Here is a 57,671-nt window from a genome sequence, read left to right on the forward strand (position 1 = left end):
AGTTCTGTTGGTGCTACATAATCTGCATCACCTATCGTTCCTGTTCCATCTGCAACTGTAAAGGTTACTACTGTATCTGTATCAGCTGCTGCACTTAATGTTACAGGGAATTCTGCTACAACCGTAGTGCCATCTGCTCCTTCTGTTACCGTTACATCGCCAATACTTACTACCGTAGCATCATCATTCGTTATTGTTCCTGTTCCTATATTTTCACCAACCGTAGTTGTGATTGTTCCATTATCTGTAGCCGTTAAGGTTACTAAGAAATCCTCATCTAATTCAACAGTCTCATCACCATTTACAACAACCGTTACAGTTCCTTCTGTCTCACCAGCAGGTATGGTTACTGTTAATGTAGTAGGTACTTCATAATCATTACCCCCTTCAACACTGTTACCAGCATTCTCAGCACTATCATCTGTTACCGTGAAAGTTACGGTAGTTGCTGTATCAGTTGGATTTGTTAAAGACACTGTAAACTCTGCGTTCACAGTTCCGGCATCACCCTCAGTTACTGTTACATCATTAATACTTACAACTGTATCATCATCGTTAGTAATCGTTCCTGTTCCTACATTATCTACACCATCTGTATCGTCAGTGTCTAACATTCCATTTGAAGTGCTCTCAAGAGTCACTGTAAATGTCTCATCCCCTTCTACAGTTGTGTCTCCCACTACAGGAATACTAATCGTTCCTGTTAATGTATTTGCAGGAATTGTGATAGATAATGTAGTAGGTGTTGTAAAGTCATTATCGGCAGCAGTTGCCGTATCATCCTGAATAGAGTAAGTAATTACTGTTGGCGTAGATGAAGGTTCTGTAAGTGTTACTACAAAATCTGCAGTTACTGTTCCAGTATTTCCTTCTATGATAGTAACATCTCCAATACTAACTAATGAACAAGCACTACTTTCTGTATCATCAAGGAAATCATAAACTCCATCACCATTAGTATCTTTTGGCTCTGTGTATCCCTCTCCATTTTCACCAGAAGTTACAAGTCCATTTACATCTACCGTTGCTGGTGATGTATTACCTAACTCTCCATCTTCGTTCGCTTTCGCGAAAGCGTCAGTAAAACCAGCCTCGATAGTATCATTACAACCATCATTATCTGAATCAATATCTAAATAATCTGGAAGTGCATCTCCATCTGTATTTTGTGCATTTATAAATACATGACTTGGATCATTATATAAGTTAATTCTACACTCGTCAAATTGAATAGAATAATAACGATCTACTTGAGCATTGGTTCTTTTATTTGCTCCAATTGTAAAGTTGAATGTATTAGTTTCTGTTTTTTGGAAAAATACTCTCCAAGGATTACCTGTATCAATAGGCTCGATTGGAGCACTACCGCTTCCATCTGCAATAAATTGAACTACACCACCATCTAATTGCTGAGCAATAACACGAGTAGGATTTCCAATAGAATATCCCGAAATATTTTGAACTCTATAAAATTCACGAATTGCACTAGTTTCTGGACCACCGTTAGACCCACTGTCAATATCTTGAATAAATCCGCCGATTCTATCTACGGTCGCATCAGTATTTGTATTATCCTGAACAAGTCTGAAATTAAATACTGCACTTCTATCTCCAGTGGTATTGGTACTATATCTAATGATAGGTTGAAAAGCAACTGTTCCTCCAGTAGTTTGATCTATATTTATAACTCTAGCTCCAGAGCTTATAGCTGTTAAAGTAACAAGTGCATCAATAGTATTTCCATCTGTATCAACTCCTACATCCTCAAAACGCCAAACAGAATTTACAAGACCAGCTCCGCCAGTTCCAGTTCCAGTCTGATATGTACCTCCATTGAAATCATAGTTTACACCAGTACATCCCGTACCTGCTGCCCCTACTCCTTCATAAAATCCGTACCCTTCAGTAACATCTGTGATACCATCATTATCATCATCACGATCTTCATTATTATTTACTCCGTCACCGTCAGAATCTTCATTGCTCGTGCGATCTCTAAAATCTACATTTCCTCCATCGTTAAGATCTCCTTGAGCCACTCCACCTACAATAGGTCCATCTGTATCTGGAAGACTTGACGTATTATTAATTGTTCCGTTAGGATCATTATAATTAGGAATTCCTCCAGCTAGTGGAGTATCTGTTTCATCTACAGCATTATCTAAACCGTCACCGTCTGTATCATTTCCTGATAACGTGATTCCTGCCTCTGCCGTATCATTTCCACCTTGATTATCTGAATCTAAATCTAAATAATCTGGGTTATCAACGGTATCTGTATTAACCGGGAAAAGACCAAGCTCTTCACCAGAATCGTTTACATAAACAGTAGGAAGTCCTGAAGCTGTAACATCTGTCACACCGCCAGTGGTTGTCACTGGGGTATAACCTAAAGTAGATTGCGCCTCATTATTATCTGGAATACCATCTCCATCTGCATCTAGATCTAAATGGTTAGGTACACCATCACCATCTGGATCAAGATTTGCACAAACACCATTTGCAAGCGTACAAAAATCTGCGTCTTGGTAATTTGGAATACCATCGCCGTCTGCATCTGCAGAAGGGTCGATACCACCAGACTCCACGGTATCAAGGATACCATCATTGTCATCATCGATATCTAATGTATTTATTACACCATCTCCATCAGTATCAGAACCATCAAAAAAATCATTTTCTTGTGATGACTCAAACCTAGTAATCACAACAGTTATTATATTGTCGTTAGCACCGTCAGCATCACTTAATGAAACAGTACTTGCAGGATCACTTTCCGTAATAGTGTAACTCCCATTGCCAGGCACTGTAAAACTATATTGTCCATTTGCATCTGTAGTCACAGTTTGTGTCGAATCTCCCGAAACATTTACAATGACCCCTTCTGCTGGAGCACCATCTACAAATACCTGTCCACAAATTATAGGGTTTGTAATAACATTTACTTCTTCAGTAGGGTACGCAATATCTTCAAACAATAAAGAGAACTGTCTATCTTCAAATCCTGGTGTTGCATTATAACCATCCTTACTAATGGTATATTGTATAGAGGTAAATGAGTTATAATAAGCCGTAAATGCATAATTAGGATCTGTATTAATCCCACCTACAATCCCAGCATCTGTAGACATTCCAATTAATTGAGAAGGGCTTGAATCGACTACAAGTGTTGAATTTGCTCCATTTGTATAATAAACATCTGGCGTCTCAAATTTTACGCGCTCAACATCAGTAAGTGTATTACTATCAAGGTCTAAGGCTGTAAAATATACTGATACTGCTTGAGGAATTGTCGTATCTGCTTGCACGTAAGATATCGTAAAGACCACTTCTTGACCATTTACTCCTGGCGTACCATCCATTTGAGGCTGGAAGGCTCTTGAAAAACCACCAAAACCAGGGATATTTTCCTCTTCACCATCAAGTACTAAAATTCCTGCTCCATTAACAAATGCGTCAATTGAAACTAAACAATCAAGACCCGCCGTTACATCTGAAAATCTAAACACATCTCCCACATCAAAAGCACCTGGAGCACCTCCTTCTGTCTCTACAACTACCGTATTTGCATCAAAGTTTGCAGAAGTAATAAATACTGGGTCATCATCACAAGATCTTGGAGATGGTGGTCCTGGATCTGGTGCAAAACCAAAATTACTAGTAAACGTATTTTGACCCGCGACTGTAGTATATGTTCTACCGTCATTACCAAAACCTTCTATTAAGACAGATCCACTTGGGATATCTGAATCATTTTCATCAACATTAATTACTGTATTCCCGCCAGCTACAAACGCAGAAAAATCGCCATTAGCGTCTGTGGTTACAACTTGAACTACATTTAAAGCATCAGTAATAGTAATTGTAACATTAGGAAGATTTGGCTCACTCGCATCTTGAAAGCCATTTGCATTTAAATCATTATATACATGACCACTTACGGTAGCTTGTGAGGTAACAATTGCCCCAAGACCACCATGTATGTCTGCTCCACCTCCATTTGCATTAGGAAAATCATTAGGATCTGTTACATCTAATAGATCTGCATTAAATGGTACATTATTATCAAAGAAAGAAATACCATAAACAGTATCTCCCACACTGTAACCTAAATCTGCAAGGGTAATTAAAGATATACCCACAACTTCAGTAATACCACCTACTCTATAAGGATTTCCAGTCGCTGTTGGACTATTTACTAAGAAACTCCACTCTAACGGAGCAGTTACAGCTCCAAAATCATTAGTGCCATCTACAGCATTTGCACCTCCTATTTCAATTATAGGACCAAATGAGGTAGGCTCACCAGTTACTGCATCTACAGAAAGAATAGGCGCTGCTCTATAACTACTATTACCATTTTTTTCAGGAGCAATAAAACCTACTTGAGTTAAACTAGCTGCCGAAGGAACATCAAAGGCTTGATAAAGAACATCTATTCTCTCAATATTTTGCGCTGTAATCGTAGCATTCTTAAAGACATCATTTGCACCCCTCGTTACAATTGGGTCTCTGAGAACTTCCTGCATTGAGCAGTCTCCTAAAGTTCCTGGAAAACTTGATTGATAATTAAAATCATTACCTCCGTTCTCAAAAACAAAGAAGCCACAACGATCTCCAGTAACCCCACCATTCCCGTCTACACGAACAATGTTATAACTAATTTGCGTAAAGTTATTATCTAAAAAATAGTTTTGTCCACCTAAGGTCACTGTAGACATCCTAAAGTCAGAACCTTGACCCCATGAATACGTGCTATTTACAGCAGTATTAGGATTTGTCTCTGAATACACCAAAGGAGTTGCTCCAGTCGTAACAAAAGTAGCTCCTGTCACAGGACTTTGAGCTAATAGGGTAAAACAAGAAGTAAAAAAGAAAAGCGTGTATAAAAGCGTTCTTTTCAAAGGAGTAAATTTTATCATATACTATAGGTAGCTGAAAGCATAAGCTTTCTGTTTTAGTCGCAATTAATGGGGGTAACTATAAAAACCATTACAAAAATACAATGGACTTAAAAAACGGATTTCAGAACTACGCATCTTCACTAAAAATTCGATTAAAGAGGCAAATAATTCGACGTTATACACATGTTATAAACAATTAAAATTCTAAACAACACATTTCCCCCTATGTACGCAATAAATAGCGTTAAGGTTTTAAAAAAAATAAAATTTGTTGATTCGCCTAACTCACTGAACATCAGAACAGATAAGGGATAAGCGGCTTCACACTCGAAAAATCTACCCCAAAACAGGATACAAATGATCTCTTAAAATATGTTAATATTCTAGCAGTCAACGAAGTAAAGAGTGTAAATTTTGATAATAATTAACAGATTTCCCTGCAATATTAAGCTTACAATTATGCTTCACTGAAAAAGCGTTTTTATCGTATTTCAGCGAAAAGAACGTACCGCTTAAAATCGTAAAATTTTAAAGAAAAAAGAAGAATAACGAATTTAAGAGCTTTTCTGGACAGATAATTAAAAAGACAAGCATGTGTTCATAATTTCCAAAAAACACCCTCAAACGAGTCGTGATAGCAGGCAAAATTACGCCTGCATAATTTTTTACTATTTCAAAATAGTAAGGTGATAGAATAAAATTATAAATGCAATTTTCGCGAAAGCGTAATAAAATTATCCTTTAATCAAGTTCCAAATGTCATTTCCAAAAATTACAACCATTAATCCCATCACAATGACAAAACCAATAATTTGACCTCTTTCTAATGTTTTTTCTGAAGGAGCCTTTCCAGAAATCATTTCATATAATAAAAACATAACATGACCTCCATCAAGTGCTGGAATAGGAAGGATATTTACAAAACCAAGCCAAACAGAAAACATCGCTGTGAATCCCCAGAATTTATACCAATCCCACTCTGGTGCCATCATCTCTACAATACCTATAGGACCTTTTACTTTCTTGTAACCTTGTACTTTTCTATTAAAGATTAATTTAAACTGGCGTACTTGCTTAGAAAGTACATCCCATGTCTTTGTAAGACCAGCAGGAATTGCCGCTCCTATACTATACTCATCTTTTACTAGCAACTCCTCTACGTTTGCACCTACTCCAAAGGAACGACCCTCGCCCACTGCAAAGGTTTTCTCTATACGTTGCCCGTCTCTATCAAGTGTCATAGCAACATCTCCACCTTTTACTTGATCAAAAAGAGATTGGAATTCTGTCCATTCATTAACAGGACTTCCATTAATAGCAACAATTTTATCTCCTACAAGAACGTCATTATTGTAAGCTATTGAGTCTTTGGCTACAAGACCTATAGTATTACTAAAACGCGGTCTTATAAAACGCTCTTCTGCATCAAGTACAGATTTTTTTGCTTCGTCTGGGATAGGGAATGTAAGTTCATTACCATCACGCACTACAGTAACATTATCGCCTAAAAGAATATCAATCTGTACATCGTCAAAACGAGTTACCGTTTTATCGTCTATTTTTATAACCTGGTCACCGTTGCGCAATCCTATCTCCTCTCCTACTTCACCTACAGCAATACCATACTTAAGACGGTCTGCAGGCACATACTCATCACCATAATACACAAGCATTGCACTATAAATAAACCACGCAAGAAGGACATTTACCGTCACACCACCTATCATCACAATAAGACGTTGCCATGCTGGTTTTGATCTAAACTCCCAAGGTTCTGGATCTTTTGCCATTTGCTCCTTGTCCATACTCTCATCAATCATTCCAGCAATCTTCACATAACCTCCAAGTGGAAGCCAGCCGATTCCATAAACAGTATCTCCTATTTTTTTCTTGAACAATGCAAACTTTACATCAAAGAAGAGAAAGAATTTCTCCACTTTAATCCCGAAGTAACGAGCTGGTGCAAAGTGACCAAATTCATGTAAAATTACAAGGATAGAAATAGCAAGCGTAAACTGGGCAATCTGTATAAAAGTCTCCATAGAAGGATATAAGTCAAATTTTGAACGCACAAAAATAGGCTTTTAGATGCGCATACTAAAGTTATATGAGCGTAGGATAGCATTTTTCAAGCCATACTTTATATAACTGCCACTTGGATTGTAACTTTGTAAAAAAATGCACTATGGCACATCATCTAGCTCGCTATAAAACACTGTTTATTACTCTCGGTATTCTTTCTGTCATTATTATGACCTTAATATATAGCCAACTCAAGGTGGCTCCTACTTTACCGGTCTACCAACCAGATATGGTTGATAAAGAACTCGTAGACAGCACTATGCAGTATGTTAAGAAGTATCATACTATTGCAGATTTTTCACTCACTAATCAGAATGAAAAGACCATCACGCAGAAGGATTATGAGAATCACATCTACGTAGCAGATTTTTTCTTCACCACTTGCCAGACCATTTGCCCTATCATGACAGAGCATATGGTACAAATACAAAAGGAGCTAGAGGGAGATACACTAGTTAAACTACTTTCTCACTCAGTAATCCCTACCTATGATACTCCAGAAGTTTTGAAGGCGTATGCCATAAAAAAGGGAGTAGATGACTCACGATGGAACCTTGTTACTGGTTCTCAAGAAGAAATTTTCACGCTTGCGCGAAAAAGTTATTTGGCCGTAAAAGATATACCAGGAACAGAAGATGATCTTGATATGGTTCACACTGAGAACTTTATGCTTATAGACAAAAAACGTCAAATACGTGGTTATTATGACGGTACAGATCCAGAAGCAATAGATCAATTACTTGAGGATATTGAGATTTTAAAGGCATCTTATGAGCCCAGGAAAGCTTGGTACCAAAAGATTTTTTAGAATGAATTACGTACGCTTTCGCGAAAGCGTAAAATGCATTACTTTTGTTATCTAAATTCAATCTAAATAAACATTGAAGAAAACAGTCGCCCATTTACAAAAAGGAGAACGCGCTATCATCATAGATGTGATGACAGACGAAGTTCCTCTTAAGCTACTCGAGATGGGTTGCCTACCAGGCAATGAAGTACGATTGATACAACTCGCACCATTTTCTGATCCTCTATATATAGATGTGAATGGAAGTCACCTTGCGATACGCCGAGAAACGGCTCTTCATATAATCATAGAAACGCCATCCTAAATTATGGCCAAACAGATTAACGTCGCCCTTATAGGAAACCCAAACACAGGTAAGACTTCTGTCTTTAACCATCTTACGGGTCTTAACCAACAAGTAGGTAACTACCCGGGGATTACTGTAGAAAAGAAAGAAGGTATCTGTAAACTAGATCGTGGTGTAAAAGCACACATCTTAGACTTACCCGGCACTTATAGCCTTAACGCATCATCTCTTGATGAAAATGTGGTTATAGAGTTACTTCTTAATAAGAATGATAAGGATTATCCAGATGTTGCCGTTGTGATATCTGACGTTGAGAACTTAAAGCGCAACCTGCTTCTTTTTACTCAAATTAAAGATCTTGGCATCCCTACTATTCTTGCTATTAACATGGCAGATCGTATGGAGCGCAAGGCAATCTCTCTTGACATTCCCAAGATGGAAGAACGCCTTAAAACAAGAATTGCACTTATAAGCAGCCGTAAAAACACGGGGATAGACACGCTCAAAGAACTTATTACCGAGTACAGATCTATCAATACAGAACCTTGTATTAATGCTTCTGTAATTGCTCCAGAATATTTTGACAGATTACGTAAAGCATTCCCAAAACAAGATTTATACAAGTTATGGCTTGTAATCACCCAAGACGTAAACTTTGGAAAACTAGAGCGCAACGAGATGAAAACCATCTCTTCTTTTAAAACTGAGTCAGAGAGTAATCTTAAAAGACTACAGCAAAAAGAAACGATTGTTCGCTACAAATATATCAATGAAGTGTTGAGAGAAACTCAAACTATAGATGTAGCAAATGCAAAAGATTTAAGAGCTCGCTTAGACCGTATACTTACACATAAGGTGTGGGGTTACGTGATTTTCTTTGCCATATTACTACTCATTTTTCAAGTAATATATGACTGGTCACAGTATCCTATGGATGCTATAGACTCCGCATTTGCTAGTATGAGTGAGTGGGTGCAAAATAACCTTCCAGAAGGCAAACTCACAGACCTTCTAGCAGAGGGTATTATTGCTGGACTAGGTGGAATCGTAATTTTTATCCCTCAGATTGCCTTTTTGTTCCTCTTTATCTCTGTACTAGAAGAAAGTGGCTATATGAGTCGCGTGGTTTTCTTAATGGATAGAGTGATGCGTCGTTTTGGACTGAGTGGTAAATCTGTAGTTCCTCTTATTTCTGGAACTGCTTGTGCCATCCCTGCGGTTATGGCAACACGTAACATTGAGAACTGGAAAGAGCGATTAATCACCATACTAGTTACTCCATTTACTACCTGTTCGGCGAGATTACCTGTGTATTTGATTATCATTTCACTAGTAATTCCTGATGAGAAGTTTCTATTTTTTAATCTACAGGCACTTACGTTGATGCTTATGTATCTCATAGGCTTTGGTGCTGCGATAGGTTCTGCGTGGATTCTCAATAAAATTCTTAAGATAAAAAGCAAGTCATTTTTTGTAGTAGAAATGCCTAACTATAAAATGCCACTTCTTAAAAACGTAGGAATCAATGTTCTTGAAAAAACAAAATCCTTTGTAGTAGATGCAGGTAAGATTATCCTTGCTATTAGCATTGTTTTATGGGTACTAGCTTCCTTTGGACCTAATGAAAAGTTCAATCAAGCAGAAGATATTGTAACCACGCAGCTAGAAGCAGCTGGAGGCATAAACACATTTCCAGATGTGGAAGCTTACCAAGCAGAAATAAACAAACTAGTTGCGAGCCAGAAGCTAGAACATAGTTACATAGGCTATATGGGTAAAGCAATAGAGCCTATTGTAGAACCACTAGGTTATGACTGGAAAATAGGAATTGCCCTTATTACTTCGTTTGCCGCAAGAGAGGTTTTTGTGGGAACACTAGCCACCATATATAGTGTAGGTGACGCCGAAGAAGAGACTATCAAGAACCGTATGGCTGGAGAAGTAAATCCTGTTTTGGGCACTCCAAGGTTTAATTTTGCTAGCGGAATTTCCTTATTACTCTTTTATGCATTTGCAATGCAGTGCATGAGTACGCTGGCTATTGTAAAAAGAGAAACAAACACTTGGAAATGGCCTGCAATACAGCTTGTAGCGATGACTGCAATTGCATATGTAGCAGCACTTGCGGCTTACCAGATTTTAAAATAATTTGTAAGCTAGACACTTATTTAACTACTAAGAACGTATGGAACTTATACAAAACATTATCGTGATTCTTATTTTTCTAGTAGCCCTAGGGTACCTAGTTACAAAGTTTGTATGGACACCAGCTTTCCTAAAAAAGAAAGACGACAGCGGCTGCGGCACTGGGAGTTGTGGGTGTTAATTACTCACTTCTACTCGTAAATAATAATCACTTGCTTGAATTTTTGATAAAGATGTAGGGTACGGAGCTAGCCCATTAATTGATATTACAAGACCTTCTTCTGAGTATATAGGCGCTACTCGCCCACCATTGAGTATAATTTCTTTAGTGGTTTTTCTACCACTTTCACTAGTTATTTCTACAAGCACTTTAGCATTTCCTGCCCAGATACAATCTACTCCTTTTGGACATCTACTATCTTCAAGAACTTCAACTAATCTTATCGTTGTTTCTTCTATCTGCGCTAGTTTTCCGTTATAAGCTTTAATATAAATCTTAGGAACCTCTACTGTTGTGGAGTCTTGCGCTTTCGCGAAAGCGGAAAAAAGAAATATAATCGCAACGATGTAATAGGTTTTCATAATGTTAGTTTTTACACAGCCTAAACAAATAGACACTTGTGCTTTATATTGCTAAATACTCCAAAAGCAATGCCATGTTGCAAATTACCCTCTAAATAAGAAAAAATCATCTTTCATATGTTCAATATGCTCATCCTTATTTGTGATAATATATTCTAGCGCCAGATCTGTAAACTCTTTACCTTTTGGTGTGAGTGCAACAATCTCCTTATCAATTTTAATAAGATTATTTTTTTCGGCGAGTTCAAGTACCGTTTCAGATCTCACTTTTTGCCAATTTATATGCTCATTGAGATGCTTCACGTGCCTCTCACTTTCCTCTTCATGGTTATTGAGGTGTAATAAAAAAGTAAGTAACGACACTTCTGTGCGCTGCTGTCGCTGTCTATACATCACTGCAATAAGCCCTTTACTGGGCGCAAAAAGATAAACTGCAAGAAATACTAATCCTAGCACTGTCGTCATAGATCCTGCGATAGATGCATCTAGAAAATGAGCCATCCAATAACCACCAATTGCCGAAAAGACTCCAAATATCACCGAAAGCACTAACATCTTTTTTAAGTCTGATGTAAGTAAATAGGCCGTTGCTGCGGGCGCAATCATAAGTGCCACAACAAGTACTGCTCCTACCGCCTCAAAAGCACCAACAACCGTTACTGAAGAAATAGTCATTAATCCATAATGTAAAACCACCGGAGAAAAACCAAGCGCTGCAGACAAACCTGCATCAAAGGTACTCACCTTAAGTTCTTTAAAGAACGCAAAGAGCATTCCCACAGTGATGCTTAAAATTGCTCCCATCACCCACAGTGACTTAGGCCCTACATCTGTTCCACCTATAATAAGCCTATCAAAAGGCGCAAATGCCAGTTCGCCCAGCAATACCGCATCCACATCAAGGTGCACATCGTTTGCATTTTTAGCAATAAGAATAACGCCTATACTAAAGAGTGCTGGAAAAACGAGTCCTATAGCGGTGTCCTCTTTTACCAATCCAGTTTTCTGGATAGACTCTACCATCACAACAGTAATAACACCCGTCACTGCTGCCAGTAAAATTAATAGTGGCGAGTTGAGATCTTCAGTAATAAAAAAGCCAATTACAATCCCTGGTAATATAGAGTGACTAATGGCGTCACTTATAAGTGCCATTTTACGTAGCACCAAAAAGACCCCTGGAATGGCACAAGCAATGGCTACTACAGCGGCAATCAATTGTATTTCTATTTGTGCATCCATTAGTTATTGTTATATAAGTTTGCGGCTGCATCGTATCCTTTATCCGTAAGTGACCAGTTTTGCCCTTTCACTTTTACCCATTCTTTTTCTTCGAGCTCTTTGAGCGTAGACTTTGTATATCCCTGAAAGTTATTCAAAATTTTTATAGCATGGGGATGTGATATCCTCTCATGAGTTTTTGCAATATCAAACATAAACTGTAATGTCTTCTGGAGCTCTAGATCTCTTCTGTTTTGATATTTACGTAGTTGTTTAAAAAGAATACCTCGTCCAGGAGAAAAGATGAATGAAAAAAGTACAAATACACTAGCCACAAGTACAATCACTGGACCTGTAGACAAGTTGTTTTGGCTAGCACTAATTGCCGTCCCAAAAACTCCTGAAAACGCACCAAATATAGCTGCGAGTACAATCATCACGCTCAGCTTATTTGTCCACTGCCTTGCCGCTGCTGCAGGCGCGAGTAGCATCGCACTCATTAATACAACTCCTACAGTTTGTAGTCCTAGTACAATAGCAAGCACGATAAAAAAGGTAATAAGTATATCAATAAAACGAGTGTTGAACCCTAAGGTTTTGGTGTAGTCTGCATCAAAAAGTAAGATTTTAAACTCCTTCCAGAATAGTAACATGATAACTAGACAAATCCCTGTAACTACTGCCATCAACGTCACATCCTTCTCCACTAGCGTTGCCGCCTGACCAAAGAGATATTTATCAAGCCCCGCTTGGTTTGCATTTGGTTGTTTCTGTATAAACGTAAGCAACAACATTCCAAAACCAAAAAATAACGACAAAACAAGCCCTAGTGCTGTATCACTTTTAAGATGTGTTTTGGTAACCATCCCACGTATCCAGAAAGTCCCTATAAGTCCGCTTACTAAAGCTCCTAGCAACAATACATTAGTATCCTTTGTACCTGTGATTAAAAAAGCTATAGCAATACCAGGCAGCGCAGCATGAGAAATCGCATCACCAAGTAAACTTTGCTTTCTAAGCACTGCAAAACTACCAAGCATACCACAAATAGCACCAAGTATAGCAGTACCCAGCGTGATGGTTCTGAGGGTATAGTCAGAGAAGAGTTGAGAAAAATATTCTGAGAGTTCCATGGGTTATTAGTTTGTAGGACTTAGGATGCACCGCTGGTGTCTGTAGGACGCTTCGCTTGTAGTGAAAAAAATCTAATCTAATTTTAAACTTTTCTTTAAGCCCATTATCATTTTTGCAATTTCTTGTAATTGTTTTCTAGTATTATCATTCTGTTCTTGAGAAATATACTTTTTTCTAGTTGCAACGGTAGAGCACGTAACACATTCCTTAAGAGAATCCCAGGCCATATTTAAATACCTATTGAATTGTTTATTTGTATCACCGTGACCCTCACTAATATTTAATGCTATAGAAAGAGCCGCCCTACCATATTGACTCGATAGTCGATATCTCTCTTTTTGTGGAAATGTATCAATCAATGCATCAGCTGCATCAATAAAGTCTAGTGCTTTCTGATAAACAGTTAACTTTTCAAAATTGAATACTACTTTTTCCATCTTAATAATTTTTATATTGAAATCAATTCCATGTTCCAACCTTAATTTTTTTTACAAAAGCAACGCAAACAACTTATACTACAAGCATCGCGTCCTAACAGTTCCGCAGGAACGTCCTACCGTCTACAAGCTATTGATTTACCGCCACCTTGTAATTAATTCCATAAGTCTTGGTAAGATTGTCATCATTAAAGATGTCTCTCACGGGCCCTGTTGCGATTTTCTTTACATTTAAAAAAGTTACCCAGTCAAAATATTCTGGTACCGTTTGTAAATCGTGATGTACTACTACTACCGTTTTTCCTGCTTTACGTAATTCCTTAAGGATATTGATAATAGCAATCTCCGTGGTTGCGTCTACTCCCTGAAAAGGCTCATCCATAAAATAGATGGCTGCATCTTGCACTAATGCTCTCGCAAGGAAAACACGCTGCTGCTGCCCTCCTGATAGTTGGCTTATTTGTCTCCCCTTAAACGGAAGCATCCCAACTTTCTCTAGTGCTTCTAATGCTGCTCTTTTTTCCTTACTTCCAGGACGTTTTATCCAGCCTAGTTTTCCATAGGTTCCCATAGTTACCACGTCAAGCGCCGTGGTGGGAAAATCCCAGTCTACACTACCCTTTTGAGGGACGTATGCTACGAGTTTTCGTTGCTTATCATAAGGCTTTCCATAGATAGAAACGCTACCAGCAATAGGATCTATAATGCCGAGTATGGATTTTATAAGCGTAGACTTACCCGCGCCATTAGGGCCTACAATAGCCATAAGTACTCCTTCTGGCACCTCTAGATCAATGTCCCAAAGCACCGGCTTGTAGTTATATGCAACCGTAAGGTCGTCTACGCGAATGGCTATTTTTGAATCTGACATATTGTTATTTTAAAGCTTCTACAATGGTGGTGACGTTATATTTAAACATCCCTATGTATGTTCCCTCTACACTTCCTGCGTTACCTAAAGCATCACTATATAATGAACCACCTATCACTACTTCTTGTCCTCTAGATTGTACCGCTGCCTGCAATGCCTCAATCGTTCTTCTAGGTACAGAACTTTCTACAAAAATGGCTTTTACCTTCTTATCAATAATAAACTGAGAAAGGCGCTGTACATCTTTTACTCCTGCCTCTGTAGCGGTAGATAGCCCTTGCAATCCTACTACTTCAAAACCGTAACTTTTTCCAAAGTAATTAAACGCATCATGGGCCGTAACAAGAATCCTTTTTTCGGCTGGGAGTGTAGCTATTGTAGCTTTGATTTCAGCTTCCAGCTCATCTAATTGTGCAAGATAATTTTGGGCATTTGCTTCGTAGCTTTTTGCGTTCTGAGGATCTTTTCGCGAAAGCGTACTTACCACCTCTGCCGCAAATTGCTTAAAATACTGAATATTAAACCACACATGCGGATCATAGTTAGATGCAAAATAATCTGAACCTATGAGGGTTGTTTTATCCAGTGACTCTCCAAGAGGAACTTGCGTCACTTGAGTGGCATTCATCTTTTCAAAAACTTCTACCAGCTTACCCTCTAGATGTAGCCCATTATAGAAAATCACATCTGCTCCAGCGAGTTTTGTAACGTCACCAGCACTTGCTTTGTATAAGTGAGGATCTACACCGGCACCCATCAACCCTTCAAGATTAATGAGATCACCTCCTATATTTTTTACAAGATCTGTAATCATTGAGGTGGTAGCAACTACATTTAATTTTCCGTTACTTTCTTTCTCACCCCTGCAACTTATAACGCTTAAAGTGAAAATGACAATTACTATATATAGACTCTGTTTCATTATTTCTTATTTTTTATCTATTCTAAAACTAACTCCCGCACTGACCAATAAATCTTGTCCATCTGTAATACTCTGACCGATTGTTGCATCGAGTTGCACTAATGGAGCAATGGCATATGTGAGACCAGCATCCCAAAAATGGTTTGCGCTATTATCTTCTGGGAAATCCCCATAGACTTCAGCATAAGCGCCTAACTTATCTGTTATCGCATAGCCATATGCAAACGTATAAATGTATGCTAGCTCTGGGGAGTCACCTCCATACTGACCCCCTAAATTGTATGCAATCCCTGATCGCTCACCAAGTGTATGATTAAACGCAAAGCGAAAATCTGCACTAGTAAATTCTGGCTTAAAGTCTGTACTTGCGGTAAATGGAAGAAATAAATGACCTATTAAACCTATTTCTGGTTTCCAGCCATCTTCTTTTGTAATCGCCACTTTTGCTCCAAAAAGTAACGGAGACATCCCGTTAAGGCTACTCGCTTCTTGATCATTGATTAATGTCTCCACTTCTTGGTATGCCCATCCCACTCTAAGCTCGAGATTATCTAGTATCCCATAACGCAGCAGCGTAGTATTGTAACCCCACACGCGTTCTTCTATATTATTCTGTTCATACGTGGTTGTGTAAGCTCCCGTCTCTACCTGTAGGCTTCCTCTAGGTACCACCGTAGGAGACTCTGTTGCATCCGGGCGATCTGTAATTAAGCCTGGAGTTGTGGTTTCTTGGGCAAAAATAATTGCGGTATTGGCCAACATTAATAATGAAGTAAGGGTAACTAATTGTTTCAACGTTGTTGATTTTGGTAATTATTAAATCTGGATATACAGATTATCTGCTATCTTTTTGGAGATAAAAAACTGTTCTTTTTTAACTTGTATAACCATCGAGCCGTCAAAAAACTCTCGCCCTAGTACTTTTATAGTTGCTCCAATAGCTATATTCCTTTTATCTAAAAATTGAAGAAACTCTGCCGATGTTTCTCGTACTCCCACGAGCTGCCCAGTGTTGCCCTTATTTAATTCTGACAGCAACTTTTTTATAGCACTTTTTATATTTCCATTTTTATCTGGAATAGGATCTCCATGCGGATCATAATCTGGATAGTCAAGAAATTTGTCTAAGCGATTAATAAGCTCCGTAGAGTTTACATGTTCTAATTGCTCTGCAATATGGTGTACCTCATCCCACTGGAAATTGAGTTTTTCCACCAGAAAAACTTCCCAAAGCCTGTGTTTGCGTACAATATAAATCGCTGCTTTTTCGCCCTCTTTTGATAAGCGAGCACCTCTATATTTTCGGTAAGAAACTAAGCCTTTGTCTGCTAGTTTTTGCACCATATCTGTGGCACTAGACGCCTTAGTTTGCATCGTTTCTGCAAGTGCGTTTGTGCTTACCTCCTTGTTAAATTCTTGCTCAAGGTGAAAGATTGTTTTAAGATAATTTTCTTCTGCGAGTGTGTACATATATTAATCAAAGGTAGCAAACAGAAGTAGAGTAGTAAAAAAATATATTTAGTCTTGTCTAAAAACCATCACTAATATCATGCACCTTAAACGTTTGTGTTAATTAAAATAATAAATAATCACACTATAATTCACTTTCCTATATTTATCAAAATTACAATAAGATGCAAAGAGTAAAAGTCACCGCTCCCCTACAATCATGGGATATTTTTTCAGAATACTTAGTTGCTAGAGCTATTAAAGCTGCTAGGGAACTCGATTATTCTCAGGTGGCAGATTTCATCTCAAAGTACAATTGGGATTTTGATACTTCGCTACTAGCAACAGAAGATTTTACCACGATTGTAGTAACAGATCGTGACCAAGTTATCCAATGGGTGAATAGTGGTTTTACAGAAATGACTGGCTACCCAAGAAATCATGCTGTGGGTAAACACCCTCGTTTTTTACAAGGACCAGAAACCTCAAAAGAAACCAAGAAAGTTATAAGTAACACACTACGTCTTGAAAAACCTGTAGTCAAGCAACTACTTAATTATAAAAAAGACGGCACGCCATATCTCTGTGATATAAAAATTATTCCTCTTTTTAACAAAGATCAAGAACTCACACACTTCATGGCGCTTGAAAAGAAAGCGCGTGTGGCTTAACATGTACTTATCTACTCTTTACTGCTAATAGGTAAGACTTCATCAAAGACATTTATTTAAACTTGACCCACATGTTTTACTTGTGGGTTTTTTGATTTGTTATGCTTTCCGAAAGTGAATATCCCTGTAAAACATAATAGCCCTGTAGACTACAATATGCAAGACAAAAATCCTAATCTATCTATTTTTTTAATCACTTAAATGGGAAAAATCATATAAATAGTACGAATTACTACCTAAAACCACGAAAATCTACAAAAAATTAACACACTCACCAATTTAATATAAATTACTGATATACAGCAGACTAAGCTGGTAAAAAAAAAAAAAAAACGGATGGGAAGATTTATAAATCTTCCTACCTAACTCATTATTTACTAGTATTTTAATATCAATAAGTTATATGTTTACAACGATTAATCATCTAGTATACTAGCAATTAAATAATAGACTTGTATTGCGCAATATAAATCTCTTATTTAACCAATTATGATCGTAAATCTTGAGAGCGACTTTAAAGAATTCTGGAGATAAATTTTATATTTAAAAAAATGAAAAAATCATTATTTCTGATTGGACTAATATTAGTTGTATTCGCATCCTGCAGCACAGACATAACCGAAACAGAGCTTATAACGGAAAATAACAACTCTGTTATAACAGAGAAAAACCTAATTGATTTAAAAACTACGGCATTAAAAGAATTCGAAGAAAACTCTTACAATTTAATTTTTGAATATAATAAAGATTTAGATTTTAATAGAATTTCTAAAAAAATAGATTCCCAAGAAAACAATGTGTATTCAATTAATTTAAAATCACTTGAGGCAAACGAACTAGAGTCTCAGTATTTACTACAAATGAATATGCTATATAATTTCGGGTCGTCTCTAATAAACTCTAATCTATTTGAAGAAAATACTACACTAGAGAATAGAAAAATTTACGTAGAAGAAATATTAATTGACTTATTCAAAAACCACTATATCAGTAAAGCGAATAACTCTATTAGAAGTAGCTGTGGTCCTTCCTACCGTCGCTGTCTAGAACATGCAGAAACAGCACATGCAATCAGAATGGGTGGCTGTGTAGCTGCAGCAGTTATCAGTGGAGTAGTTTCGGGTGGTATCGGAAGTATAGTATTCGTACCTTGTGCAGTGTCATCTGGTCTTTTGTTCGAAAATGATAGAAGCTATTGTTCTGATTCACATTGTGATCGATAAAAATTTTCTTATGGATTCTAAAAAATTAAAAGTTGCGTATCTAATTCTAGCAGGAGTGGTACTACTATTAACTTCTATATATGTCTTATTTATAGAAGACATTCAAAAAAGTGTCTCTTATGTGGTTCCATTGACCGGTCTTATTCTTTTAATGATAGTATTCTTCGTTATGATATTTATATACGAGCAAAAACATCCACCGAAACCTTGGCAAAACAAAGTTGGTATATTATTAATAATACTTATGTCAATTTATTGCATTTTTTCACTAGTTCAAATTCTGTGATAAGCATATACAATTATCTTCAAAGTGCTGTATTTCAACCTACAGCACTTTTATTCTATTAGTAGTTAATTAACCAGCTCTTTCACCTTTTCATAAACCAGATCACCTTCCCAACCTCTGTAGGTAAGATAGTCTGCTAGTTTTTTACGCTTGCGGTATTTATCGGTTTCTGAGGAGAGTTGTTCATAACGCTTTCGCGAAAGCGTATTAAAAACCGTATCATACTCCTCATCTTCTATCTCAAGTAAGGCTGTTTTAAGATTATAAGCCCCTATGCCGCGTTGTTTGAGTTCGCGGGTGATTCTTACCCTTCCCCAGCTTTTATGACGAAATTTACCCCTCGCAAAGGCTTTTGCAAAACGCTCTTCGTTTAAAAAGTTGTGCTCTAGTAAATGACCTATCACCACATCTATCGCGTCTGGTATCATACGCATGTCTCGTAACTTTTGAGCCACTTCTTTATGACAACGGTCTTGGTAAGCGCAGTAGGCTTCTAGCTTACGTTTTGCTTCTTCTACAGTATATGTTTTTACGGGTTGTTGCACTAAACAAAAGTACTTGTTTGCAAGGATACCTTTTTTACAAAAGGGCATAAAAAAACCCCATTCTCAAAAGAGAATGGGGTTTTTGCTAATTTTCAATCTTAATATCCTTACCAGAAGCGTCTGTAAAGTTATACTCAAGATACGTGTATGCATCTCGTGGCATTACTTTTACCCACTTCTTGTGATCTAAAAACCATTTAGATCGTATGGACGGGAAGCCTTTTGTTAAATAGGCTGCTACAAATGGGTGTGCATGTAGCGTCACCTTCTTTGTTCCAGATTTTAATATGCGGTTGAGCTGTCCTTGAAGTTTCTCTACAATTACAATAGGAGCTTCTATCTCATTAGTACCACCGTTAGGATTTTCTTCACGGGTCTTAATGTTCATTTCTGGACGTACTCGCTGCCTAGTGATTTGGATGAGTCCAAATTTACTAGGAGGTAAGATTTTGTGTTTTGCGCGGTCATCTTTCATCTCATCTTTGAGGTGATTAAATAACTGTCGGCGGTGTTCAGCTTTACCCATATCGATAAAATCGATTACGATAATTCCTCCCATATCACGGAGGCTAAGCTGACGTGCAATTTCTGAAGCGGCGATCATGTTTACCTCAAGTGCTGTGTCTTCTTGACTTTTGGCTTTATTTGATCTGTTACCACTGTTTACGTCTACAACGTGCAAGGCTTCTGTGTGTTCAATTACAAGATAAGCACCACGACTCATTGATACTGTCTGGCCAAAAGACGTTTTAATCTGTCTCTCTACTCCAAATTTCTCAAAAATAGGCAGTTGGTTATTATATAATTTCACAATATTCTCCTTGTGTGGAGCAATCTCGCTTAAGTAATCCTTAATTTGATAATACAACGTCTCATCATCTACTGTGATGCTCGTAAAGCTATCGTTAAAAATATCCCTTAGGATAGACGATGCACGATTCATCTCTCCTAGTACTTTGCTAGGATGGTGAGCGTTTGGAATTTTTTTGCTCATAGTGGTCCATTTGTCCACTAGATTTTGCAGGTCTTTGTCTAGTTCTGCAACTTTTACACCTTGAGCTACTGTGCGTACAATAACGCCAAACCCTTTAGGTCTGATACTTGTTACAAGTCTTTTAAGACGTGCTTTTTCTTCTTTACTCTCAATCTTTTGTGAGATAGAGATACGGTCAGAAAAAGGAACGAGAACAATATAACGTCCAGCTATGGATAACTCGCTACTTATACGAGGTCCCTTGGTCGAGATAGGTTCTTTTGCAATCTGTACAAGTACACTTTGTTTAGACTTAAGAACTTCGGCAATTTTACCGTTTTTGTCTATGTCTTTCTCAAAGGTGAAATTTTGTAAGGAATAGTCTTTTAATTTACCTGTAGTAACACTTTTTATGTATTTCTGAAGCGTAGGAAGTTTAGGACCGAGGTCATGGTAATGCAAAAATGCATCTTTCTCATAGCCCACATTTACAAATGCGGCGTTGAGACCAGAAACGGTCTTTCTTACGTTTGCGATATAAATATCACCTACGTTAAACTTATTTTTATCTTCTTCTTTATGAAGTTCTATAAGTTTTCCATCTTTTAATAAGGCAAAATCAACTACGGAGGAACTAGATCTAATGATCAATTCTTTATTCACTGTGTAGTAATTTTATCCCAATAGATATCGGGATGGTTGATAATTCTAATTCATTACAGATTGTGGTGTATGCCATATGCATACGTTGTGTAATAAATACCGGTGCAATAATGACGTACCGTAGGTGCTGGTAGTGCTGTTATTGCAATGTCAATGAACGCAGTATTACACCCAGAGGGTGTAATAAAAGAAAAAGTAGTCTTAAGACTACTTTTTCTTCTTGTGGCGATTTGCTCTACGTCTTTTCTTACGTTTGTGAGTCGCTACCTTGTGTCTTTTTCTTTTTTTACCGCTTGGCATAAAAATGATAGTTTTTAATTACTTATTAGTCTACACTAACGTTCGTTTTTACACCTTCTACAAAAACTTTAGCAGGCTTGAACGCTGGAATATTATGTGCTGGTATTTTGATAGTCGTATTTTTTGAAATATTTCTACCTGTTTTTTCCGCTCTGGTTTTGATAATAAAGCTACCGAATCCTCTTAAGTACACGTTATCTCCACCTTCTAAAGAAGTTTTTACTTCTTCCATGAAAGATTCAATAGTTGCTTGCACGTCATTTTTTTCGATACCTAGTTTCTCAGAAACTTTAGCTACGATATCAGCTTTAGTCATAATGTCAAATATTTAGGGGTTAAAAATTCAAGACTGCAAATATAGGGATTATAATAACAAAGAATCAAACATAATCTTTTAAAAAATAGATACATAACATCTAGCTTTGTGTAAAACCCTATTTTACATTGTCATTTTCTAACAAACTCATTGCCTGGTACTTAGAACACAAACGCGATATGCCATGGCGCAACACTAAGGACCCTTATAAGATTTGGCTCTCAGAAATTATTCTTCAACAGACGAGAGTAGCGCAAGGATTACCCTATTATTTGGCTTTTACAAAGTCATTTCCTACAGTACAAGATCTTGCAAATGCAACCGAAGAGGAAGTACTTAAACTTTGGCAAGGATTAGGCTATTATTCCCGTGGTAGAAACCTCCACGCATCTGCTCAAATTATTGTAAATGAGTATGGCGGAGTCTTTCCAAACACCTATGAAGAAATTAAAAAGTTAAAAGGAGTAGGTGATTATACGGCAAGTGCCATTGCAAGCATAAGCTTTAACGAGCCTACTGCGGTGGTAGATGGTAATGTATATAGAGTCCTCTCAAGGGTATATGGTATAGATACTCCTATAAATAGTACGCCCGGGATTAAAGAGTTTAAAGCACTAGCCCAAGAACTCATAGATGTAAAACGCCCAGCAGATTTTAATCAAGCTATTATGGAGTTTGGCGCGATACAATGCAAACCTCAAAATCCATACTGCCTACATTGCATATATAATGACAAGTGCGTAGCATTACAAAAGAACAAAGTTTCTGAACTTCCTGTAAAGCTTAAAAAGACTAAAGTGCGTAATCGCTACCTCAACTATCTTGTCTTTAGAGATAAAGAAGGGAAAACATTTTTAAATCAACGTACCGGCAAGGGGATCTGGCAAGGACTCTATGAGTTCCCAGTAATTGAACTTGATGCCGCGCTTACTGATGGTGAAGAATCCCGCTTTCGCGAAAGCGTTACAACCTCAAAGCATGCTCAAGAAATGAACATTACAGAGGTGGCAAGATTTAATGAGAAACCAATCGTTCATAAATTATCTCACCAGCACCTCCATACTACCTTCTGGGTGGTTGATGTAACAGCCACTGGTGCAAAAGGAACACCCTTAGCAACTATAAGAGATTTTCCTGTACCTATATTGATAGGTAGATTTTTAGAAGAGTTTTTACCTCAATAGTTCGTTACTCTAAAACAGTCTTAAGCTCCTTTCTATAATCTGAAGGATTCTGACCTGTAAAGGCTTTAAATTTTTTATTAAAGTGGGAGAAATTATTAAAACCGCTCTCATAGCACACTTGGGTAATACTCATGGGTTGCTCTGCAAGCAATCTAGATGCATGGACGAGTCGGTACTCATTTACAAACTGCGTAAATGTTTTATGAGTGATTTTTTTAAAATAGCGACAAAATGATGGAATGGTCAAGTTTGTTATGCTAGCCATTTCCTCTAGAGGTATCTCCTCTTTAAAATGTGTTTTTACATAATTAAAGACCTCATTAATACGGTTATTATCTTTTACATCAGAGAGCAATGAGAATCCATCTGCATTAAGTATTCTAAACTCTTTTGTAGTTGCCAGCTCATTTAAAACAGTTATTTGAGTCATGAGACGATTAAAATCTGACTGATGCTCCATAGATTCCATCATTGCTCCTACTCTACTTTTGGTCTCACCAGAAAATACAATCCCACGTTGTGCTACTTGTAATAACCTTTTTATTGCCGCTGTTTCCGGAAGGTTAAAGAATGTATCGCCCAAGTAATCTGCTTTCATATGTATAACGGTCTCACTCTTATTACCCGTGAGTTCATCTGTAAAACCACAATGAGGTAAATTACTACCTACAAGAATGAGTGTACCCCATGTATAATAAGACAAGTTACTTCCCACCTGTCGTCTTCCTGTACCACCGTTTACATAAACTAGCTCAATCTCTGGGTGATAATGCCACAGACTGTTATCATTAATATGATGCTCATCAAATCGTTGATACGTAAATGAGTTTCCAAAATCTGGAGTAATAGATTCAAAAGTGGGTTTATGCAGAAGCATGACCTTTTTTTTTACAAATTTATAAATGACTATAAAATGAAAACTACATTAATTTACCTTAAATGTGTTCTAAATTAACACATACACCCCTATTAACCATACTGTAGGTTAAAAATGAACATATTTCTGCACAATTAGCAGTGGTGATCCCTTAATAACCACCGTATGTTTGTACCATAATAAATAATTAATCAATTACTTAAATCAACAGTTATGAAACAGACACTAAAATTTTCAGCAATTGCATTTTTATTATTTACTGCTATCACAACATTTGCAGCTACTAGTGAGATGACACATTATGACGTACAACCTGAGCTTTTAATTGAGACTTCAAATCCAGGTGATAAAATCAAAAAAGCGTCTAACGCAATAGACAAAGATGTTTTTACAGAAGGAACAGACATGGTATATGTGAGTTTTTCTAATCCAGAATTACAAACTATCAAGCTCGAAGTGAGAGATGGTCTTAATCGTATCGTTTACTCAAAAGAGATTGACGGAGAAGCTTCTGTAAGTAAAACATTCAATTTTGAAGGGGCTTACAAAGGATACTACACTATCCAAATTGAAAATGAAAAAAAGAGCTTTAGTAAAGAGTTTGAAATACTATAATATCTGTTTGCTTGCAGTAAACAATTAGTATGCTTAGTTATCCCTAGATGGTAGTTCGTCTAGGGATTTTTTTGTTCATTTATTTCTTGCAACAACCCCTTAATCTCAAAAAAAGAACGCCTTTAATATTTGTAGATAATGATGTATGAGAGCATATTTTCGCGAAAGCATAACACACTTGCATTGCAATATTTACTACATTTGAAATTATGGCAGGAACAATCAATAAAGTGATCTTAATAGGTCACACGGGAGATGATGTAAAGATGAACTACTTTGAAGGTGGTAATTGTATAGGACGTTTTCCGCTGGCGACTAATGAAGAATATGTAAACCGTACCACTGGCGAGCGAGTGAGCAATACAGAGTGGCACAACATTGTAGTGCGCAACAAGGCTGCCGAAATTTGCGAGAAGTACCTCAAAAAAGGTGACAAAGTATATGTAGAAGGACGTCTTAAAACGCGTAAGTGGACAGATGATAAAGGAATGGATAGATACTCTACAGAGATCCAGTGCCAAGAGTTTACTTTTCTTACTCCTAAAGGTGAAAATCAAGGGCAGTCACAAGGAGGTGGACAACCTGCACAAGCAACACGTCCTCAAGCACAACCTTTCAACCCTAACCAGCCAACACAACCGGCACAGCCCTCTACAGATACTAGTGATGTAGATGATTTGCCATTTTAATTTAACTAAACGATAAAACTTTTGGACCCCGATCCCGAACCCTTATTTATTCTTCTCTTAACTATAGACCCTACCACTATCATAAGCATTGTGGCACTTATAGTTTTACTCATGTGCTCCGCACTTATAAGTGGCGCCGAGGTTGCTTTTTTCTCCCTATCACCTAGTGATCTTCTAGAAACAGAAGAGCAAGTTGCAGATAGAAAAATGATGGTAGTAAAGAGGCTACTCACAAAGCCTAAAAAACTTCTTGCAACTATTCTTGTTGCAAATAATGCCATAAATATTGCGATTGTACTGCTCTTTGCCAGTCTAGGCGAAGTAATATTTGCAAATATTACAGCAGAGATTCTAGGAATCCCTTTACGCTTTTTACTAGAAGTGGTACTTATTACTTTTTTGATCTTACTTTTTGGAGAAATCCTTCCTAAGATTTATGCAAACCGTAATAACAAGAAATTTGCGGCACTTGTAGCATATCCGCTGCGCGTACTCGATGTAATTTTCACACCACTTAGCAGCCCTATGCGTGCTGCTACCTTATGGATACAAAGAAAATTAGGAGAACAAAAAACTAGTTTTAATGTAGATCAGCTCTCGCAAGCGCTGGAACTTACAAGTGAAGAGGACACCACAAAAGAGGAGCAAAAAATTTTAAAGGGTATTGTTTCCTTTGGTAACACAGACACCAAGCAAGTGATGCGCCCTCGTATGGACGTATTTGCACTTAATAAAGAGGATGATTACAACTATATTTTAAAGCAGATTACAGAAAACGGCTTTTCTCGTATTCCAGTCTTTTCTGAGAGCATTGACACCATCGTGGGAATCCTCTATGTAAAGGACTTACTACCTCATCTCAACGAGAAAGAATTTGACTGGGCAAAGCTTATACGCGATCCTTATTTTGTGCCAGAAAACAAGAAACTAGATGACCTTCTCGCAGAGTTTAAGGAAAAGAAAAATCACCTCGCTATTGTAGTAGATGAGTATGGTGGCACAAGTGGTTTGATCTCTCTAGAAGATATTATAGAAGAAATTGTAGGAGACATTGCAGACGAGTTTGATGATGAAAATATCATCTATTCTAAACTTGATGAGCACAATTGGATTTTTGACGGAAAAACATCTCTCAAAGATTTCTACCGAATCATAAAGCTTGAAGAAACTACTATTTTTGAAAATAAAAAAGGTGAGGCAGAGACTATTGCAGGTTTTGTGCTAGAAGTCTCTGGAGGCTTCCCTCGTAAAAATGAGGTAATAATATATCAAGACTACACGTTTACGGTAGAGGCGATAGATAAGAAACGTATTAAACAGATTAAATTCACTATAAAATCTTGAGATTTACAGCTTTCATAACATCATTTCTTGCAGCTATAATGCTCGCATCATGCGGTGGCGACACATTACCTAAGCCTAAAGGACAGCTCAGTTTATCATACCCCAGACCGTCATATTCTTTTACCACATCAGATTGTGATTATAATTTTGACCTCAACTCACTAGGCAAAGTGCGCTATAAAGATAATTGCTCTGCTGTTATTGATTACCCATCGCTTAACGGAAGTGTATTCCTAACCTATAGAGCGGTAAATAATAATATTAATGCGTTACTCAATGATGCACAAAAACTCACATACGAGCACGTGCGCAAAGCTGACGACATTATAGAAGAGAAGTATGTAAACCAAGAGCAAGGTGCATACGGAATGTTTTATGACATTAAAGGAGATGCGGCTTCCCAGTCCCAATTTTACATCACAGATAGCACCACACACTTCCTTACCGGTTCTATCTACTTCAACACAAAACCTAACTACGACAGCATTTATCCTGCGGCTATGTATCTTAAAAACGATATTAGGCACTTGATGGAAAGCATTAAGTGGAGAGAACAACAGTAGCTTTTTTCGGGGTTCGCTTTCGCGAAAACTTCTCATATTCCTAATAAGTTATTACCGAACTTTGCATTTCTAAATTCAAGCAATGCCAAATAATTCACTCAAATGGATATACCTTGTCGTACTATCCATTATTTGGGGAAGTTCGTTTATCCTTATTAAAAAGGGGCTAGTAGGTCTAGAACCACTACAACTAGGAGCTTTACGAATCTTATTCTCCGCATTTGTTCTGTTACTATTTGGATGGAAAAGTTTGAAAAGCATAAATAAATTAGCTTGGAAATGGATAGGAGTTTCTGCGTTGCTAGGAACCGGTATCCCTGTATTCCTTTTCGCCTTTGCCGAAACCGAGATTGATAGCGCCGTAGTAGGAATTTTAAATTCTAGTGTACCACTACTTGCTTTCGTTTTTGGGATACTAATATTTGGTGCTAAATTTATTAAACAGCAGTTTATAGGTGTTCTTTTAGGACTTATAGGCGCCGGCGCTCTTATTTACATAGGTGCTCAAATAAATGAAGAACAAAACTACTGGTACGCTTCGCTAGTAATCATAGCATCATCGCTCTATGCGCTCAATGTAAACATCATAAAACGTCACCTTCAAGATGTAAGCGCACTAGCTATTGCCGCAGGAAATTTTGTTTTCTTAATCATTCCTGCACTTATCATACTTTTTTACTCAGATTTTTTTGACCTTCCTTTAACCACAGATACCACAATACAACTATCCATTGGTTACATTGTACTACTTTCAATTTTTGGGACTGCCATTGCAAAAGTGATGTTTAACAAGCTAGTACAAATAAGCAATCCAGTGTTTGCCTCCTCTGTAACCTACTTAATGCCTATTATTTCTGTGACTTGGGGATTACTAGATGGAGAAGCGTTTACAAGTCTTCAGGTTATTGCTACGCTTATTATTCTTACTGGTGTTTATATAGGGAATACAGGGAAAAGAAATACCTAATTAAATCTGATTCTATTGAAATAAAGGCCTCTAGCTTTAAAATGCTCATAAAAATTACTAGCTAACTTTCGCGAAAGCGCACAAAAAAAAGCGACTTACATTACTGCAAATCGCTTTTATCAACTAAACTATCTTTTCAACTACCCTAGTGGGGGTTGTCCATTCATTATTTCTTCACTTGCATACTCTTCAAACTTCTTGAAGTTATCTTTAAAAGATCTCGCAAGCTTATTTGCAGTTGCATAGTATCCTTCATCGTTATTCCAAGTTGCTCTAGGAGATAATACCTCTGTAGGTACTCCTGGACATGTGCGTGGCTGTGCTAGTCCAAAAACAGAGTGTATGTGGTAGTGATCGTGAGAAGTCTCCTGTAGTAACTCTCCATTCATCGCTGCCTTAATCATAGCACGTGTATACTTAAGTTTCATACGTGATCCTACTCCGTAAGGTCCGCCAGTCCACCCAGTGTTAATAAGCCATACATTTACTCCAGATGCCTTCATCTTCTCACTAAGCATCTCTGCATATTTAGTAGGGTGTAATGGCATAAATGGAGCTCCAAAACACGCCGAAAATGACGGTTGTGGCTCTGTAACTCCTGCCTCTGTCCCAGCAACCTTTGCCGTATACCCACTTATAAAGTGATATGCAGCTTGACCTGGCGTTAATTTTGAGATAGGAGGCAGTACTCCAAAAGCATCTGCTGTTAAGAAGAAGATATTTTTAGGATTATTCCCTACAGAAGGCTCTTGTATATTATCAATGTGGTTAATAGGGTAACTCACACGCGTATTTTGTGTAATAGAAGTATCTTCAAAAGCGACATTACCATTGTCATCTAGAATTACATTCTCTAGTATTGCTCCTGGCTTGATGGCATTAAAGATATCTGGCTCATTTTCCTTAGATAGGTTAATCACCTTTGCATAGCAACCTCCTTCAAAATTGAAGATGGTGTTTTCCTTAGTCCATCCGTGCTCATCATCTCCTATAAGCTTACGCTCTGGATCTGCCGAAAGTGTTGTTTTTCCAGTACCAGAAAGTCCAAAGAAAATTGCAGTTTCTCCATTATCTCCTACGTTTGCACTACAGTGCATAGGTAATGTTTCCTTCTCAACAGGAAGGATGAAGTTTAATGCAGAGAAAATTCCTTTCTTGATCTCACCAGTATAACCAGTTCCACCTATAATGATTGTTTTTTCTGTAAATGAAAGAATTGCAAAGTTGCTCTGGCGAGTACCATCTACTTCTGGATCTGCTAGAAATCCTGGAGCGTTAAGAATAGTCCACTCTGGATCAAATGTTTTAAGTTCTTCAACCGTAGGGCGAAGAAACATGTTATAAGCAAACATGTTAGACCAAGGATACTCGTTTATCACTCGTATATTTAGTCTGTAATTCTCATCTGCACAAGCATAACTGTCTCGTACGTAGATTTCTTTTTCAGAAAGATAGTTGGCTACTTTTGCTTTTAATTTTGCAAAAGCCTCTTCGCCAAATGGAAGGTTAATGTTACCCCACCAGACTTTATCTTCTGTTTTAGCATCTTTTACGATAAAGCGATCTAAAGGTGATCGTCCTGTAAAAGTACCAGTGTTTACTGCTAGTGCGCCAGAGGACGCAGTAGTTCCCATATCATTTTCTACGCTTATTTCGTGTAGTTTCTCAGGGGAGAGTTGGTAGTTGATTTTGGCATTTTTGATGCCTAATTTTTCTAATGAAAGTGTCTTCGAAGCTAAGCTATCTGCGACCATAACAATGAGTTTTGTGTTGTTTTAGATCACAAAAGTAGTAAGACTTTGCTCAGCACTATAACGTTTTCGCTGTTTTATTTGGATTTTATGAAATGTATAACTATCAAAAGCCAACTAACAATGAGCAAAGTCCCACCTATTGGGGTAATCAGAGCGATTTTAGTAAAATCAAAAGATGTTAATTCATTGGTTGCCAGCCCATATATAGAACCCGAAAAGAATAAAATCCCTAGCAACAGCAGCACCCATACTGTTTTTTTTGTTTTTTCGCTTAAAGCGAAAACTGGAATAAGCAACAACAATAAGGCATGATACATTTGATACTTTACACCCGTCTCAAAAGTCGCAATCGCTGATGCATCAAGCACTTTCTCCAGGCCATGCGCACCAAAAGCTCCTATAATAACTGCGGTAAGACCAAAAATCCCACCTGTCACTCTTAATTTTTTATCCATGCTATTTGTTTAAGATGTGGCCCAAAACCGTACTTTAGACCAGCAGAATTCAATTTGAACTCTCATACAAAATTACAAAACTAACTACCCATGCGAAAGATTCTCGTAATAGGCGCTGGAAAATCCACGAGCCAACTCGTAAACTACCTACTTTCTAAATCTGACACCGAAGATTTACACATCACTGTGGGGGACATCTCTATAGACAATGCTCAAAAACTCATCAATAACCATATAAATGCTACGGCAATAAGCCTTGATGTATTTAACAAGGAAGAACGTGAGCAGGCTATTAAAGCAGCAACTATAGTAATCTCTATGCTTCCTGCTCGTTTTCATATTGAGGTTGCTAGAGACTGTGTCACTTTTGAAAAGTCTATGGTAACCGCTTCTTATATTTCTGATGAGATGGAAGCGCTTGATAGCGCAGTAAGAGAAAAAGGTCTTGTATTTATGAATGAAATAGGCCTAGACCCAGGTATAGATCACATGAGTGCCATGCAGGTAATAGACCGTATACGCGATAAAGGAGGAAAGATGATCCTGTTTGAATCTTTTACAGGTGGTCTCGTTGCTCCAGAAAGCGACACCAATCTTTGGAATTATAAATTTACTTGGAACCCTCGTAACGTGGTACTTGCAGGTCAAGGTGGCGCAGCCGAGTTTATACAGGAAGGGACTTATAAATATATTCCGTATCAACGATTATTTAGGCGCACAGAGTTTTTACAGATAGAAGGTCACGGTCGTTTTGAAGGATATGCAAATCGCAATTCCCTTAAGTATCGCTCTGTATATGGTCTTGATGACATCCCTACATTGTATCGTGGCACCATACGCAGAGTTGGTTTTTCTAGAGCTTGGCAAATGTTTGTACTTCTAGGTATGACAGACGATAGTTATCAACTAGAAAAAACGGAGCATATGAGCTACCGTGATTATGTGAATTTATTTCTACCCTACTCCCCTACAGATTCTGTAGAGTTAAAACTGCGTCACTACCTAAAGATTGATCAAGATGATTTACTCTGGGACAAATTATTAGAACTAGACATCTTCAATAAAACTAAAAAACTAGGGCTTAAAAAAGCAACTCCTGCTCAAGCATTACAACGCATCCTAGAAGATAAGTGGACGCTAGATGCTAAGGACAAGGACATGATTGTCATGTATCATAAATTTGGCTATGAGCTTGACGGTAAGCGCAAGCAGATTGATGCAACCATGGTAAACATAGGAGAGGATCAAATAGAAACAGCAATGGCAAGAACGGTAGGTTTGCCAGTAGCTATGGCTACCTTACGCATTCTTAACGGCGAAATCACCACACCTGGAGTACAACTACCCATCAAAAAAGAAGTATATGAACCTATTCTCAAAGAACTGGAAGAGTATGGCATCACCTTTAAAGAATACGAGGTTGACTATCTAGGTTATAATCCAGATATCGTAGGAGGATAACCTTTTTAAAAATTGAATTACAGTTTATAACTATTTATGTATCTTGTAGTTTCAATATAGAACCTTCTTGAGATGAAAATTGTAAAAGACGAACTTATAATAGATGGTATAGATAAGATAATCTTGCGCCAACTTATGGAAGATGCTCGTAAGCCTATTCTTGAAATTGCTCGTAAAGTGGGCATTTCTGGAGCTGCCATACACCAGCGTTTACGCAAGCTAGAGAAGTCTGGACTTATAGCTGGCTCTAAGTTTATCATAGACCCAAAAGTGCTAGGCTATCGCACACAAGCATTTATAGGAGTATATCTTGATAGAGCTGCAAATAATGCAAGAGCAGTACGACAACTTAAAGATATTCCCGAGGTGATAGAGTGTCATTACACTACTGGAAACTGGTCTGTACTTATCAAAATTCTCTGTAAAAATAACGAGGACTTGATGAATTTACTCAATAAAAAGATTCAAGCGATAGACGGTGTATCACGCACTGAAACCTTTATCTCGCTTGATCAACAAATAGACAGACAGATTAAAATCTAACTTTTTACGCTTTCGCGAAAGCGTAACATTCACTAATATTTACGCATAAAAAAACCTCTCACTTGGAGAGGTTTTTCCATTATAAAAATCTTGAATTATAGTCCAGGATAGTTTCCAGTAAGGATATCTATTCCATCGATAATCCACCATACTCCTAGACCTCCTAGTGTAAGGATAAATAAGATGTTCCACCCTATTGGGCTTCCTAAATACCATCTGTGAGCTGCAAAACCTCCTAAAAATAACCATAATAAAATAGCAACTAGCTGGCGGTCTGCCTCTACTGCTGCTGGAGAAGTAAGTACTTCTGCCTGATCATCTTCAGTAAGTGTAACTCCGTTTACAGCAGCAACTGCTGTTCTCTGTACTGGAAATCCAGCATAGGTATTTGTAACGGCAAGCATCACAAACGCAAATAATAGTGTAATTTTGAGTCTCATAGTTTGGTTTTGTTTTTATTAGACCTAACTAAATTACCTAAAAAACAGCTATGTACTTACGAAGAATTCTCTTTTTTGCATATTTCTTGTTCGGAGCAACTGCTTACGGCCAACTTACTGCTTATGAATATATGGGCGTTATAAAACTTAATGACTCGGCTTTTATTTCTTACAAACTCGCCTTTAAAGAAGTAGATGGTAGAGTACAAGGGTACTCTATGGCTGATCTAGGCGGCAAGCATGAAACTAAGTCTAATATTAAAGGAATTTATGATAGTGAAAACAAAATATTCTCCTTTGCCGAATATGATATTGTCTACACAAAGTCTCCACTAGGTGAGGTAGATATGTGCCTCATAAACTTTGAAGGCAAAATGAGAAAACTTGAAAACAACAAAGCTTTTAGCGGTGATTTTAAAGGCCTCTACCCAGATAAGAGCTCATGCCTAGATGGAATGCTCATCATGTCTGCCACAGAAGAGGCGCAAGCTAGAATTGCCAAATTGGACAAGAAGATTCAGAAATCTAAAAAGGTAAGTCAAGAATTAAAAGATAGGATTTCGGCAAAGCGTTCTGTAGATACGCTTACCATGAGTATCGTAAGAAAAAACGAAAACCTCAACGTTTTTACTAAAACTAAGAATATCGTGATTTCTATTTATGACTCTGGTAAAGTAGATGATGACCGCATAAACCTTTATGTGGATGATGTACTCATACTAGAAGATTACTCAATAGAAAAAGCTAAAAAGCAAATACCAATCACTATTACCAAGAAAACAACAGTAGTGCGCGTAGAAGCCCTTACAGAAGGGACCTCGGCGCCTAATACCGTTAAGGTAGAAATACAAGACGGCATGAGTTTAATCACTACAAGAACGAGCCTTAAAACGGGTGAGAAAGCAGAGCTTACCTTAGTGAAGCAGTAAAAAAGCTAGTACTCATTATAATTAACCACAAAAAAACCCACGCTATAAACGTGGGTTTTTCTATTTAATATTTTCGCGAAAGCGAAAATAGTTTTATGTCTGTGCGACTCTCGCCTAGTATCTGTAGTACTCAGGCTTAAATGGCCCTTCTACTGTCACACCGATGTAATCTGCTTGCTCTGTAGAAAGAGTTTCTAGCTCTACGCCTAGACGTGATAAGTGCAACGCTGCTACTTTCTCATCAAGGTGCTTAGGAAGCATATATACTTCGTTGTTATAGTTTGCACTGTTCTTCCAAAGTTCGATTTGTGCTAGTGTCTGGTTTGTAAATGAGTTACTCATTACAAAACTAGGGTGACCTGTTGCACAACCTAAGTTTACAAGACGACCTTCTGCAAGAACGATAATATCTTTACCATCTATAGTATACTTATCTACTTGTGGCTTGATTTCATCTTTAGTTGCTCCGTGTGTGCTGTTTAACCAGCCCATGTCGATCTCATTATCAAAGTGACCTATGTTACATACAATCACCTTATCCTTCATTGCCTCAAAGTGCTCTGGGCGTATGATGTCCTTGTTTCCAGTAGTAGTAATCACGATATCTGCGTTACCTACCACAGAGTTAAGTTTCTTTACTTCAAATCCGTCCATTGCAGCTTGAAGCGCACAGATAGGATCAATTTCTGTTACTGTAACAATAGAACCTGCACCTTTAAAAGAAGCTGCTGTTCCTTTACCTACATCTCCGTATCCACATACTACTACACGCTTTCCAGCAAGCATAGTATCTGTAGCACGACGTATAGCATCTACCGCACTCTCACGACATCCGTACTTATTGTCAAACTTAGACTTAGTTACAGAATCATTTACGTTTATTGCTGGCATAGGTAATGTTCCTTTCTTTACACGCTCGTAAAGACGGTGTACACCAGTCGTAGTTTCTTCAGAAAGACCTTTAATATCTTTTGCAAGTTCTGGGTAACGATCTAATACCATGTTTGTAAGATCACCTCCATCATCAAGAATCATGTTTAATGGCTTACGATCTTCTCCAAAGAAAAGTGTTTGCTCGATACACCAGTCAAATTCTTCTTCATTCATCCCCTTCCAAGCATATACTGGTATTCCAGCATCTGCGATTGCTGCAGCAGCCTGATCTTGAGTAGAAAATATATTACAAGAAGACCAAGTTACCTCTGCTCCTAGTGCTTTTAATGTTTCAATTAATACAGCTGTCTGTATTGTCATATGCAGACATCCTGCGATACGAGCACCTTTAAGCGGCTGCTCATCTCCATACTCTTCACGTAGAGACATAAGCCCAGGCATCTCTGCCTCTGCAAGTTCGATCTCTTTGCGTCCCCAGCCCGCTAGGGAAATATCTTTTACTTTGTACGGTACGTACGGTACTGTCTTTGTGCTCATAATTTGTATATTTAGCTTATTTCTTAGCAGTGGCAAATTTACGCAATACCTTACAGAAAACCTTTTAATCGATGCCTCTTTACAAAACGATAACAGTTAGCTCGAGTACAACAGTCTATATTTGGAAGATTGAAGAAGATATTACTACGCTTTCGCGAAATATAAAACTCACAAATCATTGCCAGAATAGACTACAAGGAATGAAGTCTGAGCTTCATCAAAGAGGCTTCATGAGTATACGCCATCTTCTAGCCGAAGCTGGATATACAGATTTCGATTTATATTACGACAAGAATGGAAAACCTCATCTTCATGATGGGAAGCATATTTCTATCACACACAGCTACACCTTTACTGCTATCATTGTAAGTGATCAACCTGTAGGTATCGATATAGAAAAGCAACGCGACAAAATCTTGCGCATTGCTCACAAATTTACACCTATAGAAGAATATTACACACTTACTAATGCAGATGCTCGCATGCGAAAACTCACCATTGTATGGGGAGCAAAAGAATCACTTTACAAGCTCTACTCACAAGAAGGTCTGAGTTTCTTAAAGCATATAGACGTTACAGATTTTGATTTTGACGATGCTAAGACTACAGCCACGGTAAATTATGAAGGTGCAGTCTCCACCTATAACCTCACCTTTATGGAGTTTGAAGGATTTACCTGTGTATATGGATTTTAACTTTGGTCCCGATAGCTATCGGGATTGAGGGATTTACCTGTGTCTACGGTTATTAATAATGAATAGCATTCTTTGTACTGCAATTCCTACCTTCGTGTGGTGACTATATATTCCCAAATCATACATAAAAAAGAAGAAGGCGGTAAATTACTCGCAATTCTCATAGATCCAGATAAGTTTGAATTGGATTCCGCTTTCGCGAAAGCTTACTTGAAAAAAATACCCGCTACTACAACTCACATTTTTATAGGCGGAAGTACAGATCCAGCACGTAAAACAGCAACTGTGGTCCAACTTCTAAAAGCCGAAACAGCATTACCAATTATTCTGTTTCCTGGAAATTACAATCAGGTTACTCCAGATGCAGACGCAATATTATTTTTATCATTACTATCTGGTGATAATCCCGAATTTTTAATAGGCCAGCAAACGAAAGCTGCGAGAGCAGTACAACAAAGTGAGCTTGAAGTAATCCCCACTGGATACTTACTCATAGACGGCGGCTCTGTAACTGCCGTACAACGTGTGAGCCAGACGAGCCCAATGTCGCAAGATGACACAGAACGCATAGTAGACACAGCACTTGCAGGACAATATTTAGGTAAAAAATGTGTCTATCTAGAAGCAGGAAGTGGCGCAAAAACCGCAGTACAACCTTCAATTATCAAAGCCGTTTGTGATACACTCACCATTCCGGTAATCGCGGGTGGAGGCATTAGAAATTCAACTCAAATGGAGCAAGCCTATGAAGCTGGCGCAACAATGGTCGTTATAGGCACAGCTTTTGAAGAGAACTCATGGAATGACTGCTAATTGAATATTAAATCATCCTTATGAAATACATCATTTATCTAATAACGATTTTCATCACAACACAACTACTGGGTCAAACGACCTATGTAGTTGATGCGGTGTCAAAAACACCCGTATCCTTTGCTACTATTTCTTTTGGTGATGGAAGAGGAACATTTGCAGGCGATGTTGGTGAATTTACATTTATTAGCTCAAAATATAAAGATATAGACAGTCTTTACATCTCGGCAATAGGTTTTAAAGAGCAAGCTTTTGCTGCCGCTAGCTTACCAAAAAAAATATTTCTAGCCCCAGAAGCGAGCTTACTTTCTGAAGTTATCGTTACCGCAGAGAAGAAAGGGAAATACAAGAAAAAAAAATACAAGGAGACTACACACACTAATTATTACAACTGCTGGCTCCCTACCGTAGAAAGTGAGGTTGCTGTCCTTTTTAATCGTGAGGAAGGAAAGTCTTCAAAAATTGCACAACTGTGGATTCCTATAAACTCAGAAAAGGAATATCGCAAAAAAGGTAACATGCAATTTTCTACCTTGTTCCGCATTCAGTTTTATAAAAATGAGAATGGACTGCCTGGGACACCGGTAATACATAGAGATATTGTTTTTCGCGTAAGCGAGCAAGATGACGAGATGTACGAATTAGATATAGATAAATATCAAATTTTCATTCCTAAAGACGGGATTTTTGCCTCCTTACAAGTACTAGGATATGCAGATAAACAAGGAAAGCTCATACAGACTAAAAAATATAATGAAATTGAAACTCCTAGAGGAATTCAAAAAGTATCTGTTACTTTTAGGCCTTTATTACCGTTTACAAATGAATTGCCGTCACAAAAGACATATGTAAGGAGAGTCTTTTTTAATAATAAAAAATGGCAAGTATTTGACCACACTTACAATGAGCATTCTGCGCTCGTAAAAACTGGAAATGTAAATTATGGAATGGGTGCATTGCTGCACGTTTATCAAGAATAATAACTATGCAAATCTCTGTAGATCTTACTTTTAGTCCGCTACAAAATGATTACGAAATGTATATCATTAATTTTATAAAGCGACTACGCGACTCTGACCTTACCATTATAGAAAATCCTCTTGCCACTCAAGTATATGGGGATTACGACAAGGTGATGACCATACTAACTAAAGAAATGAAGCGCAGCTTTGAGGAAATAGGCATCGGTCTATTTTATATTAAAATTGTAAAAACAGATCGCTCTGATTATGTCGCAGATTTTTGATTTCCTTTTTGGCCAGTACGCCACATACGACACCCTAGACATTGTCTTAGAACTTATAGCTGCGATATTTACAATCGCATCTGTAGTCTACTCAAAACAAAATAACGTTCTCGTTTTTCCTACCGGAATGATTTGCACCGCAATCTTTGTATATCTGCTACTCAAATGGGGACTACTGGGAGACATGATGATTAATGGATACTACTTCATTATGAGTGTTTATGGATGGTACATCTGGACGCAAAAAGTAGACGGCGTTGCAGTTACTCCTATTACGAGAACTACTAGAAAAGAGCACCTCCTCTCTGTAGTTATATTTATTACATCTGCAATTTTTGTGTATATCGTATATATCATTTTTGATAAAATTGAACACTGGACATCTTACGTAGATATGATTACCACAGGCATCTTCTTTGTAGGCATGTGGCTTATGGCTAGACGTAAGATTGAGAACTGGATATACTGGATCATAGGTGACATTATCACTGTACCTCTTTATTTTTACAAAGGACTCACTTTCAGTAGTATTTTATATTTTGCACTCACTATTATTGCCATTTTTGGATATTTAGCATGGAAGAAGAACTTAGACAAATCACCAGTAATTGCATAAGAGTTTGCCTTATTGGACCAGAAAGTAGTGGGAAAAGTACGCTTTCGCGAAAGCTAGCTCAGCATTACAACACACCCTTAGTTCTAGAATATGCAAGACAATATCTTCAAGATTTATGGGACACAGAGCAAAAGATATGCAGACCAATGGATCTGCTACCTATTGCCAAAGGCCAAATGAAACTAGAGAATGCTGCCGTAGCTAATGCCACAAATCTAGTTATTTGTGATACTGATTTACTCACCACAAAAATATATAGCGAGGCTTACTATGATGGCTGGTGTCCAGAATTATTAGAGAAAATGGCATTGGAAAACACATATGATTTGTACCTTTTAACGTACATAGATACTCCATGGGAGAAAGATGATCTAAGAGATCGCCCAGAAAGAAGAGAGGAAATGTTTAATTATTTTAAACATACCTTAGAGAAATATAAAAAACCATTTATTCTCGTAAAAGGCGCTGTGCCAGAAAGAATGGTAACTGCCACCGAATCTATAAACACACTTTTAGTTTGAATATCACAGAACAAGACATAGAGCTCATCACAAATTTAGGTGCAACCAGAGATCAAGTAGAACGACAGTTCCAGATACTTAAGGAAGGAATTCCTTTTGCAAACTTGCGCAGTGCGGCTACAAAAGGTAATGGTCTTATTGTGCTTAAGCCAGAAGAAGAAAAACAATTAGTACAGCATTACGAGGATAGTAAAAGTGCAATACATCCATTAAAATTTACTCCAGCATCTGGGGCTGCTACGAGGATGTTCAAATTTCTATTTCAATTTGTAGAAGACTACAACCCTCAAGATGGAAGTATTAATGCATACATAAATAAGAAAGGGGTTCCTGAGCTTAGATTATTTTTTGTGGGCTTAGAAAGCTTTCCTTTTTACAAAAGAATACGCGCACGCATTAAAGAAAAGTATGGCAAAGATGGAGCAGACATTAATGAAAATAGATTGCGTTTTGTAAAAATAATGCTTGAAGAGAAGGAACTCAATTTTGGAAAAAAACCTAAAGGATTATTCCCTTTTCACAGTTATAAGAAATATGTTGCCGCTGCTTTTGAAGAGCATCTTTTTGAAGGCGCTCTGTATGCAACAAAAGACACCGTCGCCCGACTTCACTTTACGGTTTCCAAGGAACATCAAAAGAGATTTGCAAAACGTTTTGATAAACGCAAAGACTATATAGAACGTAAGACAGGCATGACCTTTGACATATCTTATTCTTACCAAGACTCAGCTACAGATACAGTAGCCCTTACCGAAACTAATACACTTTTAAGAGATCAGGAAGGAAAACTCATATTTAGACCTGGAGGGCACGGAGCTTTAATTAACAATTTAAATGAGCAAGATGCAGATATTATATTCATTAAGAATATTGATAACGTAGTTGTAAATAAGTACAAGACTCAAGTTGCTTATTATAAAAAGATGCTTGCTGGAAAGTTACTTTCACTTCAAGCAAGGTCTTTTGAATATTTAAAGAAAATTGACAATCAAAATGAACTTTTAGACAGCGAGCGTATGGAGATCGCTACTTTCTTAGAAGATGATCTATTCTTAAGGCTTCCTGCAACCTTTAAAAAGCTTGAAAACGCCGCACAAACAGACCTTTTGAGGAAATTACTAGATCGCCCCATACGTGTTTGTGGTATGGTAAAAAATGAAGGCGAACCAGGAGGCGGACCTTTCTGGGTGCTTCATGAAGATGGTACTGAGAGTTTGCAAATTATAGAAAGTGTACAGATCAATCCTGATGACAAGGAGCAGCAAGAAATTCTTAAAAATGCGACTCACTTTAATCCAGTAGACATTATTTGCGGTGTAAAAAATTACAAAGGAGAGAAGTACAATCTTCTCAATTATGTGGATTACAAAGCAGGATTTATCGCATCAAAAAGCTACCAAGGAAAGAAAATAAAAGCACTTGAACATCCAGGACTTTGGAATGGTGCAATGGCACACTGGAACACCATATTTATAGAAGTTCCACTAGTTACTTTCAATCCTGTAAAAACGGTTAATGACCTTCTTAAACCAGCTCACCAAGTAAAATAACACAATCATAGGTTAAATTTTGTTTAATCTTATTTATTAAAAGATAAACAATAAGTATCTTTATTTCAAAATAGATATATGGATACCGCACTGGTATGGTTTAGAAATAATTTACGAACACAAGATAATAGCTCCTTGACTCATGCAATTGCTTCAGGCAAGCGTGTAATTGGGTTGTATTGTTTTGACCCTAGACAATTTCAGATAGGTGATTTTGGGTTTAAAAAGACGGAGAAATATCGCGCTCAATTCTTGATTGAAACTGTTCAGAATCTAAAAAAGAATCTCAACAATCTTAACATCACTTTGATTGTAACTCACGAGCTTCCAGAAGTAACTATACCAGAACTCATAGAACAATACAACATCTCAGAAATCTACTCTCAAAAAGAGTGGACGCGTGAAGAAAATGAAGTTACCCTTGCTGTTGAAAAAAAGTTAAGTAACGTAAAACATCACACCTATTATGATCAGTTTCTCTTTCATCCCGAAGATATTCCTTTCGATACTTTCGGAGACATTCCTCAAGTATTCACTCAATTCCGTAAAAAGTGCGAGAAAGAAGGCAGTGTCCAGCCTTTACAAGAAAAAATCGAAGCGCTTCCTTCAAAAAATCTACTCGATGAAGAAAGCGACATACCTAACCTGCAAGAGCTAGGCTTAGATACTTTTATTAAAGACCATCGCTCTGCATTTCCTTGGAACGGCGGAGAAGACGAGGCTTGGAGCCGACTCAATAATTACTTCTGGAACACAAAAAAACTACAGTACTACAAGAAAACACGCAACGGACTCGTAGGCGAAGATTACAGTTCAAAGTTATCTGCATGGCTGGCAAATGGATCTATATCTGCACGCCAAATTTATTACGAGGTAAAAAAGTTTGAAAAGGAAATCATTTCAAATCAAGATACCTATTGGCTTGTTTTTGAATTGATATGGAGAGATTATTTTAAGTATGTCTCTCTTAAACACGGTAACGACCTGTTTAAAATAGGCGGCATTCTGAATAAAGATTACGACTGGAAGCGTAATGACAAATCCCAACGCGAATGGATCAATGGTAATACAACATATGACTTTGTAAATGCCAATATGATAGAGCTCAAAGAAACAGGTTGGATGTCTAACCGCGGTCGTCAGAATGTTGCGAGCTTTTGGGCAAAAGAGCAACAGCAAGACTGGCGCGTAGGTGCTGCTTACTTTGAAAGTATGCTCATAGATTATGACGTACATAGCAACTGGGCAAACTGGATGTACAACGCAGGCGTAGGAAACGATCCTAGAGACAGAAAATTCAATATCAAAAGGCAGCAGGAAATGTATGACGGTAATGGGAAGTTTGTAAGACTATGGACTCAAAATGAATTATTTTAAATGAGCACTTTACGACTTATTCTGGGCGATCAGCTCAACCACAAGCACTCCTGGTATCAAGAGCAATCTGACGATGTCATTTATTTTATGGCAGAAATGCGCCAAGAAACAGATTATGCAACCCATCATATTCAAAAAGTTGTCGCCTTTTTTAAAGCTATGCGCGAATTTTCTGATTGGCTTACATCACGAGGACACAGAGTGATTTATTACACCCTAGATGCGCCTGAAAACACTCAAAGCCTCATTCAGAACATTGAGCAACTTATTAAGGAAAACGATATATCACTATTTGAATACCAACTTCCAGATGAATACCGTCTGGATGAAATGATATCACGCTTTCGCGAAAGCGTAACCATCAAAGTAAAGTCATACGATACAGAGCATTTTATGACTTCTCGTACCGACTTGTCTTCTTTTTTTGAAGGTAAAAAGCTCTTCACCATGGAATATTTTTACCGCATGATGCGCAAGAAATATGACATCATGATGATAAACGATAAAGATCCCGAAGGTGGTAAATGGAACTTTGATCACAGTAACCGCAACAAATGGAAGGGAGACACTTTAATTCCTATTGAAAAGACTTTTGACACCAACGTATCATCTATCGTAAAGCTCATTGAAAGTGCTGGAGTTAAAACCATAGGACGCATAGACGAAAAGAATTTTGCTTGGCCTACTACACGCACTGAATCACTTGAAGTGCTCAATTATTTTTGTGAGCACTTGTTAGTTCATTTTGGCGACTATCAAGATGCCATGGATCCAGATCAAGCCTATTTATATCATAGCAGATTAAGCTTTGCTATGAATAGTAAGATTCTAGATCCTCAAGAAGTAATTGAGACGGTTATTAACTTCTGGAGAGCGCATCAAGAAGAAATAAATATTAGTCAGGTAGAAGGTTTTGTAAGGCAGATTTTGGGATGGAGAGAGTACATGCGAGGCATGTATTGGAAAGAGATGCCAGCATTTGCAACGACTAATCATCTTGAGAATCATAATGCGCTGCCAGATTTTTACTGGACTGGAAAGACAAAGATGAACTGCCTTAAATGCAGTATCAATAATAGTCTCGATAACGCTTATGCACACCACATACAGCGATTAATGATTACTGGCAACTACGCGCTTCTCACCATGTGTGATCCTGCACAAGTAGATGAGTGGTATTTAGGAATTTACATTGATGCCATAGAATGGGTTGAAATCACAAACACTCGCGGGATGTCTCAATGGGCAGATGGTGGTAAGATTGCGACAAAACCCTATGTGTCTAGCGGAAGTTACATCAACAAGATGTCTAATTACTGTAAAGGATGTTATTATAAAGTAAGTAAAAAAACAGGCGAAGATGCATGTCCATTTAACTCCTTGTATTGGAATTTCTTGAATGAAAAACAAGAATATTTTAAAGGAAATAACCGCATGAGTATGATGCTAAGCCTCTTGAATAAAATGGATAAGAAAACATTACAAGCACATCAAGAGCGCGCAGAAGACATCATTAAAAACCCAGCAAATTATTAAAAAAGAGGTAAACATAGTATGGTTTAAAAGGGACCTGCGCTTGCACGACCACTTGCCCTTGTACAATGCTTTGCAAGAGGGTAAACCGCTGCTTTTACTTTATATTTTAGAACCTTTATTAGAAGCAGATTCTCATTACAGTGACCGTCACTTTAACTTTGTTAAAGAGTCGTTACTTGATCTCCAGCATAGTTTGCAACGTTTCAACTCTAAGCTCTTAATTATACATGATGAAGTGGTCCCTGCTTTCAAGGAACTAATTAAACACTATAAAATTCACACCGTTTTCTCACATCAAGAAACTGGACTACGTGTTACCTATGAAAGAGATCTTGCACTAGAAGCATATGCAAATAATCTAAAAATAGCGTCACCAGAAAATAAATTTGGCTGGGTAGAATTTGCAAATAATGGAGTGCAACGCAAACTTAGAAATCGTGTAGGATGGAGCGAAGACTGGGAGTGGTTTATGAAACAACCACAGATTCCTTTTCAGCCAAGAAAAGATCAATTACTATCAATAGGAGAGATTAATACTCTAGAAGATAATTTTAAAAAAGTCTCTTTACAAACACCTGCATCTAGTCCTTTTCAAAAGGGAGGGACAACGATGGCGATGCGATACCTAGCGTCATTTTTGCACGATAATCGATACCTAAATTATGCAAAACATATTTCAAAACCTAGCCTAGCTAGAAAGAGCTGCTCTAGATTGTCACCTTACATCGCTTGGGGAAATGTGAGCATACGCCAAGTATATCAAGAAGCAAAACATTTTCGCGAAAGCTCTAAAAATAAACGTGCCATCGATGGGTTTACTTCACGATTGCGATGGCAAGCACATTTCATTCAGAAGTTTGAAATGGAGGACTCGATGGAATTTGTGAGTGTAAACAAAGGATATCACAAGCTCTCAAAAAATGTGAATGTTAAGTATCAAAAAGCTTGGAAAGAAGGCAAAACAGGATATCCTCTAGTAGACGCATGTATGCGATGTCTGTGTGAGACCGGCTATCTCAACTTTAGAATGCGTGCTATGACGCTATCTTTTTTTACACATAACTTATGGCAACCTTGGCAAGATGCCACGTATCACCTAGCTCAGCAGTTTCTTGATTTTGAACCAGGTATTCACTACCCTCAAATACAAATGCAAGCGGGTGAGACGGGAATCAATATGCTGCGCATATACAATCCGGTTAAAAATAGTTACGAGCATGACGAAAATGGTGAGTTTATAAAAAAATGGATTCCAGAATTGGTAAACGTACCTGTTGCATACATCCATGAACCGTGGACGATGAGTGCTCTTGAACAACAATTTTGCAATACAGTAATAGGTGAAAATTATCCTGCGCCTATAATTGACATAAAAAAAACGGCAAAACATGCGGGAGACGTATTGTGGAAGCTTAAGGAAGATAATATTGTAAAGCGAGATGCGTATCGTATCTTAAGACGACACACGCTCGCAAACAGAAATAATTTTGATTAAAAGACTATGAAAAAGCAAGAAATACCAGAATTTACAGAACGCGAACTAGACCGTATCATAGAAATGGCTTGGGAAGATAGAACTACCTTTGACGCAATAGAAATGCAGTTTGGGATCAAGGAACAACTTGTAATCGAAGTAATGCGTCGTGAGATGAAGGAAAGTAGTTTCCGTATGTGGCGTAAACGAGTGCAAGGACGTAAGACAAAGCATGAAGCAAAACGTGCTTATGGCATGGATGATGCACGTTTTAAATGCAGTCGTCAAAAACAGATTACACATAATAAAATTTCAAAAAGAAGGTAATATTATACTATTTACTTTTAAGTAAGAGATCACCACTATGACAAAGAAAAAACCAGACCAGGTCGTTTATAATGAAGAGAAGGGTAAGTATGATGCTGCACTTACTCCTTATGCAACAAACTTAGGAGCGCCAGCTATCGTGACTGACGATGTTACTACATGGAAAAACTCAAATATCAGTAAGGTTAACCATCAATTTAAGACTGAATATGAGGAGTTAAAGGCGCAGTATGAGGTGATGATGAAAAAATTTGAATATAACAATCTCATCTATGCTGCAAAGTTCTCTTTCGAACCGATTGTAGGTGCTATTTACCATCTATATCGTTCTAAAAATGGAGAGCCATTTTTGTCTTTAATTTCGCCAGAAGAATGTAATTGGGATTTTGCCGGAACCTTTGAATTAAAGGCCGATAAAATCTGGAACCGACTAGACACTCCAAAAGAGGAAGAAGAAGAAAATGAAAAATAATTTACAACAAGCCACGATAGGTGGAGGATGTTTCTGGTGTGTAGAAGCTGTTATACAACGCTTAAAAGGTGTTTCTAATGTGGTTTCTGGATATGCTGGAGGGCAAGTCCCTGGACACCCTACCTATAGAGAGATTTGCTCCGGACTTACCGGACATGCAGAGGTGATACAATTTGATTTTGACCCTGCAGTAATTACCTATGCAGAGATACTTACTGTATTTCTTACCACACACGACCCTACAACCCTTAATCAACAAGGGGCAGATCGTGGGACGCAATATCGATCTGTGATTTTTTATCATAACGATGAGCAGAAAGCGCAAGCAGAACAAGTGATTAAAGTAGTACAAGAGTATTATGAGGATCCAATAGTTACTGAGGTTTCAGGGCTACCTACCTTTTACGATGCTACGCAGGAGCATCAAGACTACTATAATGAAAATAGACAGCAAGGGTATTGCCGTGTTGTCATAGATCCTAAAGTAGCTAAGCTCAAAAAGTTTTATGAGCATTTACTCGCTTCTTAATACTGCAACAAATTATAAGAAAGCCACATTACTCTTGAAAATAGAGTAATGTGGCTTTTTAAGTTGTGGTGGGATTAGTACGCTTTCGCGAAAGCGTAACTCATTATCTTTCCATATTGATCAATCTGTAAATCAGAATTGCCGTACGCTTTGTGAGCATTTCTATAGTTTTAACATTTACAGTCTCACTAGGAGTATGAGCTCCCGTCCCCATAGTTCCCAGACCATCTAGGCAAGCCACATACGCTGCTACAAACGAAGTATCTGCTGCACCGCGCTTTCCTGGATCATAAGCTGCTACAGCAGGACCTCCCATATCTTGACTCACTTGGCTTAAAATTTCTAGTACCTCATAATTTTGAGGAGTAGGCTGCATTGCTGGATAACTATCTTCAAACTCGACAACGGCACTTGTGTGCGGTAAATTATTTGCTACAATCTCACGCATTTTTATGCGTGCTTCCTCTTTCTGCTTTTCAGAGATAAAGCGAAGACCTCCTTGAACATATGCTGTTTGTGCAACTACATTCCCTTTTCCAAAAATACTTCCTTTGCTTTCTTCTGGGTTAAGCTCCATTGTTGTACCGCCCAGCATCATCCCTGGATTAAAAGACAGTAATTCTGGGCCTCTTACTTCATTATAGAAACCGTTGAGAATACGTGCAAGTTCAAAATTTGCTCCTGCTCCTACGCTTTCGCGAAAAATTCCGCTGGAGTGTGCTCTCTTTCCCGTAACTGTAACTTTCCAGTTAGAAGATCCTCGTCTTGCTACCGTAGCATTATCAAAACCTGTTGACGTTTCGAAACCTAAGGCTATATCTGAATTCTTTGCTGCTTCTATCAAATCTTTTCTGCTTATTGTGAGTGGTTTTCCAGTACTTTCTTCATCTCCTGTAAAGGCTACGGTGATTTGCGCATCATCTAACAATCCTGCTTCTCTAAGAGCCTTAAGTGCATATAACACAACAACATTACCACCTTTCATATCATTTGCGCCCGGACCTTTTGCAATAGAATCATTCACCATTTCAAATTGCTGAAACTCGCTATCGTCCTCAAAAACGGTATCTAGATGCCCTATAAGAAGCAATCGCTTCCCTCTTTTTCCTTCTGTACTAGCAAATAGATGTCCTGCTCTATTCATCTCGGAGGGCATATCAATCCAATTTGTAGTAAAACCTAAATCTGTAAAAGACGAAGAGAATACATCGCCCACTTCTTTCACCCCTTTTGTATTAAGTGTGCCACTATTAATGTTTACAACATTTTTGAGAAACTCAATACTTTCCTCTGTATGTGTTTCTACGAGGTTTACAATTTGTAGCTCCTCTTTTGATAATTGTTGTGTAGAAGATTGCGCATGGAGTGCTCCAGTTTTGGCGCAAGCAATCATTAAACTAATTACAATTAGAAATAATGTGAAACGGTTCTTCATGAGTTTTCCATTTAAGTGGCGATTATCTCAAAGATAACAATTGCTCAATAATTGAATTCCTCCATTATTTTTCATTTTTTTCAAATGAAGGGTAGGAGTTTTTATAATTGGGCGGTTATATAACAAAGAATTAATCCTACTAAAAACAATGTTCCCCCACTTTTTTGGATTAGTGAAAACTACTTTTGAGTACAATTTCAAAAAAAAGCTGAAAAAACCCTAAGAAATATTTTTCTTGGGGTTTTCTCTTTTTAATTACTCTTCTTTTTGAAAATACCTGATTCTGAACACATAAGAATCGCGATGATTATTTAAGCTCAAGAAACGCATTACTCCTAGGTAAGCATGATGAAAAAAAAGTCAAAAAAAAGTCAAAAAAATGCTTGATTTTTTTGGACGAGTGTAAAAAAGTTTTATATTTGCATCCGCTTACAAAAAGTAACACTCCTCAATAGCTCAGTTGGTTAGAGCATCTGACTGTTAATCAGAGGGTCCTAAGTTCGAGTCTTAGTTGAGGAGCTAGTAAGTAAAAGCCATACAGTCCGTATGGCTTTTTTTTGTGTCTTATTTTAAATGTGCTAAGTGACAAGCATTAATGAATGCTCACTATATAAATTCTTGCATAACCACCACCATAAGACCTAGCGCTTGCAACCTCTTGAGCCAATTAAAGCGTTTTACGGCATCATCAGCCCTGCCGAAAGCATCATTACTAGAAATATAAAAATGATGATCAAGAGCGCTTGTATTTGCTAGCACACTACTCATCTAAAGACTTAAAGATCATATCAAGAGTTGCCGTGAAAATCGGGAAAACTATAATGGGAGTTTATTTCTATTCCAAGCACCTAAGATTGCTCTAAAACAAAAAAAGCCTTTCCTACAGGAAAAGCTCTTCATCGGATTCAACTACAAATCCTACCACATGTGATGTGGCCAACACAACATCGTTAAAAGTAATCAATTACTTCTATAAACCAAAAAAAGCCCACAGACTGTGAGCTTTTTGTTGCGGTCTGGACGGGACTCGAACCCGCGACCCCCTGCGTGACAGGCAGATATTCTAACCAGCTGAACTACCAGACCGTTACTCCACTTTTTGAGACTTTGAGTATGTCTTAAACTTTTCAGTTTTTCAATCTCTAACTTTTTAATTAGAGAAGCAACATTGCTTTTGCTTCGTTGCGGGTGCAAATATACACTCGTTTTTTGATTACACAAACAAAAAATTAAAATTTTTAAATAAATTTTTGACGCTCCACTAAAAACGTGGTGAGTATAGGTGCAAAACCTTTTTCAATTACTGCTGGAATATACTTGATACGATACTGAGCACAACGTAGTTGCAAGTTTTTAAAGTACGTTTCTACCGCGCTTGTATAAATATCTCTAATATTATCTGCATATAAATTAATTGATGATCCACTCTCTACATCTACAAATTTACGCGGGCTATTATCAAATTTAAAGTCATATTCCTTCTCTTGACTATACGTATGAAAAAGAATCACCTCGTGTTTATTGTATTTAAGATGCTGCAACGCTTCAAATAATTGTTCTTGCTCTACATCATCTTGTAACATGTCAGAAAATAAAAACACCAGAGATCTACGCTTTAGCTTTTCTGCAATGAGATGGAGGTGCTTGTAGGTCGCTGTTTTCTTTTCTGCTTTTGCAAGAGCGGGATCTAGCACACCATTTAATTGATCTAATAACATGTGGTGGTGTCTATCACTTCCCTTCTCTCCCGTGTAGAATTCATAGTCGTCACTATAAATACTCATTCCTACAGCATCACGCTGCTTTTTCATGAGATTCATAATAGCGGCACTCGCAAGTGCAGAGAAGCTTATCTTATTAAGATCTGAAACGCTGTGCTCCTTTACAGCCGGATAATGCATAGAACTACTGTTATCTAATATAAGATGGCAGCGTAGGTTAGTTTCTTCCTCATATCGCTTTGTATACAGTCTATCTGTTTTTGCGTAGAGTTTCCAGTCTATATGCTTTGTACTCTCTCCAGGATTATAGATTTTATGCTCTGCAAACTCTGCCGAAAATCCATGAAACGGACTTTTATGCATCCCAGAAATAAAACCTTCTACCACTTGACGTGCCAGCAACTCTAAGTTACCGAAGCCTGAGGTTTTGTTAAGTTCTGATTTGATATCCATTATGGGTACAATTTAAGGAGGTAAGATATATGTTTTGATACATTAAACACAAAGTGCGGAATAAATTCCGCACTTTGTGTTACTCATAAAATTATAAAGGAAATTATCCTTCATAAACCCCATCTGCAATCCCGTAAGCTACAGACTCCTCTGCGCCCATCCAGTGATCACGCTGGAAGTCTTTCATTATTTTTTCAAAAGTTTGACCACAGTTATCAGCAAGGATTTGTGCGCTCAATTCTTTTGTTTTTACAATTTCTTGTGCCGTAATTTCAATGTCAGAAGCTTGACCACGTGCTCCACCAGATGGCTGGTGTATCATTACACGTGCGTGTGGCTGTATAAAACGACGCCCTTTCTCTCCTACAGATAAAAGCAGTGACCCCATACTTGCCGCTAGACCTGTACAGATAGTAGAAACTGGACTTTTAATCATTTTAATAGTGTCATACATTGCAAAACCAGATGTCACATAACCTCCTGGGCTATTAATAAACAGTTGGATCTCACCATGACCTTGTGCATCTAGGTATAGAAGACGATCTATCACGTGCTTTGCACTTTTATCATCTACCATTCCCCAGAGGAATATCTTTCTATCATCAAGCAACTGACTGTCAATTGCGTCTTGTACTTTCATTTTCTTTTCCATAAACATATGCCGCGATTACGGCTATTTATCGTTCCTGCCTAGACAGAAACCTCATCATTATTTTCTTTTAGTAATCAAAACTGCTACGTGTTGTATTGTTTTGCTTTCGCGAAAGCGTACTCTAGTAACAGCGCTCTAAAAATACAAAAAGGCTTGGCACAGTGCCAAACCTTTCTGATAATCTTATAAAAAGCTTGGGCTTATAAAAGTCCGTCGATAGCTTCTGTGTAAGTTGCCTTAGGAGCAACGCCTACTTGACGTCCTACTACCTCACCGTTCTTAAACATAAGAACTGTAGGTATATTACGTACTCCGTATTTTGCTGCAAATTCTTGGTTTGCATCTACGTCTACTTTACCTACGATAGCTTTACCTTCGTATTCTCCTGCGATCTCCTCGATTACTGGTCCTACCATACGGCAAGGTCCACACCAAGCAGCCCAAAAGTCTACTAATACAGGCTTATCGCTGTTTAATACTTGCTCTTCAAATGTCGCATCTGTGATTTCTAATGCCATAACTATATATTTTAATTGTAATTCTATTTAATTCTACTATGCAAACTTAGTCAATAATTAATCCAAACCTTACAACGCTTATATCAGCTTTGATTATAGCGTCATTGTGACAGTTTATCATGAGTTATTTGACAGTATAACACTCCCTATCGTCTGCTGCCAAAAACTTGTAACGCAAAGTACAATAAGGTAGCTAGCGACCCTATAGCAGCAACGAGGTACGTTCTTGCAGCCCACTTTAATGCATCTTCTGCTCCATCGTACTCTTGTGGTGTTACCATATTTTCTGCCTTAAGCCATGCTAATGCACGGTTACTAGCATCATACTCTACTGGTAATGTGATGAGACTAAATATAGTCCCCATTGCGTATAATGCAAGACCTATAATTGCCACAGTACCACCTATTGCGGTAGAAGCCATTAATGCAACACCACCCATTATAACCCACATACTCATTTTTGACGCAATGTTTACAATAGGTACAAGCTTAGATCGCATTTGCAACCAACTGTAAGCTGTAGCGTGTTGTACAGCATGACCTACCTCGTGTGCAGCAACCGCCGCTGCCGAAGCATTGCGCTGCCCATAAACCACGTCACTAAGATTTACTGTCTTATCTCTAGGATTGTAATGATCTGTAAGCTGTCCAGCTACAGAAATTACTTTTACATCTGTAATTCCATTATCGGCTAGCATTTTTTCGGCAATCTCTGCTCCAGACATCCCGTTGCGCAATTGCACTTCTGAATAATGTTTAAATTTACTTTTGAGCTTGTTGCTTACTAGCATACTCACAAGCCCGATAGCTCCTACAATAATATAGTAGCCCATATATCCTCCTAACATAGTCGTTTATTTTAAAGTTGTTTTAGGTTTCTAAAGTTACAAAAGTATTATGCACAAATTAAGCCAAGATTACAATTCATCTTTTTACTATCAAGAGCCTTAAATACTCGTTGTAATGACAACTACATAAGATTATGGAATACATATGTTGTTTTTAAAAGTTCGCTTTCGCGAAAGCGTAACCCACAACCTATATTGCTAGCGGAACATATGGCACATCAAAAACCTCCGAAATCTCTTGATACACGACATCACCTCCTACTATATTAACTCCTTTTTTAAGAGTAGCATCTTTAAGACATGCAGATTTCCAACCTTGGTCTGCAATTTTTAATACATAAGGCAGGGTGACATTAGTAAGTGCTACCGTGGAAGTATAAGGCACTGCACCAGGCATATTTGCCACGCAGTAATGCACTACATCATCTATAATAAAGACTGGATCCTCGTGCGTAGTAGGTTTTGAGGTTTCCACGCAACCACCTTGATCTACTGCAACATCTACAATTACGGTACCTGGACGCATCTCCTTGAGCATGTCTCGAGTAATAAGCTTTGGGGCTTTTGCACCAGGAATAAGAACACCACCTATAATTAGGTCGTGCGTTTTTATATGCTTCCGGATATTAAATTCATTTGAAAATTCTGTCACCACGTGTGGCGGCATGATGTCATTTACATGACGTAGTCGCTTCATGCTAATATCTAGGATGGTTACATGGGCACCTAATCCCGCAGCCATTTTTGCCGCTTGAATTCCCACTACTCCTGCTCCTAAGACTAACACCTTACCAGGACTCACTCCAGGAACTCCACCTAGAAGTACACCTCGCCCTTTTACAGGCTTCTCTAGATATCGCGCTCCTTGCTGTATAGACATACGACCTGCCACTTCGCTCATAGGCGTAAGCAACGGGAGCGAACGGTCTTCCTCTTCAACCGTTTCATAGGCTATACAAATAGATTTACTCGCAATCATCGCTCTGGTGAGCGGCTCACTAGAGGCAAAGTGAAAATAGGTGAATACGATTTGATCTTTCTTAATGAGCTTATATTCTGGTTCTATGGGCTCCTTAACCTTTACAATCATCTCTGCGCTTGCATAGATTTCCTCAATCGTATCAAGGATTGTTGCACCCGCATCTATATAATGTTGATCTGTAAAACCACTATTGAACCCCGCTCCTTTTTGAAGATGTACGCTATGACCTCTCTTTACGAGTTCATAGACTCCGCCGGGTGTGATGCCCACCCTGTTTTCATTGTTTTTAATCTCTGTAGGAACACCTATTACCATTGCTTAAATTTTGGCATCAAGGTAACAGTAACTTAAAAAAATGCAGATTATAAAATGCTAAAAATCAAAGGCTCTCATAATGATATTATTAAAAATAGCTATGAATTTCTAGTAATCTGAAAATGCTATTTTTTATCATATTTGATTTTAAAATAGAGCAACAAGAAAGAAGAAATCACTGTGACAGCATTTGCTAAGATAATGGCGAGACTTTCTTTAAGAACCCCATAAACGAGCCAGAATACAATCCCTACAAAAAACATAGTAAACATAGGAAGACTTAAGCCCGAGACATCCTTAGTTTTCCAAGTTTGATACACCTGAGGCAAGAAAGCCGCCGTAGTAAGCGTGGCTGCAACCAGACCTATAATTTCTATGTTATCAATTCCTGCCATAGCAACAACGTATTATTAATGTAATTACAAAACAAAAGCCTGCTCGTGAGCTATTTGGACACAAGCAAGCTTTATACTACAGCTAGGTGTTACCCTACTATATTTACAATCTTACCAGGCACAATAATCACCTTTTTAGGCGTACGACCATCTAGATACATTTGTGTTTTCTCGTTTGCCATAACTACTTTTTCTATCTCATCTTTAGATAGATCAAGTGGTAATTCTAGTGTAAACTTCATCTTCCCATTAAAGGAGATAGGATAGTTCTTTGCACTTTCTACAAGATGACTTGCATCAAATATTGGGAAAGGAGCTTCAGAGATACTTTCTGAGTGACCAAGCTTGCTCCAAATTTCCTCTGCGATATGCGGAGCATAAGGAGCGATGAGTATTACCAGAGACTCCAGCACTTCACGAGAAGTACACTTTTGTGCTCCTAACTCATTTACAGCAATCATAAATGTAGATACTGAAGTATTAAAACTAAAGTTCTCTATATCTTCTTCTACCTTTTTAATTGTTTTATGTAATGTTTTGAGGCTGTCTTTACTTGGCGCCTCATCTGTTACATTAAAAGCTTCGTCTGCTCCATTGTGGTAGAGCTTCCAGAATTTCTTTAAGAAATTATGTACTCCTGTAATTCCTGCCGTATTCCAAGGTTTTGCTTGCTCAAGTGGCCCTAGAAACATCTCGTACATACGTAAGGTGTCTGCTCCGTACTGCTCACAAATTTGATCTGGGTTTACGACATTGTACTTAGACTTAGACATTTTTTCAACCTCGCGGCCTACTTTGTAAACGCCATCTTCTAAGATAAACTCAGCGTTTTTAAATTCTTCACGCCAGTTCTTGAAAGCCTCCACATCAAGTTCATCAGATGCGTTAACTAAGGAAACGTCTACGTGGATTGGCGTAAATACTGACCAAGATGTGGGTGAGGAACTTAGACCTTCATGACTACTTATGAGGTTATCAAGAATTGCCCTAAATTCTTCTCCATCGTTAAGAAATGTTCCTTCTTTAATAGATTTTTCAATTAAACTTTTAGAAACAAAAATTGGTTTACGCTTTTCAGCACCCTTTGGAGTAAATCCATACTCCCATCTATACACAAAAGCACTAGTCCCCAAAATCATCCCTTGGTTGATCATCTTTTGGAAAGGTTCATCTACACCTACGTGACCTCTATCTTTTAAGAACTTCACCCAGAAACGTGAATACAATAAGTGCCCAGTTCCGTGCTCAGATCCTCCTATATATAAATCTACATTACCCCAGTAATCCATTGCTTCCTTTGAAGCAAACACCTCATCGCGCTGTGCTTTCTCCATATATCTAAAGAAATACCAGCTACTTCCTGCCCATCCTGGCATGGTATTGAGTTCTAGCGGGTAAATTCCGTTTTGAGAGTTCTCGTCTGCACTCGAAGTGACAAGATCATTAGAGACAACGGTATTTGTATTTGTATCCCATGCCCATACATCTGCACGACCTAATGGTGGCTCACCTTCTTCTGTAGGCAGGTATTTTTCAACTTCTGGAAGTTTAATAGGTAAATGAGCGACGTCAATCATCTTTGGGATTCCGTTCTCATAATACACTGGGAAAGGTTCTCCCCAGTATCGCTGGCGGCTAAACACTGCATCGCGCAATCTATAGTTTGTTTTACCTGCTCCTGCGCCTATTTTTTCTAACTCGTAAATCGCAAGTTTTACGGCTTTCTTATATTTTAATCCGTTTAAGAAATCTGAGTTTGTGATAACCGTAGTTGCCTTGTCTGAAAAAGCTTCTTCTGAAATATCTACGCCTTCAAAAACGTTAGGAATTGCAATATCAAATTTCTTTGCAAAGTCATAATCACGTTGATCACCACAAGGAACTGCCATCACGGCTCCTGTACCATAACCAGCAAGCACATAATCACCTATCCATACTGGAATAGGCTCCTTTGTAAAAGGATGCTCTGCATAAGCTCCAGTAAATACACCAGAGATCGTTTTTACATCTGCCATACGCTCACGTTCAGAACGCTTTGCAGTTTTTTCAATGTATACTTCTACTGCTTCTTTTTGTTCTGGAGTTGTAATCTGAGCTACTAACTCATGTTCTGGAGCTAGTGTCATGAAAGACACACCAAATATCGTATCAGGGCGTGTCGTAAACACCGCTACACTTTCGGCATGATCTTTAAGAGGGAACGTAACCATCGCTCCAACAGATTTACCTATCCAGTTGCGCTGTGTTTCTTTTATTGATTCGCTCCAGTCTATTCCTTCAAGCCCCTGTATTAATCGTTCTGCATAGGCAGAGATACGCATTGACCACTGCGTCATTTTCTTGCGTATTACTGTGTGACCGCCACGCTCAGAAACTCCGTTTACAATCTCATCGTTTGCAAGTACGGTTCCAAGTGCTGGACACCAGTTTACTTCCGTTTCGGCGAGATAGGTAAGACGGTATTGTAATAAGATGTCTTGTTGTTCTTTTTCTGTAAATGCATTCCACTGCTCTGCAGTAAATGGTGTGATATTATCATCACAGGCAGCGTTTACCTCGGCATTTCCAGTTTTCGCGAAAGCGGAAACCAGCGTTTCTATCGCTTCGGCTTTATCTGTATCCTTATTATACCAAGAATTAAAAAGCTCTGTAAAAATCCACTGCGTCCATTTATAGTACTCAGGATTTGAGGTACGCACCTCACGACTCCAATCAAAAGAAAAGCCAATTTTATCCAGCTGTTTTCTATAACCAGCAATCACATTTCCTTGATTATCTACACCACCCTCAATATTCACCTTTGTAGTCACTGCAGGATGCTGCCCGGTCTGGATTGCATATTGCTCTGCAGGCAATCCAAAAGAATCATATCCCTGTGGATGCAACACATTAAACCCCTTTAAACGCTTGTAACGCGAGTACACATCACTTGCAATATACCCAAGCGGGTGACCCACGTGAAGCCCTGCTCCAGAAGGATAAGGAAACATATCAAGCACATAATATTTAGGTTTATCACTGTTATTTGACGCGTGAAAAGTGCCTTTATCTGCCCAGTATTGTTGCCATCTGGCTTCTATCTCGTTAAAGTGGTATTTCATGGTATATGTATTATTTATACGCTTTCGCGAAAGCGTGCTCATCCTCATTTAAGGGGGCAAATTTACAATTAATTATGGGGAAACACTTTACCAAAAGAATCAATAGCTACTAACTTTTAAAATAGAATATTACTAATAGATAAAGTATAATCATTTAAAAAGGTGATAGTTAAGAACAAGAAAATAAATAAAACAGAACATGTAAGTGTAAGAAATTTCTTAGATTTAACCCTTTAAGTTATTTACATCAATCAATCAACCTTTTCATGATCAAAAAATTACACACAATTATTGTGGTTTTATGTCTATTACCTTTTGCCGTAAATGCGCAATCCACTTCAAGAGACATTGACAAGATTCTTGTTTCTCACATTGCAAAACAACAGCTCAAACCCTCTGACATCGCTGCTTATCAAATCACAAGTCAGCACACTAGTTCTACAAGCGGTATACAACACATTTATTTTAGGCAATCCTATAATGACATTGAGGTTATTGGAACAGAAAGCAGTGTCCACATTAAAAACGGTAAGGCAGTACAGAGTCACATTAACTTCTATAGGGATATAGAAACAAGGGTAAAGTCCACTTCTCACATACTCAATGAAACTGCCGCAATACAATCTGTGGTGACTAAAATGGGCTACGCATCTGGTGGACTAAATCAAATATCTTATGATGCAAAAACAAACACTAGGACATTTAAGAGTCCGTACACATCTCGTGACCCTATTCCAGTAAAAAAAGTATATACTGTTACAAATCAAGGAGCACTAATTGCTACTTGGGAACTTTTTATAAATGAGACCCAAAGCAAAAATTGGTACAACTTTTTTGTTGATGCCACAAATGGTAACATTCTTTCAAAAAAGAATAGGACTTTAACCTGTACTGTAAATCACGATCATAGTGAGAGTACTCATACAACCGCTTTCACGACAGCAAAAAAAACAACACTTAAAGCTTCTCCTCCCGTAGATGCTGCTTTTATGGATGGAACATATACTGTATACCCATTACCGCTG

Annotated in this window: 56 protein-coding genes and 2 tRNA genes (1 of these 58 running past the window's edge); 30 read left to right on the forward strand and 28 right to left on the reverse strand. The window is 37.9% G+C overall.

Features of this window, described 5'->3' with window-relative positions; translation table 11 throughout:
- Together ACJJVW_RS05875 and rseP are read right to left on the reverse strand one after the other, a co-directional pair.
- The coding region (locus tag ACJJVW_RS05875; protein WP_405251029.1) for a Calx-beta domain-containing protein at positions 1-4,904 on the reverse strand (4,904 nt) is incomplete at its 3' end.
- 734 nt (positions 4,905-5,638) lie between these two features.
- Complete coding sequence (gene rseP / locus ACJJVW_RS05880) at positions 5,639-6,946, reverse strand: RIP metalloprotease RseP (protein ID WP_298323867.1); 1,308 nt, start codon at positions 6,944-6,946, stop codon at positions 5,639-5,641.
- A 143-nt stretch (positions 6,947-7,089) separates the two neighbouring features.
- Between rseP and ACJJVW_RS05885 the strand changes: the two genes are divergently transcribed.
- The 4 genes from ACJJVW_RS05885 to ACJJVW_RS05900 all read left to right on the forward strand — a co-directional run bounded on the left by ACJJVW_RS05885 (position 7,090) and on the right by ACJJVW_RS05900 (position 10,406).
- Entirely contained in the window at positions 7,090-7,794 is a 705-nt protein-coding gene (locus ACJJVW_RS05885) for an SCO family protein (RefSeq protein ID WP_405251030.1), read from the forward strand.
- 73 nt (positions 7,795-7,867) lie between these two features.
- The gene (locus ACJJVW_RS05890; RefSeq protein ID WP_108877254.1) at positions 7,868-8,098 is read left to right on the forward strand and encodes a FeoA family protein; all 231 of its coding nucleotides are present in this window, start codon (positions 7,868-7,870) and stop codon (positions 8,096-8,098) included.
- A gap of 3 nt (positions 8,099-8,101) precedes the next feature.
- On the forward strand, positions 8,102-10,228 hold the full coding sequence (gene feoB, locus ACJJVW_RS05895) for a ferrous iron transport protein B (RefSeq protein ID WP_405251031.1): 2,127 nt from the start codon (positions 8,102-8,104) through the stop codon (positions 10,226-10,228).
- Between the two features lie 37 nt (positions 10,229-10,265).
- Positions 10,266-10,406, forward strand: a complete 141-nt coding sequence (locus tag ACJJVW_RS05900; RefSeq protein WP_108877256.1) for a FeoB-associated Cys-rich membrane protein — start codon at positions 10,266-10,268, stop codon at positions 10,404-10,406.
- Here the strand turns inward: ACJJVW_RS05900 and ACJJVW_RS05905 are convergent.
- The 8 genes from ACJJVW_RS05905 to ACJJVW_RS05940 form a co-directional block, all read right to left on the reverse strand.
- On the reverse strand, positions 10,403-10,807 hold the full coding sequence (locus ACJJVW_RS05905) for a hypothetical protein (protein WP_298323821.1): 405 nt from the start codon (positions 10,805-10,807) through the stop codon (positions 10,403-10,405). The two genes, ACJJVW_RS05900 and ACJJVW_RS05905, sit on opposite strands and share 4 nt — an antisense overlap.
- Before the next feature lie 84 nt (positions 10,808-10,891).
- Entirely contained in the window at positions 10,892-12,049 is a 1,158-nt protein-coding gene (locus ACJJVW_RS05910) for a metal ABC transporter permease (RefSeq protein WP_405251032.1), read from the reverse strand.
- On the reverse strand, positions 12,049-13,161 hold the full coding sequence (locus ACJJVW_RS05915; protein ID WP_405251033.1) for a metal ABC transporter permease: 1,113 nt from the start codon (positions 13,159-13,161) through the stop codon (positions 12,049-12,051). Before ACJJVW_RS05915 ends, ACJJVW_RS05910 begins: the two co-directional genes overlap by 1 nt.
- A 72-nt stretch (positions 13,162-13,233) precedes the next feature.
- Positions 13,234-13,599 (reverse strand): four helix bundle protein, encoded by a 366-nt coding sequence (locus tag ACJJVW_RS05920; protein ID WP_396597519.1) that lies wholly within the window; start codon positions 13,597-13,599, stop codon positions 13,234-13,236.
- 130 nt (positions 13,600-13,729) lie between these two features.
- Positions 13,730-14,470 carry a metal ABC transporter ATP-binding protein gene (locus ACJJVW_RS05925; protein WP_405251034.1) on the reverse strand — a complete coding sequence of 247 codons (741 nt, stop codon included), beginning with the start codon at positions 14,468-14,470 and terminating at the stop codon, positions 13,730-13,732.
- A gap of 4 nt (positions 14,471-14,474) precedes the next feature.
- Positions 14,475-15,392, reverse strand: coding sequence for a metal ABC transporter solute-binding protein, Zn/Mn family (locus tag ACJJVW_RS05930; RefSeq protein WP_405251035.1), 918 nt, complete (start codon positions 15,390-15,392; stop codon positions 14,475-14,477).
- Positions 15,393-15,398: 6 nt separating this feature from the next.
- Positions 15,399-16,187 carry a transporter gene (locus tag ACJJVW_RS05935; RefSeq protein WP_405251036.1) on the reverse strand — a complete coding sequence of 263 codons (789 nt, stop codon included), beginning with the start codon at positions 16,185-16,187 and terminating at the stop codon, positions 15,399-15,401.
- Between the two features lie 21 nt (positions 16,188-16,208).
- The gene (locus ACJJVW_RS05940; RefSeq protein ID WP_013750882.1) at positions 16,209-16,862 is read right to left on the reverse strand and encodes a metal-dependent transcriptional regulator; all 654 of its coding nucleotides are present in this window, start codon (positions 16,860-16,862) and stop codon (positions 16,209-16,211) included.
- A 164-nt stretch (positions 16,863-17,026) separates the two neighbouring features.
- Between ACJJVW_RS05940 and ACJJVW_RS05945 the strand changes: the two genes are divergently transcribed.
- Entirely contained in the window at positions 17,027-17,512 is a 486-nt protein-coding gene (locus tag ACJJVW_RS05945; protein WP_405251037.1) for a PAS domain-containing protein, read from the forward strand.
- A 551-nt stretch (positions 17,513-18,063) separates the two neighbouring features.
- Positions 18,064-18,735: a hypothetical protein gene (locus ACJJVW_RS05950; protein ID WP_405251038.1), complete on the forward strand. Its 672-nt coding sequence runs from the start codon at positions 18,064-18,066 to the stop codon at positions 18,733-18,735.
- 351 nt (positions 18,736-19,086) lie between these two features.
- On the opposite strand, the gene ACJJVW_RS05955 is transcribed toward ACJJVW_RS05950, so the two are convergent.
- From ACJJVW_RS05955 to ACJJVW_RS05965, 3 genes are all read right to left on the reverse strand, one after another.
- The gene (locus ACJJVW_RS05955) at positions 19,087-19,614 is read right to left on the reverse strand and encodes a regulatory protein RecX (RefSeq protein ID WP_405251039.1); all 528 of its coding nucleotides are present in this window, start codon (positions 19,612-19,614) and stop codon (positions 19,087-19,089) included.
- A 37-nt stretch (positions 19,615-19,651) separates the two neighbouring features.
- Positions 19,652-21,202, reverse strand: coding sequence for a ribonuclease E/G (locus ACJJVW_RS05960; protein ID WP_298323804.1), 1,551 nt, complete (start codon positions 21,200-21,202; stop codon positions 19,652-19,654).
- A 325-nt stretch (positions 21,203-21,527) separates the two neighbouring features.
- Positions 21,528-21,818 carry an HU family DNA-binding protein gene (locus ACJJVW_RS05965; RefSeq protein WP_013750876.1) on the reverse strand — a complete coding sequence of 97 codons (291 nt, stop codon included), beginning with the start codon at positions 21,816-21,818 and terminating at the stop codon, positions 21,528-21,530.
- A 128-nt stretch (positions 21,819-21,946) separates the two neighbouring features.
- Between ACJJVW_RS05965 and mutY the strand changes: the two genes are divergently transcribed.
- Positions 21,947-23,002 carry an A/G-specific adenine glycosylase gene (gene mutY / locus ACJJVW_RS05970; protein ID WP_405251040.1) on the forward strand — a complete coding sequence of 352 codons (1,056 nt, stop codon included), beginning with the start codon at positions 21,947-21,949 and terminating at the stop codon, positions 23,000-23,002.
- A 4-nt stretch (positions 23,003-23,006) separates the two neighbouring features.
- Here mutY and ACJJVW_RS05975 read toward each other — a convergent pair whose 3' ends face one another.
- Positions 23,007-23,879 carry an AraC family transcriptional regulator gene (locus ACJJVW_RS05975; protein WP_405251041.1) on the reverse strand — a complete coding sequence of 291 codons (873 nt, stop codon included), beginning with the start codon at positions 23,877-23,879 and terminating at the stop codon, positions 23,007-23,009.
- A 213-nt stretch (positions 23,880-24,092) separates the two neighbouring features.
- Here ACJJVW_RS05975 and ACJJVW_RS05980 point away from each other — a divergent pair, with 213 nt between their 5' ends.
- The 5 genes from ACJJVW_RS05980 to ACJJVW_RS06000 all read left to right on the forward strand — a co-directional run bounded on the left by ACJJVW_RS05980 (position 24,093) and on the right by ACJJVW_RS06000 (position 28,057).
- On the forward strand, positions 24,093-24,494 hold the full coding sequence (locus ACJJVW_RS05980) for a DUF3244 domain-containing protein (RefSeq protein WP_298323793.1): 402 nt from the start codon (positions 24,093-24,095) through the stop codon (positions 24,492-24,494).
- Between the two features lie 209 nt (positions 24,495-24,703).
- Positions 24,704-25,183, forward strand: a complete 480-nt coding sequence (locus tag ACJJVW_RS05985; RefSeq protein WP_405251042.1) for a single-stranded DNA-binding protein — start codon at positions 24,704-24,706, stop codon at positions 25,181-25,183.
- A 21-nt stretch (positions 25,184-25,204) separates the two neighbouring features.
- A complete protein-coding gene (locus tag ACJJVW_RS05990; RefSeq protein ID WP_405251043.1) occupies positions 25,205-26,527 on the forward strand; it encodes a gliding motility-associated protein GldE in 1,323 nt (440 codons plus the stop codon).
- Positions 26,524-27,090 carry a gliding motility lipoprotein GldD gene (gene gldD / locus ACJJVW_RS05995; protein ID WP_013750870.1) on the forward strand — a complete coding sequence of 189 codons (567 nt, stop codon included), beginning with the start codon at positions 26,524-26,526 and terminating at the stop codon, positions 27,088-27,090. Before ACJJVW_RS05990 ends, gldD begins: the two co-directional genes overlap by 4 nt.
- 82 nt (positions 27,091-27,172) lie before the next feature.
- Positions 27,173-28,057, forward strand: coding sequence for a DMT family transporter (locus ACJJVW_RS06000; protein ID WP_405251044.1), 885 nt, complete (start codon positions 27,173-27,175; stop codon positions 28,055-28,057).
- Between the two features lie 140 nt (positions 28,058-28,197).
- Here the strand turns inward: ACJJVW_RS06000 and pckA are convergent, their stop codons facing one another.
- Together pckA and ACJJVW_RS06010 are read right to left on the reverse strand one after the other, a co-directional pair.
- Entirely contained in the window at positions 28,198-29,811 is a 1,614-nt protein-coding gene (gene pckA, locus ACJJVW_RS06005) for a phosphoenolpyruvate carboxykinase (ATP) (RefSeq protein ID WP_405251045.1), read from the reverse strand.
- 74 nt (positions 29,812-29,885) lie between these two features.
- Positions 29,886-30,266, reverse strand: coding sequence for a DUF423 domain-containing protein (locus ACJJVW_RS06010; RefSeq protein ID WP_298323783.1), 381 nt, complete (start codon positions 30,264-30,266; stop codon positions 29,886-29,888).
- Between the two features lie 90 nt (positions 30,267-30,356).
- On the opposite strand from ACJJVW_RS06010, the gene ACJJVW_RS06015 reads away from it, so the two are divergent.
- Positions 30,357-31,727: a saccharopine dehydrogenase family protein gene (locus tag ACJJVW_RS06015; protein WP_405251047.1), complete on the forward strand. Its 1,371-nt coding sequence runs from the start codon at positions 30,357-30,359 to the stop codon at positions 31,725-31,727.
- A 72-nt stretch (positions 31,728-31,799) separates the two neighbouring features.
- Positions 31,800-32,270: an Lrp/AsnC ligand binding domain-containing protein gene (locus tag ACJJVW_RS06020; RefSeq protein ID WP_013750864.1), complete on the forward strand. Its 471-nt coding sequence runs from the start codon at positions 31,800-31,802 to the stop codon at positions 32,268-32,270.
- A gap of 95 nt (positions 32,271-32,365) precedes the next feature.
- Here ACJJVW_RS06020 and ACJJVW_RS06025 read toward each other — a convergent pair whose 3' ends face one another.
- Positions 32,366-32,710, reverse strand: coding sequence for a TM2 domain-containing protein (locus ACJJVW_RS06025; RefSeq protein ID WP_298323777.1), 345 nt, complete (start codon positions 32,708-32,710; stop codon positions 32,366-32,368).
- 50 nt (positions 32,711-32,760) lie between these two features.
- On the opposite strand from ACJJVW_RS06025, the gene ACJJVW_RS06030 reads away from it, so the two are divergent.
- Positions 32,761-33,639 (forward strand): hypothetical protein, encoded by an 879-nt coding sequence (locus ACJJVW_RS06030; RefSeq protein WP_405251048.1) that lies wholly within the window; start codon positions 32,761-32,763, stop codon positions 33,637-33,639.
- Positions 33,640-33,753: 114 nt separating this feature from the next.
- Here ACJJVW_RS06030 and ahcY read toward each other — a convergent pair whose 3' ends face one another.
- Positions 33,754-35,070: an adenosylhomocysteinase gene (ahcY, locus tag ACJJVW_RS06035; RefSeq protein WP_108877283.1), complete on the reverse strand. Its 1,317-nt coding sequence runs from the start codon at positions 35,068-35,070 to the stop codon at positions 33,754-33,756.
- Between the two features lie 71 nt (positions 35,071-35,141).
- Between ahcY and ACJJVW_RS06040 the strand changes: the two genes are divergently transcribed.
- From ACJJVW_RS06040 to msrA, 13 genes are all read left to right on the forward strand, one after another.
- Positions 35,142-35,765 (forward strand): 4'-phosphopantetheinyl transferase family protein, encoded by a 624-nt coding sequence (locus ACJJVW_RS06040; protein WP_405251050.1) that lies wholly within the window; start codon positions 35,142-35,144, stop codon positions 35,763-35,765.
- A 99-nt stretch (positions 35,766-35,864) separates the two neighbouring features.
- Positions 35,865-36,578, forward strand: coding sequence for a geranylgeranylglyceryl/heptaprenylglyceryl phosphate synthase (locus tag ACJJVW_RS06045; RefSeq protein ID WP_405251051.1), 714 nt, complete (start codon positions 35,865-35,867; stop codon positions 36,576-36,578).
- Positions 36,579-36,598: 20 nt separating this feature from the next.
- The gene (locus tag ACJJVW_RS06050) at positions 36,599-37,558 is read left to right on the forward strand and encodes a carboxypeptidase-like regulatory domain-containing protein (RefSeq protein WP_298323765.1); all 960 of its coding nucleotides are present in this window, start codon (positions 36,599-36,601) and stop codon (positions 37,556-37,558) included.
- Positions 37,559-37,563: 5 nt separating this feature from the next.
- Positions 37,564-37,824 (forward strand): hypothetical protein, encoded by a 261-nt coding sequence (locus tag ACJJVW_RS06055; protein ID WP_405251052.1) that lies wholly within the window; start codon positions 37,564-37,566, stop codon positions 37,822-37,824.
- Positions 37,808-38,440 (forward strand): nicotinamide riboside transporter PnuC, encoded by a 633-nt coding sequence (gene pnuC / locus ACJJVW_RS06060; RefSeq protein WP_298323761.1) that lies wholly within the window; start codon positions 37,808-37,810, stop codon positions 38,438-38,440. The genes ACJJVW_RS06055 and pnuC overlap by 17 nt, the downstream gene beginning before the upstream one ends.
- A complete protein-coding gene (locus ACJJVW_RS06065; protein ID WP_405251053.1) occupies positions 38,401-38,961 on the forward strand; it encodes an AAA family ATPase in 561 nt (186 codons plus the stop codon). Before pnuC ends, ACJJVW_RS06065 begins: the two co-directional genes overlap by 40 nt.
- Positions 38,958-40,511 carry a DUF4301 family protein gene (locus tag ACJJVW_RS06070; RefSeq protein WP_405251054.1) on the forward strand — a complete coding sequence of 518 codons (1,554 nt, stop codon included), beginning with the start codon at positions 38,958-38,960 and terminating at the stop codon, positions 40,509-40,511. Before ACJJVW_RS06065 ends, ACJJVW_RS06070 begins: the two co-directional genes overlap by 4 nt.
- Before the next feature lie 78 nt (positions 40,512-40,589).
- The gene (locus tag ACJJVW_RS06075; protein ID WP_405251055.1) at positions 40,590-41,888 is read left to right on the forward strand and encodes a DASH family cryptochrome; all 1,299 of its coding nucleotides are present in this window, start codon (positions 40,590-40,592) and stop codon (positions 41,886-41,888) included.
- A complete protein-coding gene (locus ACJJVW_RS06080; protein ID WP_405251057.1) occupies positions 41,889-43,424 on the forward strand; it encodes a cryptochrome/photolyase family protein in 1,536 nt (511 codons plus the stop codon).
- Positions 43,378-44,919, forward strand: a complete 1,542-nt coding sequence (locus tag ACJJVW_RS06085; RefSeq protein WP_339849972.1) for an FAD-binding domain-containing protein — start codon at positions 43,378-43,380, stop codon at positions 44,917-44,919. Before ACJJVW_RS06080 ends, ACJJVW_RS06085 begins: the two co-directional genes overlap by 47 nt.
- Before the next feature lie 6 nt (positions 44,920-44,925).
- Positions 44,926-45,225 (forward strand): TIGR03643 family protein, encoded by a 300-nt coding sequence (locus tag ACJJVW_RS06090; RefSeq protein WP_108877294.1) that lies wholly within the window; start codon positions 44,926-44,928, stop codon positions 45,223-45,225.
- Between the two features lie 37 nt (positions 45,226-45,262).
- A complete protein-coding gene (locus tag ACJJVW_RS06095) occupies positions 45,263-45,697 on the forward strand; it encodes a DUF2452 domain-containing protein (protein ID WP_035335400.1) in 435 nt (144 codons plus the stop codon).
- Positions 45,687-46,226: a peptide-methionine (S)-S-oxide reductase MsrA gene (gene msrA, locus ACJJVW_RS06100; RefSeq protein ID WP_298323747.1), complete on the forward strand. Its 540-nt coding sequence runs from the start codon at positions 45,687-45,689 to the stop codon at positions 46,224-46,226. The genes ACJJVW_RS06095 and msrA overlap by 11 nt, the downstream gene beginning before the upstream one ends.
- 103 nt (positions 46,227-46,329) lie before the next feature.
- On the opposite strand, the gene ACJJVW_RS06105 is transcribed toward msrA, so the two are convergent.
- Complete coding sequence (locus tag ACJJVW_RS06105; protein WP_405251058.1) at positions 46,330-47,661, reverse strand: M20/M25/M40 family metallo-hydrolase; 1,332 nt, start codon at positions 47,659-47,661, stop codon at positions 46,330-46,332.
- Positions 47,662-48,106: 445 nt separating this feature from the next.
- Between ACJJVW_RS06105 and ACJJVW_RS06110 the strand changes: the two genes are divergently transcribed.
- Positions 48,107-48,180, forward strand: a tRNA-Asn gene (locus tag ACJJVW_RS06110).
- A gap of 87 nt (positions 48,181-48,267) precedes the next feature.
- Here the strand turns inward: ACJJVW_RS06110 and ACJJVW_RS06115 are convergent.
- The 9 genes from ACJJVW_RS06115 to ACJJVW_RS06155 all read right to left on the reverse strand — a co-directional run bounded on the left by ACJJVW_RS06115 (position 48,268) and on the right by ACJJVW_RS06155 (position 56,646).
- A complete protein-coding gene (locus ACJJVW_RS06115; protein ID WP_405251059.1) occupies positions 48,268-48,429 on the reverse strand; it encodes a hypothetical protein in 162 nt (53 codons plus the stop codon).
- Between the two features lie 244 nt (positions 48,430-48,673).
- Positions 48,674-48,747, reverse strand: a tRNA-Asp gene (locus ACJJVW_RS06120).
- A gap of 152 nt (positions 48,748-48,899) precedes the next feature.
- Complete coding sequence (locus ACJJVW_RS06125; RefSeq protein ID WP_339846502.1) at positions 48,900-49,835, reverse strand: DUF58 domain-containing protein; 936 nt, start codon at positions 49,833-49,835, stop codon at positions 48,900-48,902.
- A gap of 103 nt (positions 49,836-49,938) precedes the next feature.
- Positions 49,939-50,487 (reverse strand): ClpP family protease, encoded by a 549-nt coding sequence (locus ACJJVW_RS06130; protein ID WP_035338043.1) that lies wholly within the window; start codon positions 50,485-50,487, stop codon positions 49,939-49,941.
- A gap of 200 nt (positions 50,488-50,687) precedes the next feature.
- Positions 50,688-51,005 (reverse strand): thioredoxin, encoded by a 318-nt coding sequence (gene trxA / locus ACJJVW_RS06135; RefSeq protein ID WP_035335387.1) that lies wholly within the window; start codon positions 51,003-51,005, stop codon positions 50,688-50,690.
- A 146-nt stretch (positions 51,006-51,151) separates the two neighbouring features.
- Positions 51,152-51,853, reverse strand: a complete 702-nt coding sequence (locus ACJJVW_RS06140; RefSeq protein ID WP_405251060.1) for a zinc metallopeptidase — start codon at positions 51,851-51,853, stop codon at positions 51,152-51,154.
- Positions 51,854-52,043: 190 nt separating this feature from the next.
- Complete coding sequence (ald, locus tag ACJJVW_RS06145) at positions 52,044-53,150, reverse strand: alanine dehydrogenase (protein WP_405251061.1); 1,107 nt, start codon at positions 53,148-53,150, stop codon at positions 52,044-52,046.
- 125 nt (positions 53,151-53,275) lie between these two features.
- Entirely contained in the window at positions 53,276-53,545 is a 270-nt protein-coding gene (locus tag ACJJVW_RS06150) for a SemiSWEET family sugar transporter (protein ID WP_405222032.1), read from the reverse strand.
- 89 nt (positions 53,546-53,634) lie between these two features.
- The gene (locus ACJJVW_RS06155) at positions 53,635-56,646 is read right to left on the reverse strand and encodes a leucine--tRNA ligase (protein WP_405251063.1); all 3,012 of its coding nucleotides are present in this window, start codon (positions 56,644-56,646) and stop codon (positions 53,635-53,637) included.
- A gap of 266 nt (positions 56,647-56,912) precedes the next feature.
- Here ACJJVW_RS06155 and ACJJVW_RS06160 point away from each other — a divergent pair, with 266 nt between their 5' ends.
- A protein-coding gene (locus ACJJVW_RS06160) for a M36 family metallopeptidase (protein ID WP_405251064.1) crosses the window boundary here: on the forward strand, positions 56,913-57,671 show its 5' end (the start). It continues 5,745 nt past the right edge of the window; 759 of the gene's 6,504 nt are visible here — the first part of the coding sequence; the start codon lies at positions 56,913-56,915; its stop codon lies beyond the right edge, outside the window.

Origin of the sequence: Dokdonia sp. Asnod3-C12 (assembly GCF_045063975.1) — a bacterium.
Taxonomy (GTDB): Bacteria; Bacteroidota; Bacteroidia; order Flavobacteriales; family Flavobacteriaceae; genus Dokdonia.

What these genes read in the sequence shown, in the direction of transcription:
- ACJJVW_RS05925 (WP_405251034.1), bottom strand. Translation starts at nt 14,470, where the DNA reads ATGTCAGATTCAAAAATAGCCATTCGCGTAGACGACCTTACGGTTGCA.
- ACJJVW_RS05985 (WP_405251042.1), top strand. Translation starts at nt 24,704, where the DNA reads ATGGCAGGAACAATCAATAAAGTGATCTTAATAGGTCACACGGGAGAT.
- ACJJVW_RS05945 (WP_405251037.1), top strand. Translation starts at nt 17,027, where the DNA reads ATGCAAAGAGTAAAAGTCACCGCTCCCCTACAATCATGGGATATTTTT.
- ACJJVW_RS06080 (WP_405251057.1), top strand. Translation starts at nt 41,889, where the DNA reads ATGAGCACTTTACGACTTATTCTGGGCGATCAGCTCAACCACAAGCAC.
- pnuC (WP_298323761.1), top strand. Translation starts at nt 37,808, where the DNA reads ATGTCGCAGATTTTTGATTTCCTTTTTGGCCAGTACGCCACATACGAC.
- ACJJVW_RS06125 (WP_339846502.1), bottom strand. Translation starts at nt 49,835, where the DNA reads ATGGATATCAAATCAGAACTTAACAAAACCTCAGGCTTCGGTAACTTA.
- pckA (WP_405251045.1), bottom strand. Translation starts at nt 29,811, where the DNA reads ATGGTCGCAGATAGCTTAGCTTCGAAGACACTTTCATTAGAAAAATTA.
- ACJJVW_RS06095 (WP_035335400.1), top strand. Translation starts at nt 45,263, where the DNA reads ATGACAAAGAAAAAACCAGACCAGGTCGTTTATAATGAAGAGAAGGGT.
- ACJJVW_RS06105 (WP_405251058.1), bottom strand. Translation starts at nt 47,661, where the DNA reads ATGAAGAACCGTTTCACATTATTTCTAATTGTAATTAGTTTAATGATT.
- ACJJVW_RS05915 (WP_405251033.1), bottom strand. Translation starts at nt 13,161, where the DNA reads ATGGAACTCTCAGAATATTTTTCTCAACTCTTCTCTGACTATACCCTC.
- ACJJVW_RS06040 (WP_405251050.1), top strand. Translation starts at nt 35,142, where the DNA reads ATGCCTCTTTACAAAACGATAACAGTTAGCTCGAGTACAACAGTCTAT.
- ald (WP_405251061.1), bottom strand. Translation starts at nt 53,150, where the DNA reads ATGGTAATAGGTGTTCCTACAGAGATTAAAAACAATGAAAACAGGGTG.
- ACJJVW_RS05910 (WP_405251032.1), bottom strand. Translation starts at nt 12,049, where the DNA reads ATGGATGCACAAATAGAAATACAATTGATTGCCGCTGTAGTAGCCATT.
- ACJJVW_RS06025 (WP_298323777.1), bottom strand. Translation starts at nt 32,710, where the DNA reads ATGAGACTCAAAATTACACTATTATTTGCGTTTGTGATGCTTGCCGTT.
- ACJJVW_RS05885 (WP_405251030.1), top strand. Translation starts at nt 7,090, where the DNA reads ATGGCACATCATCTAGCTCGCTATAAAACACTGTTTATTACTCTCGGT.
- ACJJVW_RS06000 (WP_405251044.1), top strand. Translation starts at nt 27,173, where the DNA reads ATGCCAAATAATTCACTCAAATGGATATACCTTGTCGTACTATCCATT.
- ACJJVW_RS06065 (WP_405251053.1), top strand. Translation starts at nt 38,401, where the DNA reads ATGGAAGAAGAACTTAGACAAATCACCAGTAATTGCATAAGAGTTTGC.
- ACJJVW_RS06030 (WP_405251048.1), top strand. Translation starts at nt 32,761, where the DNA reads ATGTACTTACGAAGAATTCTCTTTTTTGCATATTTCTTGTTCGGAGCA.
- rseP (WP_298323867.1), bottom strand. Translation starts at nt 6,946, where the DNA reads ATGGAGACTTTTATACAGATTGCCCAGTTTACGCTTGCTATTTCTATC.
- ACJJVW_RS05980 (WP_298323793.1), top strand. Translation starts at nt 24,093, where the DNA reads ATGAAACAGACACTAAAATTTTCAGCAATTGCATTTTTATTATTTACT.
- ACJJVW_RS05975 (WP_405251041.1), bottom strand. Translation starts at nt 23,879, where the DNA reads ATGCTTCTGCATAAACCCACTTTTGAATCTATTACTCCAGATTTTGGA.
- ACJJVW_RS05950 (WP_405251038.1), top strand. Translation starts at nt 18,064, where the DNA reads ATGAAAAAATCATTATTTCTGATTGGACTAATATTAGTTGTATTCGCA.
- feoB (WP_405251031.1), top strand. Translation starts at nt 8,102, where the DNA reads ATGGCCAAACAGATTAACGTCGCCCTTATAGGAAACCCAAACACAGGT.
- ACJJVW_RS05965 (WP_013750876.1), bottom strand. Translation starts at nt 21,818, where the DNA reads ATGACTAAAGCTGATATCGTAGCTAAAGTTTCTGAGAAACTAGGTATC.
- ACJJVW_RS06130 (WP_035338043.1), bottom strand. Translation starts at nt 50,487, where the DNA reads ATGGAAAAGAAAATGAAAGTACAAGACGCAATTGACAGTCAGTTGCTT.
- ACJJVW_RS06155 (WP_405251063.1), bottom strand. Translation starts at nt 56,646, where the DNA reads ATGAAATACCACTTTAACGAGATAGAAGCCAGATGGCAACAATACTGG.
- ACJJVW_RS06055 (WP_405251052.1), top strand. Translation starts at nt 37,564, where the DNA reads ATGCAAATCTCTGTAGATCTTACTTTTAGTCCGCTACAAAATGATTAC.
- ACJJVW_RS05900 (WP_108877256.1), top strand. Translation starts at nt 10,266, where the DNA reads ATGGAACTTATACAAAACATTATCGTGATTCTTATTTTTCTAGTAGCC.
- ahcY (WP_108877283.1), bottom strand. Translation starts at nt 35,070, where the DNA reads ATGAGCACAAAGACAGTACCGTACGTACCGTACAAAGTAAAAGATATT.
- trxA (WP_035335387.1), bottom strand. Translation starts at nt 51,005, where the DNA reads ATGGCATTAGAAATCACAGATGCGACATTTGAAGAGCAAGTATTAAAC.
- ACJJVW_RS06140 (WP_405251060.1), bottom strand. Translation starts at nt 51,853, where the DNA reads ATGTTAGGAGGATATATGGGCTACTATATTATTGTAGGAGCTATCGGG.
- ACJJVW_RS05905 (WP_298323821.1), bottom strand. Translation starts at nt 10,807, where the DNA reads ATGAAAACCTATTACATCGTTGCGATTATATTTCTTTTTTCCGCTTTC.
- ACJJVW_RS05930 (WP_405251035.1), bottom strand. Translation starts at nt 15,392, where the DNA reads ATGAAACAGAGTCTATATATAGTAATTGTCATTTTCACTTTAAGCGTT.
- ACJJVW_RS06015 (WP_405251047.1), top strand. Translation starts at nt 30,357, where the DNA reads ATGCGAAAGATTCTCGTAATAGGCGCTGGAAAATCCACGAGCCAACTC.
- ACJJVW_RS06115 (WP_405251059.1), bottom strand. Translation starts at nt 48,429, where the DNA reads ATGAGTAGTGTGCTAGCAAATACAAGCGCTCTTGATCATCATTTTTAT.
- ACJJVW_RS06050 (WP_298323765.1), top strand. Translation starts at nt 36,599, where the DNA reads ATGAAATACATCATTTATCTAATAACGATTTTCATCACAACACAACTA.
- ACJJVW_RS06010 (WP_298323783.1), bottom strand. Translation starts at nt 30,266, where the DNA reads ATGGATAAAAAATTAAGAGTGACAGGTGGGATTTTTGGTCTTACCGCA.
- ACJJVW_RS05940 (WP_013750882.1), bottom strand. Translation starts at nt 16,862, where the DNA reads ATGTACACACTCGCAGAAGAAAATTATCTTAAAACAATCTTTCACCTT.
- ACJJVW_RS06150 (WP_405222032.1), bottom strand. Translation starts at nt 53,545, where the DNA reads ATGGCAGGAATTGATAACATAGAAATTATAGGTCTGGTTGCAGCCACG.
- ACJJVW_RS05920 (WP_396597519.1), bottom strand. Translation starts at nt 13,599, where the DNA reads ATGGAAAAAGTAGTATTCAATTTTGAAAAGTTAACTGTTTATCAGAAA.
- ACJJVW_RS06090 (WP_108877294.1), top strand. Translation starts at nt 44,926, where the DNA reads ATGAAAAAGCAAGAAATACCAGAATTTACAGAACGCGAACTAGACCGT.
- ACJJVW_RS06020 (WP_013750864.1), top strand. Translation starts at nt 31,800, where the DNA reads ATGAAAATTGTAAAAGACGAACTTATAATAGATGGTATAGATAAGATA.
- ACJJVW_RS06075 (WP_405251055.1), top strand. Translation starts at nt 40,590, where the DNA reads ATGGATACCGCACTGGTATGGTTTAGAAATAATTTACGAACACAAGAT.
- ACJJVW_RS05955 (WP_405251039.1), bottom strand. Translation starts at nt 19,614, where the DNA reads ATGCCCTTTTGTAAAAAAGGTATCCTTGCAAACAAGTACTTTTGTTTA.
- msrA (WP_298323747.1), top strand. Translation starts at nt 45,687, where the DNA reads ATGAAAAATAATTTACAACAAGCCACGATAGGTGGAGGATGTTTCTGG.